Annotated in this window: 53 protein-coding genes, 1 tRNA gene and 1 pseudogene (2 of these 55 running past the window's edge); 35 read left to right on the forward strand and 20 right to left on the reverse strand. The window is 71.6% G+C overall.

The window, feature by feature from the left end:
- The 4 genes in view from ACIQV3_RS04665 to ACIQV3_RS04680 are tightly spaced (at most 41 nt apart) and all read right to left on the reverse strand, a layout consistent with a single transcriptional unit that may run on beyond the window.
- A protein-coding gene (locus ACIQV3_RS04665) for an acetyl-CoA C-acetyltransferase (protein WP_403709716.1) crosses the window boundary here: on the reverse strand, window positions 1–1,067 show its 5' portion. Its footprint begins 91 nt before the window's first position; 1,067 of the gene's 1,158 nt are visible here — the first part of the coding sequence; it begins with the start codon at window positions 1,065–1,067; its stop codon lies off the left edge, out of view.
- Window positions 1,068–1,108: 41 nt separating this feature from the next.
- Complete coding sequence (locus ACIQV3_RS04670) at window positions 1,109–1,744, reverse strand: TetR/AcrR family transcriptional regulator (protein ID WP_403709718.1); 636 nt, start codon at window positions 1,742–1,744, stop codon at window positions 1,109–1,111.
- A gap of 25 nt (window positions 1,745–1,769) precedes the next feature.
- The gene (locus tag ACIQV3_RS04675; RefSeq protein ID WP_403709720.1) at window positions 1,770–2,564 is read right to left on the reverse strand and encodes an SDR family oxidoreductase; all 795 of its coding nucleotides are present in this window, start codon (window positions 2,562–2,564) and stop codon (window positions 1,770–1,772) included.
- Window positions 2,561–3,709, reverse strand: coding sequence for an acyl-CoA dehydrogenase family protein (locus ACIQV3_RS04680; RefSeq protein WP_403709722.1), 1,149 nt, complete (start codon window positions 3,707–3,709; stop codon window positions 2,561–2,563). Before ACIQV3_RS04680 ends, ACIQV3_RS04675 begins: the two co-directional genes overlap by 4 nt.
- 46 nt (window positions 3,710–3,755) lie before the next feature.
- Here ACIQV3_RS04680 and ACIQV3_RS04685 point away from each other — a divergent pair, with 46 nt between their 5' ends.
- Genes ACIQV3_RS04685 through ACIQV3_RS04695 form a run of 3 tightly spaced genes read left to right on the forward strand, consistent with a single transcriptional unit; the run spans window position 3,756 to window position 6,828 of the window.
- The gene (locus tag ACIQV3_RS04685) at window positions 3,756–4,664 is read left to right on the forward strand and encodes an enoyl-CoA hydratase (protein WP_403709724.1); all 909 of its coding nucleotides are present in this window, start codon (window positions 3,756–3,758) and stop codon (window positions 4,662–4,664) included.
- Complete coding sequence (locus ACIQV3_RS04690; protein ID WP_403709726.1) at window positions 4,664–5,809, forward strand: acyl-CoA dehydrogenase family protein; 1,146 nt, start codon at window positions 4,664–4,666, stop codon at window positions 5,807–5,809. The genes ACIQV3_RS04685 and ACIQV3_RS04690 overlap by 1 nt, the downstream gene beginning before the upstream one ends.
- Window positions 5,809–6,828 carry an acyl-CoA dehydrogenase family protein gene (locus ACIQV3_RS04695; RefSeq protein ID WP_403709728.1) on the forward strand — a complete coding sequence of 340 codons (1,020 nt, stop codon included), beginning with the start codon at window positions 5,809–5,811 and terminating at the stop codon, window positions 6,826–6,828. Before ACIQV3_RS04690 ends, ACIQV3_RS04695 begins: the two co-directional genes overlap by 1 nt.
- Here ACIQV3_RS04695 and ACIQV3_RS04700 read toward each other — a convergent pair.
- A complete protein-coding gene (locus ACIQV3_RS04700; RefSeq protein WP_403709730.1) occupies window positions 6,798–7,451 on the reverse strand; it encodes a response regulator in 654 nt (217 codons plus the stop codon). The two genes, ACIQV3_RS04695 and ACIQV3_RS04700, sit on opposite strands and share 31 nt — an antisense overlap.
- A 226-nt stretch (window positions 7,452–7,677) precedes the next feature.
- On the opposite strand from ACIQV3_RS04700, the gene ACIQV3_RS04705 reads away from it, so the two are divergent.
- The 4 genes from ACIQV3_RS04705 (at window position 7,678) to ACIQV3_RS04720 (ending at window position 12,348) form a co-directional block, all read left to right on the forward strand.
- Window positions 7,678–8,835 (forward strand): peptidoglycan DD-metalloendopeptidase family protein, encoded by a 1,158-nt coding sequence (locus ACIQV3_RS04705; RefSeq protein ID WP_403709732.1) that lies wholly within the window; start codon window positions 7,678–7,680, stop codon window positions 8,833–8,835.
- Between the two features lie 164 nt (window positions 8,836–8,999).
- Window positions 9,000–10,205 (forward strand): sensor histidine kinase, encoded by a 1,206-nt coding sequence (locus ACIQV3_RS04710; RefSeq protein ID WP_403709734.1) that lies wholly within the window; start codon window positions 9,000–9,002, stop codon window positions 10,203–10,205.
- Window positions 10,206–10,332: 127 nt separating this feature from the next.
- On the forward strand, window positions 10,333–10,536 hold the full coding sequence (locus tag ACIQV3_RS04715) for a cold-shock protein (protein ID WP_112447913.1): 204 nt from the start codon (window positions 10,333–10,335) through the stop codon (window positions 10,534–10,536).
- A 120-nt stretch (window positions 10,537–10,656) separates the two neighbouring features.
- Window positions 10,657–12,348: a DEAD/DEAH box helicase gene (locus ACIQV3_RS04720; protein ID WP_403709736.1), complete on the forward strand. Its 1,692-nt coding sequence runs from the start codon at window positions 10,657–10,659 to the stop codon at window positions 12,346–12,348.
- A 71-nt stretch (window positions 12,349–12,419) separates the two neighbouring features.
- On the opposite strand, the gene ACIQV3_RS04725 is transcribed toward ACIQV3_RS04720, so the two are convergent.
- The 3 genes from ACIQV3_RS04725 to ACIQV3_RS04735 are packed head-to-tail and all read right to left on the reverse strand — an operon-like array spanning window position 12,420 to window position 15,247.
- Window positions 12,420–13,352 (reverse strand): tyrosine-protein phosphatase, encoded by a 933-nt coding sequence (locus tag ACIQV3_RS04725; RefSeq protein ID WP_403709738.1) that lies wholly within the window; start codon window positions 13,350–13,352, stop codon window positions 12,420–12,422.
- 31 nt (window positions 13,353–13,383) lie between these two features.
- Complete coding sequence (locus ACIQV3_RS04730) at window positions 13,384–14,490, reverse strand: NAD(P)H-dependent flavin oxidoreductase (RefSeq protein WP_403709740.1); 1,107 nt, start codon at window positions 14,488–14,490, stop codon at window positions 13,384–13,386.
- Window positions 14,491–14,494: 4 nt separating this feature from the next.
- Window positions 14,495–15,247, reverse strand: coding sequence for a CoA-transferase subunit beta (locus tag ACIQV3_RS04735; RefSeq protein ID WP_403709742.1), 753 nt, complete (start codon window positions 15,245–15,247; stop codon window positions 14,495–14,497).
- Between the two features lie 158 nt (window positions 15,248–15,405).
- Between ACIQV3_RS04735 and ACIQV3_RS04740 the strand changes: the two are divergent.
- Window positions 15,406–16,612, forward strand: a pseudogene (locus ACIQV3_RS04740) (RNA-guided endonuclease InsQ/TnpB family protein).
- A gap of 12 nt (window positions 16,613–16,624) precedes the next feature.
- Here the strand turns inward: ACIQV3_RS04740 and ACIQV3_RS04745 are convergent.
- Both ACIQV3_RS04745 and ACIQV3_RS04750 read right to left on the reverse strand, forming a co-directional pair.
- The gene (locus ACIQV3_RS04745) at window positions 16,625–17,476 is read right to left on the reverse strand and encodes a CoA transferase subunit A (RefSeq protein ID WP_403709744.1); all 852 of its coding nucleotides are present in this window, start codon (window positions 17,474–17,476) and stop codon (window positions 16,625–16,627) included.
- Window positions 17,473–18,288 (reverse strand): enoyl-CoA hydratase family protein, encoded by an 816-nt coding sequence (locus ACIQV3_RS04750; protein ID WP_403709746.1) that lies wholly within the window; start codon window positions 18,286–18,288, stop codon window positions 17,473–17,475. The genes ACIQV3_RS04745 and ACIQV3_RS04750 overlap by 4 nt, the downstream gene beginning before the upstream one ends.
- Before the next feature lie 56 nt (window positions 18,289–18,344).
- On the opposite strand from ACIQV3_RS04750, the gene ACIQV3_RS04755 reads away from it, so the two are divergent.
- The 8 genes from ACIQV3_RS04755 (at window position 18,345) to ACIQV3_RS04790 (ending at window position 25,625) form a co-directional block, all read left to right on the forward strand.
- Window positions 18,345–19,109 (forward strand): SDR family oxidoreductase, encoded by a 765-nt coding sequence (locus tag ACIQV3_RS04755; protein ID WP_403709748.1) that lies wholly within the window; start codon window positions 18,345–18,347, stop codon window positions 19,107–19,109.
- 1 nt (window position 19,110) lies between these two features.
- The gene (locus tag ACIQV3_RS04760; RefSeq protein ID WP_403709750.1) at window positions 19,111–20,019 is read left to right on the forward strand and encodes an SDR family oxidoreductase; all 909 of its coding nucleotides are present in this window, start codon (window positions 19,111–19,113) and stop codon (window positions 20,017–20,019) included.
- A gap of 112 nt (window positions 20,020–20,131) precedes the next feature.
- Window positions 20,132–20,914: a 2-keto-4-pentenoate hydratase gene (locus ACIQV3_RS04765; RefSeq protein WP_403709752.1), complete on the forward strand. Its 783-nt coding sequence runs from the start codon at window positions 20,132–20,134 to the stop codon at window positions 20,912–20,914.
- Between the two features lie 4 nt (window positions 20,915–20,918).
- Window positions 20,919–21,881: an acetaldehyde dehydrogenase (acetylating) gene (locus ACIQV3_RS04770; protein ID WP_403710152.1), complete on the forward strand. Its 963-nt coding sequence runs from the start codon at window positions 20,919–20,921 to the stop codon at window positions 21,879–21,881.
- Window positions 21,878–22,933 (forward strand): 4-hydroxy-2-oxovalerate aldolase, encoded by a 1,056-nt coding sequence (gene dmpG / locus ACIQV3_RS04775; protein ID WP_403709754.1) that lies wholly within the window; start codon window positions 21,878–21,880, stop codon window positions 22,931–22,933. Before ACIQV3_RS04770 ends, dmpG begins: the two co-directional genes overlap by 4 nt.
- Window positions 22,934–23,081: 148 nt before the next feature.
- Window positions 23,082–24,221 (forward strand): Rieske 2Fe-2S domain-containing protein, encoded by a 1,140-nt coding sequence (locus ACIQV3_RS04780; protein WP_403709756.1) that lies wholly within the window; start codon window positions 23,082–23,084, stop codon window positions 24,219–24,221.
- The gene (locus tag ACIQV3_RS04785) at window positions 24,221–24,451 is read left to right on the forward strand and encodes a ferredoxin (protein ID WP_403709758.1); all 231 of its coding nucleotides are present in this window, start codon (window positions 24,221–24,223) and stop codon (window positions 24,449–24,451) included. The genes ACIQV3_RS04780 and ACIQV3_RS04785 overlap by 1 nt, the downstream gene beginning before the upstream one ends.
- Complete coding sequence (locus ACIQV3_RS04790; protein WP_403709760.1) at window positions 24,444–25,625, forward strand: 2Fe-2S iron-sulfur cluster-binding protein; 1,182 nt, start codon at window positions 24,444–24,446, stop codon at window positions 25,623–25,625. Before ACIQV3_RS04785 ends, ACIQV3_RS04790 begins: the two co-directional genes overlap by 8 nt.
- Before the next feature lie 231 nt (window positions 25,626–25,856).
- Here ACIQV3_RS04790 and ACIQV3_RS04795 read toward each other — a convergent pair whose 3' ends face one another.
- Complete coding sequence (locus ACIQV3_RS04795) at window positions 25,857–26,738, reverse strand: IclR family transcriptional regulator (RefSeq protein WP_403709762.1); 882 nt, start codon at window positions 26,736–26,738, stop codon at window positions 25,857–25,859.
- Between the two features lie 253 nt (window positions 26,739–26,991).
- On the opposite strand from ACIQV3_RS04795, the gene hsaA reads away from it, so the two are divergent.
- The 5 genes from hsaA to ACIQV3_RS04820 are packed head-to-tail and all read left to right on the forward strand — an operon-like array spanning window position 26,992 to window position 32,156.
- Window positions 26,992–28,161, forward strand: a complete 1,170-nt coding sequence (hsaA, locus tag ACIQV3_RS04800; RefSeq protein WP_403709764.1) for a 3-hydroxy-9,10-secoandrosta-1,3,5(10)-triene-9,17-dione monooxygenase oxygenase subunit — start codon at window positions 26,992–26,994, stop codon at window positions 28,159–28,161.
- Complete coding sequence (gene hsaD, locus ACIQV3_RS04805) at window positions 28,158–29,018, forward strand: 4,5:9,10-diseco-3-hydroxy-5,9,17-trioxoandrosta-1(10),2-diene-4-oate hydrolase (protein ID WP_403709766.1); 861 nt, start codon at window positions 28,158–28,160, stop codon at window positions 29,016–29,018. The genes hsaA and hsaD overlap by 4 nt, the downstream gene beginning before the upstream one ends.
- A gap of 56 nt (window positions 29,019–29,074) precedes the next feature.
- A complete protein-coding gene (locus ACIQV3_RS04810; RefSeq protein WP_403709767.1) occupies window positions 29,075–29,980 on the forward strand; it encodes a VOC family protein in 906 nt (301 codons plus the stop codon).
- Window positions 29,968–30,492, forward strand: coding sequence for a flavin reductase family protein (locus tag ACIQV3_RS04815; protein ID WP_403709769.1), 525 nt, complete (start codon window positions 29,968–29,970; stop codon window positions 30,490–30,492). The genes ACIQV3_RS04810 and ACIQV3_RS04815 overlap by 13 nt, the downstream gene beginning before the upstream one ends.
- Window positions 30,489–32,156: an FAD-dependent oxidoreductase gene (locus ACIQV3_RS04820; RefSeq protein WP_403709771.1), complete on the forward strand. Its 1,668-nt coding sequence runs from the start codon at window positions 30,489–30,491 to the stop codon at window positions 32,154–32,156. Before ACIQV3_RS04815 ends, ACIQV3_RS04820 begins: the two co-directional genes overlap by 4 nt.
- 24 nt (window positions 32,157–32,180) lie before the next feature.
- Here the strand turns inward: ACIQV3_RS04820 and ACIQV3_RS04825 are convergent, their stop codons facing one another.
- Both ACIQV3_RS04825 and ACIQV3_RS04830 read right to left on the reverse strand, forming a co-directional pair.
- Entirely contained in the window at window positions 32,181–32,864 is a 684-nt protein-coding gene (locus ACIQV3_RS04825; protein ID WP_403709773.1) for an HAD family acid phosphatase, read from the reverse strand.
- Between the two features lie 141 nt (window positions 32,865–33,005).
- Window positions 33,006–33,899 carry a hypothetical protein gene (locus ACIQV3_RS04830; RefSeq protein ID WP_403709775.1) on the reverse strand — a complete coding sequence of 298 codons (894 nt, stop codon included), beginning with the start codon at window positions 33,897–33,899 and terminating at the stop codon, window positions 33,006–33,008.
- A 143-nt stretch (window positions 33,900–34,042) separates the two neighbouring features.
- Between ACIQV3_RS04830 and ACIQV3_RS04835 the strand changes: the two genes are divergently transcribed.
- The 7 genes from ACIQV3_RS04835 to pepN all read left to right on the forward strand — a co-directional run bounded on the left by ACIQV3_RS04835 (window position 34,043) and on the right by pepN (window position 42,111).
- Window positions 34,043–34,825, forward strand: coding sequence for a serine protease (locus tag ACIQV3_RS04835; RefSeq protein ID WP_403709777.1), 783 nt, complete (start codon window positions 34,043–34,045; stop codon window positions 34,823–34,825).
- A 274-nt stretch (window positions 34,826–35,099) separates the two neighbouring features.
- The gene (locus tag ACIQV3_RS04840; protein ID WP_403709779.1) at window positions 35,100–35,759 is read left to right on the forward strand and encodes a response regulator; all 660 of its coding nucleotides are present in this window, start codon (window positions 35,100–35,102) and stop codon (window positions 35,757–35,759) included.
- Between the two features lie 1,168 nt (window positions 35,760–36,927).
- Window positions 36,928–38,163: a sensor histidine kinase gene (locus ACIQV3_RS04845; protein ID WP_403709780.1), complete on the forward strand. Its 1,236-nt coding sequence runs from the start codon at window positions 36,928–36,930 to the stop codon at window positions 38,161–38,163.
- Window positions 38,164–38,245: 82 nt separating this feature from the next.
- Window positions 38,246–38,830, forward strand: a complete 585-nt coding sequence (locus tag ACIQV3_RS04850) for a DUF2975 domain-containing protein (RefSeq protein WP_403709782.1) — start codon at window positions 38,246–38,248, stop codon at window positions 38,828–38,830.
- On the forward strand, window positions 38,830–39,060 hold the full coding sequence (locus tag ACIQV3_RS04855; protein ID WP_403709784.1) for a helix-turn-helix domain-containing protein: 231 nt from the start codon (window positions 38,830–38,832) through the stop codon (window positions 39,058–39,060). Before ACIQV3_RS04850 ends, ACIQV3_RS04855 begins: the two co-directional genes overlap by 1 nt.
- 89 nt (window positions 39,061–39,149) lie before the next feature.
- Window positions 39,150–39,521, forward strand: a complete 372-nt coding sequence (locus ACIQV3_RS04860) for a chorismate mutase (RefSeq protein ID WP_403709786.1) — start codon at window positions 39,150–39,152, stop codon at window positions 39,519–39,521.
- A gap of 31 nt (window positions 39,522–39,552) precedes the next feature.
- Window positions 39,553–42,111: an aminopeptidase N gene (pepN, locus tag ACIQV3_RS04865; RefSeq protein WP_403709788.1), complete on the forward strand. Its 2,559-nt coding sequence runs from the start codon at window positions 39,553–39,555 to the stop codon at window positions 42,109–42,111.
- A gap of 192 nt (window positions 42,112–42,303) precedes the next feature.
- Here pepN and ACIQV3_RS04870 read toward each other — a convergent pair whose 3' ends face one another.
- Window positions 42,304–42,738, reverse strand: coding sequence for an SCO4225 family membrane protein (locus ACIQV3_RS04870; protein ID WP_403709790.1), 435 nt, complete (start codon window positions 42,736–42,738; stop codon window positions 42,304–42,306).
- 236 nt (window positions 42,739–42,974) lie between these two features.
- On the opposite strand from ACIQV3_RS04870, the gene ACIQV3_RS04875 reads away from it, so the two are divergent.
- A complete protein-coding gene (locus ACIQV3_RS04875) occupies window positions 42,975–44,375 on the forward strand; it encodes a pyridoxal phosphate-dependent decarboxylase family protein (RefSeq protein ID WP_403709792.1) in 1,401 nt (466 codons plus the stop codon).
- Entirely contained in the window at window positions 44,372–45,781 is a 1,410-nt protein-coding gene (locus ACIQV3_RS04880) for a lysine N(6)-hydroxylase/L-ornithine N(5)-oxygenase family protein (protein ID WP_403709794.1), read from the forward strand. Before ACIQV3_RS04875 ends, ACIQV3_RS04880 begins: the two co-directional genes overlap by 4 nt.
- A gap of 25 nt (window positions 45,782–45,806) precedes the next feature.
- Here ACIQV3_RS04880 and ACIQV3_RS04885 read toward each other — a convergent pair whose 3' ends face one another.
- Window positions 45,807–47,618: a bifunctional metallophosphatase/5'-nucleotidase gene (locus ACIQV3_RS04885; RefSeq protein ID WP_403709796.1), complete on the reverse strand. Its 1,812-nt coding sequence runs from the start codon at window positions 47,616–47,618 to the stop codon at window positions 45,807–45,809.
- A gap of 140 nt (window positions 47,619–47,758) precedes the next feature.
- Here ACIQV3_RS04885 and ACIQV3_RS04890 point away from each other — a divergent pair, with 140 nt between their 5' ends.
- Both ACIQV3_RS04890 and pyk read left to right on the forward strand, forming a co-directional pair.
- On the forward strand, window positions 47,759–48,469 hold the full coding sequence (locus ACIQV3_RS04890; RefSeq protein WP_403709798.1) for an SIMPL domain-containing protein: 711 nt from the start codon (window positions 47,759–47,761) through the stop codon (window positions 48,467–48,469).
- 146 nt (window positions 48,470–48,615) lie between these two features.
- On the forward strand, window positions 48,616–50,043 hold the full coding sequence (gene pyk / locus ACIQV3_RS04895; protein ID WP_327307283.1) for a pyruvate kinase: 1,428 nt from the start codon (window positions 48,616–48,618) through the stop codon (window positions 50,041–50,043).
- A gap of 25 nt (window positions 50,044–50,068) precedes the next feature.
- Here pyk and ACIQV3_RS04900 read toward each other — a convergent pair whose 3' ends face one another.
- Window positions 50,069–50,641, reverse strand: coding sequence for an RBBP9/YdeN family alpha/beta hydrolase (locus tag ACIQV3_RS04900; RefSeq protein ID WP_403709800.1), 573 nt, complete (start codon window positions 50,639–50,641; stop codon window positions 50,069–50,071).
- Window positions 50,642–50,727: 86 nt separating this feature from the next.
- Here ACIQV3_RS04900 and ACIQV3_RS04905 point away from each other — a divergent pair, with 86 nt between their 5' ends.
- A complete protein-coding gene (locus ACIQV3_RS04905) occupies window positions 50,728–51,351 on the forward strand; it encodes a TetR/AcrR family transcriptional regulator (RefSeq protein WP_403709802.1) in 624 nt (207 codons plus the stop codon).
- Between the two features lie 54 nt (window positions 51,352–51,405).
- A complete protein-coding gene (locus tag ACIQV3_RS04910; protein WP_403709804.1) occupies window positions 51,406–51,867 on the forward strand; it encodes a MarR family transcriptional regulator in 462 nt (153 codons plus the stop codon).
- Here ACIQV3_RS04910 and ACIQV3_RS04915 read toward each other — a convergent pair.
- Both ACIQV3_RS04915 and ACIQV3_RS04920 read right to left on the reverse strand, forming a co-directional pair.
- Window positions 51,864–52,640 (reverse strand): helix-turn-helix domain-containing protein, encoded by a 777-nt coding sequence (locus ACIQV3_RS04915; protein ID WP_403709806.1) that lies wholly within the window; start codon window positions 52,638–52,640, stop codon window positions 51,864–51,866. The genes ACIQV3_RS04910 and ACIQV3_RS04915 overlap by 4 nt on opposite strands.
- Window positions 52,641–52,726: 86 nt before the next feature.
- Window positions 52,727–52,810, reverse strand: a tRNA-Leu gene (locus tag ACIQV3_RS04920).
- A 93-nt stretch (window positions 52,811–52,903) separates the two neighbouring features.
- Here ACIQV3_RS04920 and ACIQV3_RS04925 point away from each other — a divergent pair.
- Entirely contained in the window at window positions 52,904–53,563 is a 660-nt protein-coding gene (locus tag ACIQV3_RS04925; RefSeq protein WP_250744985.1) for an ANTAR domain-containing response regulator, read from the forward strand.
- A gap of 78 nt (window positions 53,564–53,641) precedes the next feature.
- On the opposite strand, the gene ACIQV3_RS04930 is transcribed toward ACIQV3_RS04925, so the two are convergent.
- Window positions 53,642–54,358 carry an ABC transporter ATP-binding protein gene (locus ACIQV3_RS04930; RefSeq protein WP_243338252.1) on the reverse strand — a complete coding sequence of 239 codons (717 nt, stop codon included), beginning with the start codon at window positions 54,356–54,358 and terminating at the stop codon, window positions 53,642–53,644.
- Window positions 54,355–55,133, reverse strand: the 3' portion of a protein-coding gene (locus ACIQV3_RS04935; protein ID WP_403709809.1) for an ABC transporter ATP-binding protein. 163 nt of this gene lie beyond the right edge of the window; only the last 779 of its 942 coding nucleotides appear in the window; the start codon falls outside the window, past its right edge — the gene reads right to left on this strand; the stop codon is at window positions 54,355–54,357. The genes ACIQV3_RS04930 and ACIQV3_RS04935 overlap by 4 nt, the downstream gene beginning before the upstream one ends.

Genomic DNA, 55,133 nt, shown 5'->3' on the forward strand with positions numbered 1-55,133 from the left:
TGCAGGAGGGTCGTCATCAGCTTGACGCCCGTCGCTCCCAGGGGGTGTCCCAGGGCGATCGCGCCGCCGTTGACGTTGACCCGCTCCGGGTCCGCGCCCGTTTCCTTCAGCCAGGCCAGGGCCACCGGGGCGAAGGCCTCGTTGATCTCGACCAGGTCGATGTCGGAGAGGGACATGCCCGTCTTCTTCAGGGCGTACGCCGTCGCCGGGATCGGCGCCGACAGCATGCGGATCGGGTCCTCGCCGCGCACCGACAGGTGGTGGATGCGGGCCCGCGGGCGCAGCCCGTGTTCCCGTACCGCCCGCTCCGAGGCCAGCAGCATCGCCGCCGCGCCGTCCGAGACCTGGGAGGAGACCGCCGCCGTGATCGTGCCGCCCTCCATGACCGGCTTCAGCCCCGCCATCTTTTCGAGGGTGGTGTCGCGGCGCGGCCCTTCGTCCACCGACACCGACCCGTACGGCACGATCTCCCGCTCGAAGCGGCCCTCGTCGATCGCGCGCAGCGCCCGCTGGTGGGAGCGCAGGGCGAACTCCTCCATGTCGAGGCGGGAGATGCCCCACTTCTCGGCGATCAGCTGGGCCCCGTGGAACTGGTTGACGGGGGAGTCCCCGTACCGGGCCCGCCACCCCGCCGAGCCCAGGTAGGGGCCCTCGGTGAAGCCGAGCGGTTCCGCCGCCTGCCGCGAGGCGAAGGCGATCGGGATCATCGACATGTTCTGGGTGCCGCCCGCGACCACCAGGTCCTGGGTGCCGGACATGACGCCCTGCGCCGCGAAGTGCACGGCCTGCTGCGAGGATCCGCACTGGCGGTCGATGGTGACGCCGGGGACCTCCTCGGGGAGTCCCGCCGCCAGCCAGGCCGTCCGGGCGATGTCGCCGGCCTGCGGCCCCACCGTGTCGAGGCAGCCGAAGACCACGTCCTCCACGGCCGAGGGGTCGATCCCGGACCGTTCGACGAGCGCCTCGAGGACGTGCGCCCCCAGGTCGGCCGGGTGGACCTCGGACAGGCCTCCCTTGCGCCGCCCCACGGGGGTGCGTACCGCTTCGACTATGTAGGCCTCGGGCATCGGAACTCCTCAGGGATATCCAGGCAGGTGCCGGGGATGGATTACGTGCGTGTGGCGATGCCGTCCAGGACCATCGACAGGTACTGGCGGGCGATCTCTTCGGGGCTGTGCTGGCCGCCCGGCCGGTACCAGGACGCCGCCACCCACACCGTGTCGCGCACGAAGCGGTAGGTGAGGCGGATGTCCAGGTCGGCGCGGAAGACCCCGTCCGCGACCCCGCGCTCCAGCGTCCCCAGCCACGCCTTCTCGAACTTGACCTGCGAGTCGGAGAGGTAGTGGAAGCGGGGCTGGACCGACAGGGTCCGGGATTCCTTCTGGTAGATGGCGACCGCGGCGCGGTGCCGGTCGATCTCCCTGAACGATTCGGTGACGAGGGCCTCGATGGTCTCCCTGGGTCCCCGGCCTGCGGCGAGGACGGTGTCGTACCCCTCCCAGAGCTCGGTCAGGAAGGCGGAGAGGATCTCGTCGAGCATCGATTCCTTGGAATCGAAGTGGTAGTAGAGGCTGCCGGCGAGCATGCCGGCGGCGTCGGCGATCTTGCGGACGGTGGTGGCGTTGTAGCCCTGCGCGGCGAAGACCTCGGCGGCGGTGTCGAGGAGTTCGCGGCGGCGTTCGGGTGACGCCGTCACCTGGGGCTTCTTCTTGGCCGTCGATGCGATCGGCTTGTTCGTTGGCACCCGGCCATTCTCGTCATAGGTCGCCCTACGCGTGCTGACTGCTGACCGACACGGTCTCGCCCGTCATGTACGACGAGTAGCCGCTGGCCAGGAACACGATGACGTTGGCCACCTCCCAGGGCTCGGCGTAGCGGCCGAAGGCCTCGCGGGCGGTGAGTTCGGTGAGCAGCTCCTCGCTGGTCACCTTCACCAGGTGCGGGTGCATGGCCAGGCTCGGCGCGACCGCGTTGATCCGTACGCCGAACTCCGCCGCCTCCAGCGCCGCGCAGCGGGTCAGCGCCATCACCCCGGCCTTGGCGGCGGCGTAGTGGGCCTGCCCGGTCTGGGCGCGCCAGCCGATGACGGAGGCGTTGTTGACGATCACCCCGCCCGTTCCGGAGGCCCGCATCGCGCGCATCGCGGCGCGGGTGCAGCGGAAGGTGCCGTTCAGCGTGACGTCCAGGACGCGGGACCACTGGTCGTCGGTCATGTCGACGAGGTTCGCCGTGCCGCCGAGCCCGGCGTTGTTGACGACGAGGTCGAGGCTGCCGTGGAGCCGTTCGGCGAGCGCGAAGAAGGCGGCCACCTGCTCCTCGTCGGTGACGTCGCAGGGCAGGGAGGCGACCTTGTCCGCGCCGAACTCAGCGGCCAGCGCCTCCTCGCTCTCCTTGAGCCGCCGGGCGTGCGCGTCGCCGATGAGGACCCGGGCCCCCTCCTCCAGGAACCGGCGCGCGGTGGCCCCGCCGATGCCGGCCCCGGCGGCGGCGGTGATCACGGCGCTCCGGCCGGTCAGCAGCCCGTGCCCGGCCACGTACTCGGGTGCGTTGCCCCTCGCGTTCATGGCCGTACCTCCTTCGGAAGGCCGAGGATGCGCTCGGCGACGATGGTGCGCTGGATCTCGTCGGAGCCCGCGTAGAGGGTGTCGGAGCGGGAGAAGAGGAAGAGCCGCTGCCAGTCGTCGAGGTCGTACGGGTCCCCGTGCGCCCCCGCCGCCAGGAGGGAGGCGGCTCCGCGGACGTCCATGGCCAGCTCGCCGAGGTCCCGGTGCCAGCGGGCCCAGTACAGCTTGGCCGTGGACGGGGCGACCCCGGGCCGCAGCGCGGAGGCGCGCATGGTCTCCAGACCGATCCAGGCCCGGACGAGCCGGTCGCGGATCAGCGGATCGGTGAGGGCGCCGTTCTGCTTGGCCAGCGCCCCCAGGTCTTCGAGTTCGCGGCGGAAGCCGACCTGCTGGCCGAGGGTGGAGACGCCGCGTTCGAAGCCGAGGGTGGCCATGGCGACGGCCCAGCCCTCGCCGGGCGCGCCGACCACGTGGGCGGCGTCGGCGCGGGCCCCGTCGAAGAAGACCTCGTTGAACTCGGAGGTCCCGGTCAGCTGCACGATGGGCCGGACCTCCACCCCGGGCTGGTCCATCGGGACCAGGAGGTAGGAGAGCCCGGCGTGCCGGCGGGAGCCCGGTTCGGTGCGGGCGACGACGAAGCACCACTGCGAGGCGTGGGCCAGGGAGGTCCAGATCTTCTGGCCGTCCACCACCCACGCGCCGTCCACCAGGGCGGCCCGGGTGCGGATGTTCGCCAGGTCCGAGCCGGCGTCGGGCTCGCTGTAGCCCTGGCACCACAGCTCCTCCACGGCCCGGATGGGCGGCAGGAAGCGCCGCCGCTGCTCCTCGGTGCCGTGTGCGATGAGGGTGGGGCCGAGGAGCTGCTCGCCTATGTGGTTCACGCGCGCGGGCGCGTCGGCCAGCGCGTACTCCTCGTGGAAGGCGATCTGCTGCTCCGTGCTCGCGCCGCGGCCGCCGTACTCGACGGGCCAGCCCACGCAGGTCCAGCCGTGCGCCGCCATGTGCCGCTCCCACGCGAGGCGTTCGGCGAAGGCCTCGTGCTCCCGGCCCGGTCCGCCGCGGCCTTTGAGGGCGGCGAACTCACCGGTGAGGTGGGTCCGTAGCCAACTCCGAACCCCGGTGCGGAACTCCTCGACGCTGCTCATGGCCGTACGTTAACCTACCAAACACTTGTTAGGGAAGGATCCTGGGATGCCGATGCCCGATGACACCACCGTGCTCTATGAGCGCCGCGGACCGGTCGCGTACGTGACCATGAACCGCCCCCGGTACCGCAATGCCCAGAACAGCGCGATGACCTACGCCCTCGACGACGCCTTCTACCGGGCCGCGGACGATCCCGCGGTCAAGGTGCTCGTCCTGGCCGGGGCCGGCGAGCACTTCTCCGCCGGCCACGACATCGGCACCCCCGAGCGGGACGCGCACCTGCCCTTCGAACGCCGGGCCGGCCTGTGGTGGGACCACTCCCAGCGCTCCGGCGCCGAATCCCGCTTCGCCCGCGAATCCGAGGTCTACCTCGGCATGTGCCGGCGCTGGCGCGAACTGCCCAAGCCCGTCATCGCCTCCGTCCAGGGCGCGTGCGTGGCCGGCGGGCTGATGCTCGCCTGGGTCTGCGACCTGATCGTGGCGAGCGAGGACGCCTTCTTCGCCGACCCCGTCGTCCGCATGGGCATCCCGGGCGTCGAGTACTTCGCCCACCCGTGGGCCATGCCCCCGCGCATCGCCAAGGAGTTCCTCTACACCGGCGACCGGATGCCCGCCCGCCGGGCCTACGAGATCGGCATGGTCAACCGGGTCGTCGAGCGGGCCGAACTGGCGGAAGCCACCGACCGGCTCGCCCTGCGGATCGCCGAGATGCCCTCCTTCGGCCTCGCCCTCACCAAGCGGGCCGTCAACCAGGCCGAGGACCTCCAGGGTCTGCACACCGGCATGGACTCCGTCTTCGGCCTGCACCACCTCGCGCACGCCCACAACGCCGAAACGGCGGCGGACTCGCTCGGCGGCATGAACATTTCAGGAATGAAAGGTGTCGCGATGAACGATGCCGCGATGAAAGGTGTCGCGATGAACGATGCCGCGATGAAGGAGGCGAACGGCTGATGGACCTGAACCACTCGGCGGACGTGGAGGCCTTCCGGGCCGAGGCGCGCGACTGGCTCGCCGCCCACGTGCCCGCCACCCCCCTGCCCTCCCTGGAGACCCGGGAGGGCTTCGCCGCCCACCGGGAATGGGAGGCGCTCCTGCACTCCGCCCGCTGGGCGGTGGTGTCCTGGCCCGAGGAGTACGGCGGCCGCGGCGTCGACATCGAGCACTGGCTGGTCTTCGAGGAGGAGTACTGGGCCGCCGGCGCACCCGGCCGGGTCTCGCAGAACGGCATCAACCTGCTCGCCCCCACCCTCTTCGACCACGCCACGGACGCACAGCGCGCCCGCGTCCTGCCCTCCATGGCCAGTGGCGAGACCATCTGGGCCCAGGCCTGGTCCGAGCCCGAATCCGGCTCCGACCTCGCCTCCCTCACCTCCCGGGCGGTGCGCACCGAGGGCGGCTGGCTGCTGTCCGGGCAGAAGACCTGGTCCTCGCGGGCCGCCTTCGCCGACCGCGCCTTCGGCATCTTCCGCACCGACCCCGACGCCCCCAAACCCCACCAGGGCCTCACCTACCTGATGTTCGACCTGCGCGCCCCCGGGGTCACGGTGCGGCCCATCGGCCGCCTCGACGGCAAGCCGGCCTTCGCGGAACTCTTCCTCGACGAGGTCTTCGTCCCCGACGCGGACGTCATCGGCGAGCCCGGACAGGGCTGGCGGATCGCCATGTCCACCACCGGCAACGAGCGCGGGCTCACCCTGCGCGCCCCCGGCCGCTTCCTCGCCTCCGCCGACCGCCTCGTGGAGCTCTGGCGGAGCCACGGCGACCCGGCCGACACCGCCCAGCGCGACCGGGTCGCCGACGCGGTCGTCGGAGCCCGCGCCTACCAGCTGTTCACCTGGGCCAACGCCTCCCGCTTCGCCGCCGGAGAGACGATCGGCGCCGAGTCCAGCCTGAACAAGGTCTTCTGGTCCCGGTACGACATCGCCCTCCACGAGAGCGCCCTCGACCTGCTCGGCCCCGACGCCGAACTCGCCGACGGGGAATGGGCCGAGCCGTGGATCTTCTCCCTCGCCGGTCCCATCTACGCGGGGACCAACGAGATCCAGCGCGACATCATCGCCGAGCGGCTGCTCGGCCTCCCGAAGGGCCGCCGCTGATGCGCTTCCTGCCGTCCGAGGAACAGTCGGACTTCGCCCGCACCCTGCGCGCCCTGCTCGGCGCCTCGGACGTCCCGGCGGCGGTACGGGCCTGGGGCGCGGGCGACCACGTCCCCGGCCGGGCGCTGTGGGCGCGGATCGCCGCCACCGGACTGTTCGCCCTCGCGGCCGACGAGGCCCACGAGGGCATGGGCCTGATGCCGCTGGAGATGACGGCCGGGTTCGTGGAGCTGGGCCGCGCCGGGGTCCCCGGCCCGGTCGTGGAGACGGCCGCCGCCGCCGTACTCCTGACCCGGCTCGGCGACGAGGCCCTGGCCGAGCGGTTCCTCCCCGGGCTGGCGGCGGGGGAGACCCCGGCCACCCTCACCCTGCCCGGCGGGGGCCCATACGCCCTGGACGCCGACGCGGCCACCCACCTCTTCACGGTGTCCCCGGCCGGGGAGCTCCGCCTGGCCCCCGGCGCCGGACCGCCGCGCACCTCCACCGACCCCGCCCGCCGCCTGGCCCTCCCGGACGGCGGCGGCGAACTCCTCGCCGCCGGCCCGGCCGTCACCGCGGCGGCCCGGGACGCCGCCGACTGGGCCCGGCTGCTCACCGCCGCCCAGTGCCTCGGCACCGGCGAGGCCCTCCTCGCCCGCACCGTGGAGTACGCGAAGCAGCGCACGCAGTTCGGCACGGCGATCGGCGCCTTCCAGGCGGTCAAGCACCGGCTCGCCGACACCCTGATCGCCCTGGAGTTCGCCCGGCCGCTGCTCTGGGCGGCCGCGCTCTCCCTGGACCCCGGGGAGGTCGCGGCGGCGAAGCTGACCGCGGGCGAAGCGGCGTACGCGGCCGCCATGACCGCGCTCCAGCTGCACGGCGCCGTCGGCTACACCGAGGAACTCGACCTCTCCCTGTGGCTGCGCAAGGCCCGCCCGCTCCGCGACGCCTGGGGAAGCCCCTCGCAGTGCCGGGCGGCGGTGCTTCAGGAGCGGCTGCGGGGGAGCGGCTACGCGGCGCGGACCAGCCCCGCCTCGTAGGCGAGGATCGCGGCCTGGGTCCGGTTCGAGAGGTCGAGCTGCGTCAGGATCCGCGAGACGTACGTCTTCACGCTCGCCGGGGACAGGTGCAGGGCCTCGGCTATCTGCAGGTTCGTCCGGCCCTCGCCGACCAGCGCGAGGACGTCCCGCTCGCCGGGGGACAGGGTGGAGAGCTGCTCCGCGTGGTCGGGCGCCCCGGTGCGGGTGTCCGCCCGTTCCAGCAGCACCCGCATCACCCCGGGCGCCAGGGCGCTGCCGCCCGCCGCGACCGTGCGGATCCCGGCGAAGAGCTCCTCGGGGCGCAGGTCCTTCAGCAGGAACCCGGCCGCTCCGGCCCGCAGCGCGTCCAGGACCAGGTCGTCCGCCGTATAGCCGGTGAGGACGAGCACGCGCGGGGGATCAGGCAGCCGCAGCAGCTGCAAGGTGGCCTCCATGCCGTCGACCTTCGGCATGACCAGGTCCATCAGTACGACGTCGGGCCGGTACGTGCGGGCCAGCGGCACGGCCTCGGCCCCGTCGGCGGCTTCCGCGACCACCTCGATGTCCGGGGCGCTCGCGAGCAGGGTCACCAGCCCCGACCGTATGAGGCTCTGGTCGTCGACCACCATCACGCGGATCGTCATGACCCACCTCCCCTGAATCCCCGTCTCATTACGGACATTACCGCCATATAGGGACTTAAGTCCGCCCAACCCTCCCTCCCCAGTCCCCTTTTGCTGTCCCGCTTGTCCTCTTTCGGCGACTTCGGGCACCCCCCGTCTTCCCGGACGGTGGTTACCGAGGCAGAACGCACCACCGCTTCACCCGGTGCACCGGCCTCCCCAATGTCCCCGATGTCAGGAACTCCGCATGTCTTTCCCCTCTGCTCGCACCCTCGCCGGTCTCGTTGTCGCCGGTATCGCCGCACCCGCCGCCGTGGGTCTCGTGGCACAGCCCGCGTCCGCCGCGTCGGTCGGCACGTGGGACAAGGTCGCCCAGTGCGAGTCCACCAACGACTGGAGCATCGACACCGGCAACGGCTACTACGGCGGTCTGCAGTTCTCCTCCAGCACGTGGGCGGAGTTCGGCGGCCGGCAGTACGCCCCCCAGGCCGACCAGGCCACCAAGGCGCAGCAGATAGCCGTCGCCGAGAAGGTCCTGGCGACCCAGGGCCCCGGCGCCTGGCCCTCCTGCGGCAAGCTCGCCGGCCTGCAGCGCGGCGGTCCGGCCCCCGAGGCGCCCGCCCGGGGCACCGGTACCTCGACCGCCGACGAGGGCGCCGAGGCCCAGGCCGCCCCGAAGGCCCAGGGCAAGAACAACTACACCGTGGTCGGCGGCGACACCCTCGGCACCATCGGCTCCGAACTCGGCGTCAGCTGGGAGTCCCTCTACTCCGCGAACCGCTCGGTGATCGGGTCCGACCCGGACATGATCTTCCCGGGCCAGCGCCTCGCGTACGGCTCCGACTCCGGCGGCGGCGCCGCGGCCGCGCCGAAGTCCGCCAGCTCGTCGAGTTCGTCGAGCTCGTCGAGCTCGTCCAGTTCGTCCAGCTCCTCGGACTCCTCCGCCTCCTCGGACTCCTCCGGTTCCGAGGACTCCTCCGGCAGCGGCTCCGGCAGCAGCGCCGAGGGCGCCCTGCCCGTCTCGGGCGGCAGCATCTCCGCGCGCTACCACCAGGCGGGCGGCTGGGCCGCCGGCCACCACACCGGCATCGACTTCGCGGTGTCCACCGGCACCCCGGTCAGGGCGGCCGCCGCGGGCACGGTCGTCTCCTCCGGCTGGCAGGGCGCGTACGGCAACGCCGTCGTCATCAAGCACGACGACGGCCGCTACACCCTCTCCGCCCACCTCTCCTCGGCGACCGCCTCCGAAGGCGAGCGCGTTTCCGCCGGCGAGCGGATCGGCCGCTCCGGCAACACCGGCAACTCCACCGGCCCGCACCTCCACTTCGAGGTCCGCTCCAGCAACAGCTACGGCGCCGACGTCAACCCGGTCTCCTGGCTGAACGGCCTCGGCGTCTCCGTATAAGCGGCACGAGCGACGCCCCGGGCCGTCACGCGCCGGTTCGCCAAGGCCGGTTGACCCACACACACGTCCCCCCGGGATGCCCCTTCGGCGGAAGAAGGGCAACCTGGGGGGACGTTTTGGCATGTTCTGCGCGCTTCTGTGCGCCGACGGGGGGTGGTGACGTCATGCAGGCCGTGCCCGGTCGCGCCGGACAACTGCTGGAACGGGGTCTGCGGACCCTGACCGGGGAGAGCAGCGGGGCGCCGGACCCGGTGCGCGCCCGCCGCACCGACATCTGGCTCGCCCTGGTCTGCGGGCTGCTCACCACCCTCAACCTCCACGACGTCCACCGCTTCGGCCTCGTCACCGACTACCCCACCAGCCTGGCCGCCGGCTGGCTCGCGGCGCTCTCCCTGCTCTGGCGCCGCTCCCACCCCTGGATACCGGCCCTCGCGGCCACCGCCGCCACCCTCGTCTCCGACGACCGCGGCCCCCTCGTCTTCGGGGCCTACGCCCTGGCCGCGTACGGCCGCGCCCACCGCTGGGGCGGGGTCCTGCTGATGGCCGTCGTCTACGCGGCCACCCGTGACGTGTTCCTGCCCCTCGGGTACGCGGGGCGCGACCCCGCCTCCTTCGTCCTCGGCTCCATCCTCGTGCCCGCCCTGTACGGGGAGACCGTGCGCCGCAACCGGCACGTCATGGCCGCGCTGCGCGAGCGGGCCCGCCAGGCCCACGCCGCCGTGGACCAGGCGGCCGACCTCGCCGTCGTCCAGGAACGCACCCGTTTGGCCCAGCGCACCCACGACGGGCTCGGTCACCGCCTCACGGCCCTCACGATGCAGGCCGCGGCCCTGCGTCTGGACGCGGAGGCCGATCCGCGGGTCCGGGAGGCCGCGGGGGCCGTGGAGGAATCGGCGCGGGCCGCGATGGCCGAGGTCAGGGAGGTGCTGGACATGCTGACCGACCCCGCGGGCAGCCGTGCGCACACCTCCCCCGTGGACGTGGGCCGCTTCCTCGGTTCCCTGGTCCGGAACATGCGGGCCACCGGCATGGAGATCACCCACCACACCCAGCCCGGGCTGGGATCCTTCCCGGCGGCCGACGGGCGCCTCCTGCTGCGGATCGCCCGCGAGGGGCTCACCAACGCGGCGAAGTACGCCCCCGGCTCCGCCGTTCGGATGAATCTTTCCGCCGACGACGGGGAGGTCCGCCTCGACGTGGTCAACACCGCCCCGGAGGGGGAGCGGATCGTCCTCGACTCCGGCGGCATGGGCATTCCGGGGCTCCGGCGCGCCCTCACGGAGGTGGGCGGGAAGCTGCGCGCCGGATCCACTCGGGACGGAGGTCACATGCTCGCGGCGACACTCCCCGACCGACGTGTGCTAGCTTAGAGCTCGTTGCAGTTGTGGTACCCATGAACTTTATGTGCGCCTGACGGGAATGCTCCGACAGGCGCTTTTATTGTTTTGCCGGAATCTCCGGATGGGGCCCTTTGCCGCCTATTCAGGAGATTCAAAAATGGCACTTGGCACCGTGAAGTGGTTCAACTCGGAAAAGGGCTTCGGCTTCATCGAGCAGGACGGTGGCGGCCCGGACGTCTTCGCCCACTACTCGAACATCGCCACCCAGGGCTTCCGTGAGCTCAACGAGGGCCAGCGCGTGTCCTTCGACGTCACCCAGGGCCAGAAGGGCCCCCAGGCGGAGAACATCCTCCCCGCCTAAGGCAGTCAGCACGCCGGGGTCCGCACCGAGTAGGTGCGGGCCCCGGCTTGTCTGCTGTATCGCACCAATTGTTTGCAGTGCTTTGTGCAGTACCTGCCGGTTTCAGGAGGGCTTTCTCGCATGACCAGCTCCAGCTCCGCACGACCCAGCCGCCGCCCCACCCGGGGTCGAGGTGCGGCTCAGGGACGTCCGAAGGCTGGCGCGGGACGGCAGAAGTCCGCCCCCGTGGCCAGGCCCCAAGAATTCACCATGCCCGACCCGCTGACCCCGGCCCTGCCGCCGGTGGAAGCGTTCGAGGACATGGACATGCCCGAGGCGCTGCTGAAGACCCTCGCCGCCCAGGGCGTCACCCAGCCGTTCCCGATCCAGGCCGCGACCATCCCGAACTCGCTGGTCGGCCGTGACCTGCTCGGCCGCGGCCGTACCGGCTCCGGCAAGACGCTGGCTTTCGGCCTGGCCCTGCTGGCCCGCACCGCCGGCCGCCGCGCCCAGCCGAAGCAGCCGCTCGCGCTGGTCCTCGTACCGACCCGCGAGCTCGCGCAGCAGGTGACCGACGCCATGGCCCCGTACGCCACGGCCGTCAACCTGCGGATCACGACCGTCGTTGGCGGCATGTCGATCAACCGGCAGTCCGGCGCCCTGCGCCGCGGCGCCGAGGTGCTCGTCGCCACCCCCGGCCGGCTGAAGGACCTCATCGACCGCGGTGACGCCGACCTCTCCCAGGTCTCCATCACCGTCCTCGACGAGGCCGACCAGATGACCGACATGGGCTTCATGCCGCAGGTCACCTCGCTGCTCAAGCAGGTCCAGTCCGGCGGCCAGACCATGCTGTTCTCGGCGACCCTCGACAAGAACATCGACAAACTCGTCAAGATGTTCCTCACCGACCCGGTCGCCTTCTCCGTCGACCCGTCCGCCGGTGCGGTCAGCACGATGGAGCACCACGTCCTGTACGTCATGGACGAGACCGACAAGAAGGCCGTGGCCACGCGCATAGCCGCTCGTGACGGCCGGGTGATCATGTTCGTCGACACCAAGCGCGGGGTCGACCGCATGGTCAAGAAGCTCCTCGCCGACGGCGTCCGCGCCTCCGGCCTGCACGGCGGCCGCTCGCAGCCGCAGCGCAACCGGACCCTCGACTGGTTCAAGACGGGCGAGGTCACCGCGCTGGTCGCCACCAACGTGGCCGCGCGCGGCATCCACATCGACGACCTCGACCTCGTCGTCAACGTGGACCCGCCGACCGACCACAAGGACTACCTGCACCGCGGCGGCCGTACCGCCCGCGCCGGCGAGTCCGGCAGCGTCGTCACCCTGGTCCTGCCCGACCAGAAGCGCGACATGACCCGCCTGATGTCGGACGCCGGGATCTCCCCGCGCACCGCGCAGATCAAGTCCTCCGACGAGGAGCTCGCGCGCATCACCGGCGCCAAGGAGCCCTCGGGCATCCCGGTCGTCATGGAGGTGCCGCAGGCCACCCCGCCGCGTCAGCGTTCCGCCGGCCAGGCCGGCGGGGGCTCGGGCTCCGGCGCGCGCCGCCGCTCGGGCGGACCGCGTACGGGCTCCACCGCGGGCGCGGCTCCGGCAGCCGGGGGCGGCCGCGGCCGTCGCACCGGTGGCGGCGCCACCGGGCAGGCTCCGGCCTCCGGCTCCGGCCAGGCCCGCCGTGGCCAGGGCGGACAGGGCGGCTCCACGGGCGGCTCCGGCGAGCGCGGCCGGCGTACCGGCGGCGCCCCCTCGGGTGGCGCGGCCGCGGCCTCGGCCCGCAGCCGGGTGGGTGGCGCCGGCCAGGGCCGCCGCCGCTCCGCCTGACCCGGAGCACTTCGTACGCACCCCTGCGCCGGGCGGCAGCCGCCGCCCGGCGCAGGGGTGTTTTCGGCTGCCTAGCGGACCAGCTTCACCTGGAGCTTCGCCAGGGTCCGCAGATCCAGGCCGAGGCCGTCGGTGAGATAGCCGTAGAGGCTGCCGTAATCGGCCTCCATCTGCGCGGTCGCCGCGTCCAGGTAGTCCTGGCGGACCTCCTGGAGCGGGATCAGCAGATCGGGGTTCTGCATCCGGCCGGACGCCTTGACGCCCGCCCGCACCTGGGCGTCGTACGCCGCGCGGAAGGTGTTCGAGGCCAGGTAGTCCCGCTCGGCCGTGGCCTTCGGGACGGCCAGGGCGTTCAGCAGGACATAGCTCATCCAGCCCGTCCGGTCCTTGCCCGAGGTGCAGTGGTACAGCAGCGGGCCCTGCTTGCCGTCGGCGATCTCGCGGAGGGTGGTCGCGAACTGCGCCCGGTTCTCGGGGTTGGTCACGAACGCGCGGTAGACGTCGCGCATGTACGCCTCGGCGCGGCCGCCGCCGAGCATCTGCTCCTGCTTCACGGGATCACCGCTGCCTATCGCGGAGATCAGCAGCCCGTACAGGCCGTTGTCGTTGACCGGGCGCGCGGTGGAGGTCAGACCGGCGGGGAGCTTGTCGGCCCCGTCGTACTGGACCTCCATGGGGATGCGGAAATCGAGGACCTTCGTGAGGCCCAGACCGCCCACGGCCGTGATGTCCGAGGCGGTCAGCTTGCCCAGTGCGTCGGCGCGGTAGACCAGTCCCTGACGAACCTGGCCTCCCGTCCAGGTGCGGTAGCCACCGAGGTCGCGGACGTTGACCGCGCCCTGGAGGGGGATCTGGCGGATCGTTTCGGCCGGCTGTGTGTGCGTGTGGTGACGCGAGGCGGCGACGCTGTCGGCCGGCGCGGCGTACGCGGCGGCGGGCAGGGTGCCGATGGCGAGGGCGGAAGCGAGCACCGCGGTCGCCAGGCGGATTCTGGCACGGCTCATCTGGGGCAACTCCTGTCACGGAGAAGGGGGATCACCCTGGTGGTGGCAGGGTGCCGAGCGGGTGCGGGGGGAGGGAGAGATGCTGTGGGGGAGTGAGGCCGTTCAGCCGTTCCAGCACGGCGTACGCCTCGGCCATGACGCGGGTGACGAGCTCCGCACAGGACGGCAGATCCTCGATCACGCCCGCGACCTGGCCCGATGCCATGACACCGAGGTCCGTACGGCCCTCGACCATGGACGCCTTGAGGAGCATGGGGGTGTTCGCGGCGAGCAGCACCTGGCTCCAGGACAGGTCCTTGCCGTGTTTCATCGCGAGGCCGTCCCGGACCATCTCGGCCCAGGTCAGGCCCGAAAGCTTCTTGAAGCCGGCGGCGTGCCGCACCGCCTTGGCCAGCGCCTTCGCCCGGCCGGCCCGCTCCAGGGAGGCGACCAGCTCGCTGCGCAGCATCCGGTGCGGGAGCCCGTCCACGGCCGTGGTGACGGTGACGTCCTTCACGGTCGCCTTCAGGTACTCGGCCTTCACCGCGTCCGGGACCGTCGAGTCGGAGGTCAGCAGGAACCGGGTGCCCATGGCGATGCCCGCGGCCCCGTAGCCCAGCGCCGCCACCAGGCCGCGGCCGTCGCTGAACCCGCCCGCCGCGATCACCGGGATGTCCACCGCGTCGACCACCTGCGGCAGCAGCACGGTCGTGGCCACGTCACCGGTGTGCCCGCCGCCCTCGCCGCCCTGCACGATCACCGCGTCGGCGCCCCACGCCGCGACCTTCTCGGCGTGCCGGCGGGCCCCGATCGAGGGGATCACGACCACGCCCGCGTCCTTGAGCCGCGCGATCAGCTCCCGGGACGGGGCCAGCGCGAAGGAGGCCACCCGGACGCCCTCGTCGATGATCAGCCGCGCCCGCTCGGCCGCGTCCCCGGCGTCCGCGCGCAGATTGACCCCGAACGGGGCGTCCGTACGGGACTTGACCTCGCGGACCGCCGCCCGCAGCTGCTCCATCGTCATGGTCGCCGAGGCCAGGATGCCGAGCGCGCCCGCATTGGCCGCCCCCGACACCAGCCGCGGACCGGCCACCCAGCCCATGCCCGTCTGCACGATCGGATGCTGGACCCCGACCAGCTCGGTGAATGCCGTCTCCATCGGCTCAGACCCGCACTTCGCGGTCGCGCAGGCCCTTGGGGTCGATGACCTCGCGGATCAGCCGCAGCTCCTGCGGCGTCGGCTCCCGCGTGCACGGGACCTCCCCGGGCAGGTCCAGCTCGAATCCGGTCGCCGCCCGGACCTGCTCCACCGTGACCCCGGGATGCAGGGAGACCAGGCGCATGGCGTGGTCCGGGCCGCCGAAATCGAAGACGCCGAGATCGCTGACCACGCGGGGGAGCCGGTGGAACCGGGTCACCCCGGCCGCCTCCGCGCGGTCGTAGCCCACGCCGCTCACCATGTCGACGCGCTCGACGAACACCCGGGTGGAGTGCTTGGGGATCCAGTAGCTCACCGGATTGTTGAGGGTGTTCACCGGGGCGCCGCGCACTCCGAGGAGCTGGCGGGCGGGCTGTTCCCAGTCCCCGATGCAGGAGATGTTCTGGTTGCCGAACCGGTCGATCTGGCTGGCGCCCATCATCACGTGGCGGCGGCCCCCGGTGACCATCGTCAGGTGACGGCGGTACGGGAGCCAGCCCTCGGCCGAGCCGTCCAGCCCGACCAGCAGGGCTTCGCCGTCGGTCAGCAGCAGGTCGGGGGAGAAGGTCCGCTTCGCCAGCCGGGCCCCGAAGGAGGGCACCAGGCCCATCGGGCTGGCCAGCACCTCGCCGTTGTCCCGCCAGGCCTCCGCGCAGGCGATCACGCAGTACTCGGCGCGGGTCGCGGCGGCGGTGGTAATGGAGGTCGTGGTGCTCACTTGATTTCTCCCAGGATGGCCCGGGACTCAACCCGGGGAGGAATGGGCTCTTGATGCGGAGCCGCGAAGCGGCGGAGCGCGCTGCGCATCTGTCGGGACCTGCACTTTCTTGGATTGTCAGTGGCCTCGGTTAGGTTGACCGCGTGACGACAGCGCAGATGGCCGAGGAGGCCGGGCATGCCCGGTACACCTACCGGCTTCGTGTGTCGTCGACTGCCCGCGCCGCTCTGGAGGCGGAGTGGGCGCGGTGTCGGTGGGTCTGGAACGAGCGCGGCTCGTTCGAAGAGGGCTCATGCCGAGGATGAGAAGTGCGGTCCGGCGCGGCTGGACAAGATGCTGACCGGGGCCCGCACCGCGAACGTGTGGCTGCGTGGGGGAAGCTCGGTGCCGCAGCAGCAGCTCATCCGTGACTTCGGGAAGTCCCGCGCCAAGGCGCTCAAGGACATCAAGGCCCGGCTGCCGCAGCGGCAGCGGACTGGGATGCCGAAGTACAAGAAGAAGCATCAGGCCGACCCGAGTCTGAGCTACACGCAGCGCGGTTTCCGGTTGAAGGACGGCCGTCTGCACCTGGCGGGCGGCATCGCCGTGACGGTTGTGTGGTCGCGGGACTTGCCCAAGCCGCCGTCGTCCGTGCGGATCTACCGCGACAGCCTCGGACACTGGTACGCGAGCTTCGTTGTGGCGACCACGGCCGAGATTCTGCCCGCCACCGGCCGGGACATCGGTATTGACTGGGGCGTCAAGGAGACCGCGACCACCACCAGCGACGCCCACGATCTTCCCCATGCGCAGCACGGCAGGAGTGCTGCCGTCGGGGTTGCCCGCTACCAGCGGATGATGGCCCGACGCAGGCCCCTGAAGGGCAAGGCCGGATCGAGGGGCTACCGGCAGGCGAAGCGGCAGACCGCGAAACTCAACAAGAAGATTGCACGCCAGCGCGAGGACACGGGCCGCAAGTGGGCCAAGTCGGTGGTCCGGGATCACGACAGGCTCGCCGTCGAGGACTTCCGGCCGAAGTTCCTCGCCAAGTCCACCATGGCGAAGAAGGCCGCCGACGCGGCGATCGGCGCGACCAAACGGGCACTGATCCACATGGCCCGCAAGCACGGCCGTGAACTGCACCTTGTCCACCCCGCGCACACCACCATGGACTGCGCGCAGTGCGGAGCGAGAACCAAGCACGCACTACCTCTCTCAGAACGAACGTATACGTGCACCGTGTGCGGAGCGGTCTCCCCCAGAGACAAGAACTCCGCCCGTGTGATGCTCGTCCGGGCTGGTTTCAACCCGGCTAGTGCTGATCTTGTGAGACCTGCGCGCCCGCCGGGCCGCAGGCGAAGTGAGCTAGGAATCCCCTCCCTTTAGGGAGGGGAGGATTCAATTCTGCTCCTCGTGCCAGGCCTGGACGGCCGACTGGTAGGCGTGCTCGCTGCCGCCGGAGAGGAAGCGCTCGGCGAACTCGGGCCAGGGGGTGGTCGCGTACAGCTTCTGGAAGGCCTCGTCGCGGTCGTAGTCGGGGGCGCAGGAGGTGAAGTGCGCGCCGTTCGGGGTCTCCACGACCCCGCTGACCGAGTGGCGGCTGACGAGCAGGGACTGCGGCGGCCCCGACTTGGCGAGCTCCGCGGTCTCCACGAGCTGCTCGCAGGAGACGAAGGCGGCGTCGGCGGCCTCACAGAAGAGGTCGTCGAAGTACGGGTCGGGGCCCAGGTACTGGGCGTTGCCGAGCCGGTCGGCGCGGTTGAGGTGGACCAGGGCCGCGTCCATCCGCAGGGCCGGGACCGCGACGAACTCCTCCCCGTCGGCGTACGGGGAGGTGACGGTGCGCAGCTCGGGGTTGACGCGCATGACGTCGGAGCCGAGGCCGGCGCGGACGGGCAGGAAGGGCATCCGGTTGGCGGCCGCGTGCAGGCCCCACATGAACATGGCCTCGTCCAGCTCGGTGAGGGCGAAGGCCCGGCTCTCGCGGGCGGCCCGGTAGTGCGGCTCCAGCGGGATGGAGTCGAGGGTGACGAAGGGCGTGACCAGCTTGCGGATCCGGCCGGCGGCGGCGAGCAGGCCGACGTCGGGGCCGCCGTACGAGATCACGGTGAGATCGGTGATCCCGGAGCGGAGCAGTGCCCGCACCAGGGCCATGGGCTTGCGGCGCGAACCCCAGCCGCCGATGCCGATGGTCATTCCGCTGGCCAGACGGCCGACCGCCGCTTCGGGGGTCATGCTCTTGTCGGTCATGCCGATTCCGCCTTTGCTCCGGTGGGTCCGGTGGGTCCGGTGGGTCCGCCGGCCGCTGTGGTTCCGGTGGGTCCGCTGCTGCCGAAGGTGTCGCGGACCCGGTCGGCCACGCCGCTGAGGTTGGCCTCGAAGGTGAAGCCCTGCTCGAAGCGGTAGCTGCGCCGCACGTCCACGGGGTCGATTCCGTTGATGGCCGCCTTGGCGAGCCGGATGAGGTAGCCGTCCTTCTTCGCGATCTCGGCGGCCAGTTCCAGGGCGGCCGCCCGCAGTTCCTCGCGGGGGACCACCTTCCACACCGAGCCGTGCGCGTGCAGTTCGGCGGCGGTGGCGGTGCGCGAGGTGTAGTACAGGGTGCGCATCATGTGCTGCGGGACGAGCCGGGCCAGGTGGGTGGCGGCCCCGAGGGCGCCCCGGTCCAGCTCCGGGAGTCCGAAGGTCGCGTCCTCGGAGGCGACGATGGCGTCGGCGTTGCCGACCAGGCCGATCCCGCCGCCGAGGCAGAAGCCGTTCACGGCCGCCACGACCGGGACCTCGCACTCGTAGACGGCGGCGAAGGCCTCGTAGCAGCCCCGGTTGGCGCCGATGAGCGAGGCGTGGCCGGTGTCGCGCTGCATCTCCTTGATGTCGACGCCGGCGTTGAAGCCGCGGCCCTCGGCGGCCAGGACCACGCACCGGACCTCCTGGTCGCGGCCGGCCGCGCGCAGGGCGTCGGCGAGGTCGTACCAGCCCCGCACGGGCAGCGCGTTGACGGGCGGGAAGTCGACTGTGACGAGTGCGATGCCCTTGTCGGGGCTTGAGGTGGAGACACCCATGAGCGGATCAGCTACCTTTCCACCAAACATTTGTTAGGTGAGGAAGGTAGCAGCCGATGGAGCTCAACGGGAGGGTTGTCGTCGTCACCGGCGGAACCCGGGGCGTCGGCGCCGGGATCGCGCGGTCGTTCCTCGCGGCGGGGGCCGAGGTCGTCGTCTGCGCGCGCCGGCCGCCGGCGGAACCGGTCGGGGCGGCGGGCCGTACGGCCGCCTTCACCGCCCTGGACCTGCGCGATCCGGCCGCCGTACAGCAGTTCTTCGCCACGGTCGCCGCGCGCCACGGGCGCCTCGACTGCCTGGTGAACAACGCCGGCGGAACCCCGTACCGGCTGCTGGGGGAGGGCGAGGCCGAGCGGCACGCACGGGTCGTCGAGCTCAACCTGATCGCCCCGATGGCCGCCTCGGTCGCCGCGTACCCCTGGCTCCGGGAGACCCGGGGCTCGATCGTGATGATCGGCAGCGTCAGCGGGACCCGGCCCTCCCCGGGCACGGCGGCCTACGGGGCGGCGAAGGCGGGCCTGGAGAACCTGGCCCGCTCCATGGCCGTGGAGTGGGCCCCCGAGGTACGGGTCAACTCACTGGTCCTGGGCATGGTGCGGACCGAGCTGTCGCACCTGCACTACGGCGACGAGAGCGGGATCGCCGCCGTCGGCGCGACCGTACCGCTGGGACGGCTGGCGGAACCCTCGGACGTGGGCGAGGCGGCCGTCTTCCTCGCCTCCGACCGGGCGGCGTACGTGAGCGGAGCCAGCCTGCTCGTGCACGGGGGCGGCGAACGGCCGGCCTTTCTGGATGCGGCAACTGCGAACAAGGAGAGCTGACATGGGACTTGCCGAAGGCCGTGTGGTCATCGTGACGGGCGCCGGACGGGGGCTGGGCCGGGCCCACGCGCTGGCCTTCGCCGAGGAGGGGGCGCGGATCGTGGTCAACGACCTCGGCGTCGGCCTCGACGGACAACCGAGACCGGAGAGCCCGGCGGCGCTGGTCGTCGCCGAGATCCGGGCCATGGGCGGGGAGGCCGTGGCGCACGGCGGTGACATCGCGACGGCACAAGGCGCGGCGTCGCTGGTCGAGACGGCCGTCTCGGCTTTCGGGCGACTGGACACCCTCGTCAACAACGCGGGGTTCCTGCGCGACCGGATGCTCGTGAACCTGGACGAGGACGACTGGGACGCCGTGATGCGGGTGCACCTGAAGGGGCACTTCCTGCCGCTGAAGCACGCGGCGGCGTACTGGCGGGCCGAGGCGAAGGAAGGCCGGCAGGTCGCCGCCCGGGTCGTGAACACCTCCTCGGGGGCGGGGCTGCTCGGGTCCGTGGGGCAGGGCAACTACAGCGCGGCCAAGGCGGGCATCCTGGGGCTGACCCTGGTGTCGGCGGCGGAAATGGGCCGCTACGGGGTCCAGGTCAACGCGATCGCCCCCGCGGCGCGGACCCGGATGACGGAGCAGACCTTCGCGGACACCATGGCCGCCCCGCAGGCCGGGGCCTTCGACGCGATGGCCCCGGAGAACGTGTCCCCGCTGGTGGTCTGGCTCGGCTCCGATGCCTCGGCGGGGGTCACGGGCCGCGTCTTCGAGGCGGAGGGAGGCCGCATCACGGTGATGGAGGGCTGGCGACCCGGCCCCACGGCCGACTGCGGAGCGCGGTGGACTCCGTCGGAGGCGGGCGAGGCGACGACGAAACTCCTGTCGCAGTCGGAGCCGCCACAGCCGGTGTACGGGGCGCGCTAGCGGGGGCCGGGGCGGCCTTTCCCGGTGGCCGGGAAAACGCCCTCCCGGCGCCGGAGGCGGGCCGTCTAGCCTCGCCGCACCGAACCCGGCCCCCGCACGCAAGGACCCGCACATGCTCTCGGACCGCCACCGGCTCCACGTCGCGCAGCAGCTGCGATCCGCCGAGCTCGGGCGGACGCCCGTCGCACCGCTCGGCGCCCGTTTCCCCGGGATCGACACCGAGGACGCCTACGAGATCCAGCTCCTCAACATCCGCCACCGCCTCGCGGCCGGCGACCGCGTCACCGGGCACAAGGTCGGGCTGTCGTCCCCGGTCATGCAGGCCATGATGGGCGTCGACGAACCCGATTACGGGCACCTGCTGCACTCCATGGAGCTGTACGAGGACACCCCGGTGCCCGCGGCCGCGTACTGCGCGCCGCGCGTCGAGGTCGAGGTCGGCTTCGTCCTCGGCGCCGACCTCCCCGGCGAGGGCTGCACCGTCGCCGACGTCCTGGCCGCCACCGAGCGGGTCGTCCCGGCCCTGGAGCTCATCGACAGCCGGATCGCCGACTGGCGGATCACCATCGCCGACACCATCGCCGACAACGCCTCCTCCGCCGGATACGTCATCGGCGAGGGACGCGACCCCCGCGAACTGGACCTGAAGGCCGTCGACGCCACCCTGACCAGCGGATCCGACACCCTGGCCAGCGGCCGCAGCGACGCCGTGCTCGGCGATCCGGCCGCCTCCGTCGCCTGGCTGGCCCGCACCGTCGCCCGCTTCGGGGTCCAGCTCCGCAAGGGCCACCTGATCCTGCCCGGGTCCTGCACCCGCGCCGTGGACGTGGCCGCCGGGCGGACGTACACCGCCGACTTCACCGGGCTCGGCCCGGTCTCCCTCTCCTTCTCCTGAGGTGATCACCATCAGCGCACAGACACAGACACAGACACAGACACAGACACAGACACAGACGCAGACGCAGACGGCCGCGAAGGCGACCGCCGCCATCGTCGGCTCCGGGAACATCGGGACCGACCTGCTCTACAAGCTCATGCGCTCCCCGCACATAGAACCCCGCTGGATGATCGGCGTGGACCCCGCCAGCGAGGGCCTGGCCCGCGCCCGCCGCGCCGGACTCGACGCCTCCCACGCGGGCGTGGACTGGCTGCTGGCCCAAGGCGAGCTGCCGGACCTGGTATTCGAGGCCACCTCCGCCTCCGTGCACCGCGCCAACGCCCCGCGCTACGCCGAACTCGGCATCAAGGCCGTCGACCTGACCCCCGCCGCCGTCGGCCCCGCCGTCGTCCCGCCCGCGAACCTGACCGCCCACCTCGACCGGGCCAACGTCAACATGATCACCTGCGGCGGCCAGGCCACCATCCCCATGGTGTACGCCGTCTCCCGCGTGGTGCCCGTCGCCTACGCGGAGATCGTCGCCTCGGTGGCCTCGGTCTCGGCCGGCCCCGGCACCCGGGCCAACATCGACGAGTTCACCCGTACCACCTCCCGGGGCATCGAGGAGATCGGCGGCGCCGCCCGCGGCAAGGCCATCATCATCCTCAACCCGGCCGACCCACCCGTGATCATGCGCGACACCGTCTTCTGCGCGATCCCGGCCGTCGCCGACCGCGAGGCCATCGCGGCCTCCGTCAAGCAGGTCGCCGAGGACGTGGCCTCGTACGTGCCGGGCTACCGGCTGCGCACCGAGCCGCAGTTCGACGATCCCTCTCCGCTGAACGGGGGCATGGCCCGGGTCGCGATCTTCCTGGAAGTGGAGGGCGCCGGCGACTACCTGCCGCCCTACGCCGGAAACCTCGACATCATGACCGCCGCCGCCACCAAGGTCGGCGAGGAGTTCGCGAAGGGGCTGCGGAAGTGACCACCCACCCGGGCTACCCGAGCCATTCGAGCTATTCGGACACCCTCGACATCCGGATCACCGACTCCTCCCTGCGCGACGGCTCGCACGCCAAGCGCCACCAGTTCACGGGCGAGGACGTACGGTCGATCGTCTCCGCCCTCGACGGCGCGGGGGTCCCCGTCATCGAGGTCGCGCACGGTGACGGACTGGGCGGGTCCTCCTTCAACTACGGCTTCTCGAAGACCCCCGAACAGGAGCTCATCAAGATCGCCGCCGAGACGGCGCGCCACGCGAAGATCGCCTTCCTGATGCTCCCGGGGCTCGGCGTCAAGGACGACATCCGCGCAGCCCACGGCAACGGCGGCCGGATCTGCCGGATCGCCACCCACTGCACCGAGGCCGACATCTCCGTCCAGCACTTCGGCCTCGCCCGCGACATGGGCCTGGAGACCGTCGGCTTCCTGATGATGGCCCACTCCACCACCCCCGAGAACCTGGCCCGGCAGGCCCGGATCATGGCCGACGCCGGCTGCCAGTGCGTGTACGTGGTCGACTCGGCCGGCGCCATGGTCATGGACGAGGTCACCGACCGGGTCGCGGCGCTCGTCGCCGAACTCGGCCCCGACGCCCAGGTCGGCTTCCACGGCCACGAGAACCTCGGCCTGGGCGTGGGCAATTCCGTCGCCGCCGTCCGCGCCGGCGCGCTCCAGATCGACGGTTCCACCCGGCGTCTCGGCGCGGGAGCCGGGAACACGCCCGTCGAGGCCTTCGCCGCCGTCTGCCGGAAGATGGGCATCCGTACCGGCATCGACGTCCTGAAGATCATCGACGCGGCCGAGGACGTGGTCCGCCCCGTCATGGACGACGAGTGCACCCTCGACCGCATGGCCCTGCTGATGGGCCACGCCGGGGTCTACTCCAGCTTCCTCAAGCACGCCTACCGGCAGGCCGAGCGCTACGGGGTCTCCGGCGCGCAGATCCTCCTGCGCGCGGGCGAGCGCCGCCTCGTCGGCGGCCAGGAGGACCAGCTCATCGACATCGCGGTCGAACTCGCCGCCGAAGCGCGCTGACCGCCCCGTCACCCCCGAGCCCGTCACCCCCGAGCCCGTCACCCCCGAGCCCGTCACCCCCGCGCCCGCGCACGTCGCGCCCGCGCACCGTCACCCCCGCACACCCATCGCACCGCAGCACGCCCACAACGAAGTGGAGGGCCACCCCGTGACCGCAATCGAAGAAGAGCCCCGTGTCATCGAGGCCGCCGCCGTGCCGACCCGGTTCGCCCGAGGCTGGCACTGCCTCGGCCTCGCCGCCGCCTTCAGGGACGGCGCCCCCCACGAGATCGAGGCCTTCGGCACGAAACTCGTCGTCTTTCAGGGGGCGGACAGCGGGGAGCTGAGCGTCCTGAACGCCCACTGCCCCCACATGGGCGGCAATCTCGCCCACGGCACCGTCAAGGGCGACACCGTCGCCTGCCCCTTCCACGACTGGCGCTGGTCCGGGGACGGCCGCTGCGCCGCCATCCCGTACGCCCGCCGCGTCCCGCCGCGCGCCAGGACCCGCGCCTGGACCAGCCTGGAACAGAGCGGCCAGCTCTACGTCTGGCACGACCCGGAGGGCAACCCGCCGCCGCCCGAGGTCACGATCCCCGTCATCGAGGGCGTCGGCGACCCCGAGTGGAGCGACTGGAGCTGGAACTTCCTGCGCGTCGAGAACTCCAACTGCCGCGAGATCGTCGACAACGTCGTCGACATGGCGCACTTCTACTACGTGCACTACGCCTTCCCGCACTACTTCAAGAACGTCTTCGACGGCCACGTCGCCACCCAGTACATGGAGTCCACCCCGCGCGGTGACGTGGACCTCGGCACCCTCTCCACCGGCGGCGGCCTGCGCTCCGACGCCTCGTACCACGGCCCGTCCTACATGATCGACACGCTGTGGAGCGACATCGGCGGCGGCGTCGAACTCGAATCGGTCCTCATCAACTGCCATTACCCGATCGACGAGAACAGCTTCATGCTCATGTACGGCACGATCGTCAAGAAGCTCCCCGGCATGAGCGACGAACAGGCCGCCGAGGCCGCCCGCCTCACCTCCGAGGGCCTCGCCGTCGGCTTCGAGCAGGACGTCGAGATCTGGAAGAACAAGACGCGCATCGACAACCCCCTCCTCACCGAGGAGGACGGCCCCGTCTACCAGCTCCGCCGCTGGTACGAGCAGTTCTACGTGGACGCCGCCGACGTCAAGGACGAGATGGTCCGCCGCTTCGAGTTCGAGATCGACACCGCCCGCGCCACCGCCGCCTGGAAGGCCGAGGTCGCCGAGAACCTCGCCCGCCGCGCGGCCGGGACCCCGTGATGACCCCCGTGGCGTGCGGGGAGTGCGACGCGGTGGTGCTGTGCGAGAAGTTCAGCCCCGCCCACACCCAGGTCCAGTGGACCGAGGAGGCGGCCGCGGCCTGTCCGCGCATCGCCGCCGAGGTCGCGGCAGGGCTCCCCAGCGGCCGCGTCCGCTCCTGCGGGCCCCTGCGCGCGGGCATCGAGGCCGCCGTCCTGGCGGGCCGCCTGGAGGTGCCGGCCGATGTCTGACACCGACACCCACGGCCGTACGAAGTCCCGCGCCGCGGAGGTACGGAGCCCGGCCCCGGCTGCCGCCCGGGGCGGAGCCACCAGCAGGCTGCTGGTCCGCGTCACGGACCGGATCCAGGAGACCCCCGAGGCGGTCTCCCTCGTACTCGACGCGGAACTCCCGTACCGCCCGGGGCAGTTCCTCACCGTCCGGGTTCCCGCACCGAGCGGGGAGGGCGGCGCGGCCCGCTGCTACTCCCTGGCGGGCTCCCCGCACGCCGGGGACCCGCTGCGCATCACCGTCAAACGGGTCCCCGGCGGCGCCGGCTCCGGCTGGCTGTGCCAGGACGTGCGCATCGGCGACGAGCTGGAGATCCTGCCCCCCGCCGGCACCTTCACCCCGCCCGACCTGGACCGGGACCTGCTGCTCGTGGCGGGGGGCAGCGGCATCACCCCGGTGCTCTCCGTCGCGAAGTCGGTGCTGGTGGGCGGCGCGGGCCACGTCGTGCTGGTGTACGCCAACCGCGACTCCGGCTCGGTGATCTTCCGCGACGAGCTGTGGGGGCTCGCCGAGGAACACCCCGGGCGGCTCACCGTCGTGCACTGGCTGGAGACCCTCCAGGGACTGCCGACCGCAGCGCAGCTGGGCCCGCTCGTGGCCCCGTACGCGGGCCGCGAGGCCTACCTGTGCGGGCCCGCTCCGCTGATGGACGCGGCGGAGGCTGCCCTGCGGGCATCGGGCGCCCAGGGCCGGTCGATCCACCGTGAGCGGTACTTCTCCCTCGGCGGGGACGTCTTCGCCCCGGCGCCGGCCCCGGCCTCGGCCCCGGCGGCATCGGCGGCCCCGGATCCGGGCGCCGGGAGCGTGGCCCTGCCGCCCGGCACGGCGGGGGACGGGCAGGACGCTACCCCCGCCGGCGGCGCGACCGCCGAGGTGGAATTCGAGGGGGTCTGGCACACCGTCGCCTGGGGGCGGCAGACCCCGCTGCTGACCGCGCTGCTCGACGCAGGCGTCCCCGCTCCGTACTCCTGCCGCGAAGGCGCCTGCAGCGCCTGCTGCTGCCGGGTGCTGGACGGGGAGGTCACGATGGTCCGCAACGAGGTCCTGGCCCCCGAGGACCTGGCCGACGGCTACGTCCTGGCCTGCCAGGCCCTGCCGCTCGGCGACCGCGTCCGCATCAGCTACGACGGCTGAGCGGCACCGCCGGACGGCCCCGACGGTCCCGGCGGCCGGACGGCCCCGGCGGCCCCGACGGCCGGACGGCCCCGGCGGCCCGACGGCCCAGACGGCCCGACGGCCCAGACGGTCCCGGCGGCCGGACGGCCCCGGCGGCCCGACTGCCCCGCCGGACGGCCGCGGGCCCGGCCCCCTGGCGAGGGGTCGGGCCCGGACACTCTCACTCGTGCGTGGGGGTACCACTACCCACTACATCCACTCGCTGAACCGCAGCCATCCCATCATGTTGTCCATCGCCTCAGCGGAGACCGCAGGCTCCAGGTCCCGCACCGGCGCGGCCGCGGTCCGCCGCGCCCGGCCGGGCCCGTACAGCTCCCGCCACACCGAGCGCGCGCAGGCCAGTACCGCCGGGGCGAGCCGGGCCGGCTCCCGCTCGCCCCGGCAGGAGGACACCGACACGGCGGCCACGGCCCGCCCGGCCCCCCGCAGCGGGGCGGCCACGCAGGAGATGCCGCGGAAACTCTCCTCCCGGTCGTACGCCACCCCGCGTTCGCGGACCGCCGCCAGCTCCGAACGCAGCGCGAGCGGCCGGATCAGGGTGCGCGCGGTGCGCGGGCGCAGCCCCTGCGCGAGGACGTGTTCCACCGCGGCGGGATCACTGAAGGCGAGGATCGCCTTCCCGGCGGCCGTGCAGTACGCCGGCATGCGGCCGCCGACCCGCGAGGGCACCGAGGTGTCCTCCGAGCCGCCGATCCGCTCCAGATACACCACCTCGGCCCCGTCGAGCACCGACAGGTGCACCACCCGGCCCGTCTGCTCGTGCAGCGCGTGCAGCAGCGGCAGCGCGGCCCGGCGCAGCCGGTTGTGGTGGGAGGCGAGCGCGCCCAGCTCCAGCATGCGCATGCCCATGCGGTAGTCCCGGCCCTCGCGGTCCAGCCAGCGCAACTGCACCAGCTGGTCGAGGATCCGGTGGGCGGAAGAGCGTGGGATTCCGGAGCGGCGCACGACCTCGGTGAGCGACAGGCGAGGCTGTGGACCTTCGAAGGCGCCCAGCACTTTCGCGGCCTTCTCCAGCAGCGAAAGCGGTGCGAGCCCGGTCTCCGCGACCTGCTCCATGAACTGGTCCAGCACGAGAAAACCCCCTGCGTGAGGCGTTGGGGCGACCCTGCCACGCGCCCCCGGCCGGAGGGAAGCACCCGGAGGGGTCTATTTCATTCAGTAATACTTCAAGTAGTCGGTTCGGGGACCTTCCCGCTCAGCGGGAACAGCTCGTTCCGCGCCCGGACCACCCGGCGTACGTTCCTCGCCATCGAACCGGAAACGGAAACCGATCCGCCCATCGATGCCGAACTCCCGAAGATCCTTGATCCGAGAAGGGGACACCATGAGTGACGAAGAGGTCCTCGCAGCGGTCCGCGCCCTCGCCCCCGCCCTCCGCGAGCGCAGCGCCGAGGCCGAAAACCTGCGCAAGGTCCCCGAGGCGAGCATCAAGGAACTCGCCGCCACCGGCTTCTTCCGGCTGCTCCAGCCCAAGGCCCACGGCGGATACGCCGCCGACCCCGCCCTCTTCTACGCCGCCGTCAAGGACATAGCCAAGGCCTGCGGCTCCACCGGCTGGGTCGCCTCCGTCGTCGGCGTCCACCCCTGGCACGTCGCCCTCTACGACCCCCGCGCCCAGGAAGAGGTCTGGGGCCAGGACCAGGACACCCGCATCTGCTCCTCCTACGCCCCCACCGGCAAGGTCACCCCCGTCGACGGAGGCTTCAACCTCAGCGGCCGCTGGCACTTCTCCTCCGGCTGCGACCACGCCGACTGGGCCCTGCTCGGCGGACTGGTCACCGACGCCGAGGGCCGCCCCGTCGACATGCGGACCTTCCTGATCCCGCGCTCCCAGTACCGCATCGACGAGGTCTGGGACACCGTCGGCCTGCGCGGCTCCGGCTCCAACGACATCGTGGTCGAGGAGGTGTTCGTCCCCGAGCACCGCGCGCTGAGCTTCGGCCCGGTCACCGCCCTCCAGGTACCCGGCCACCGCCTCAACCCCGAGCCGCTCTACCGGCTCCCGTACGCCTCCGTCTTCACCACCACCATCTCCACCCCCATCGTCGGCATCGCCGAAGGCGCCTACGAGGACTACGTCGCCGCGACCCGCGAACGCTTCCGCATCTCCTACGGCCAGCAGGTCGCCGAGGACCCCTTCGCCCAGGTCCGCATCGCCCGCGCCGCCAGCGACATCGACGCCTCCTGGCTCCAGCTCCGGCGCAACGTCTCCGAGCTCTACGCCCTCGCCCAGCGCGGGGAAGAACTCCCCACGCCGCTGCGCACCCGGGCCCGCCGCGACCAGGTCCTCGCCACCGAGCGCTGCGTCGCCGCCGTCGACCTCCTGATGGAGAACGCGGGCGGCAGCGCCATGCGCACCGGCCCCCACCCCGTCCAGCGCGCCTGGCGCGACGTCCACACCGGCCGCGGCCACGCCGCCAACGACCCGGAGCGGGCCCTGGTCCTCTTCGGCCAGGGCGCACTCGGCCTCGACATCCAGGACACCATGCTGTGAGCGCGCGGGGATTCACGTACGAGAACACCTCCCGCACCGCGAAGGCCGGCGGGATGACGCTCCACTACCACGAGGCCGGCCCGCTCGACGCCCCCGTCGTGATCATGCTGCACGGCGGCGGACCCGGCGCCTCCGGCTGGTCCAACTTCGGCGGCAACCTGCCCCACTTCGCCGAGCGGTTCCGCACCCTGCTCGTCGACCAGCCCTGCTACGGCCGCTCCGACAAGCCGGAACCCGACCGCGACTACTTCGGCTTCAGCGCGAACGCCGTCCTCGCCCTCATGGACGAACTCGGCATCGAGCGGGCGCACCTCATCGGCAACTCCCTCGGCGGAGGCACCGCCACCCGGCTCGTCCTGGACCACCCCGAACGCGTCGACAAGCTCGTTCTCATGGGCCCCGGCGGGATCTCGCTCAACCTCTTCTCCGCCGACCCCACCGAAGGCATCAAGCGGCTCTTCGAGTTCGGCCTCGACCCCGAGCCCACCCGCGAGCGGATGCGGACCTTCCTCACCACCCTCGCCCACGACCCGGCGATCGTCACCGACGCCCTCGTTGAGGAGCGCTACGCCCAGGCCACCGACCCCGAAGCCAGGCTCGGCAACGCCCGCATGGGAGCCTCCTTCGCCAAGTGGCCCGAGGCCGCCATGCTCTGGCGCGAAGCGCACCGCATCAGCCGTCCCGTCCTGCTGACCTGGGGCCGCGAGGACCGCGTCAACCCGGTCGACGGCGCCTTCCTCGCGCTGAAGACCATCCCCGACGCCCGTCTGCACGTCTTCCCGCACTGCGGGCACTGGGCGCAGACCGAGGCCGCCGACGAGTTCAACCGCCTCGCCACGGACTTCTTCCTCCACTGAACCCCGCAGCGATCCCGGTACCGACCCCCGCACCGATCCCACCGAGGAGTTCCCGCATGGACATCCGCGCACTCGGCTACCTCCGCATAGAGACCGCCGACCTCGCCGCCTGGCGCACCTACGTCCTCGACATCCTCGGCATGGCCGAAGCCGCAGGCACGACGGACACCCGCCTCAACATCCGCATCGACGACCGCACGCACCGCTTCCAGTTCGTCGCCGGCGCCCAGGACCGGCTCCTCGCCGCCGGCTTCGAAGTGGGACACGCCCGCGCCCTGGAGGACGCCGCCGCCGCACTGGAGGCCGCCGGCCATCCCGTCAAGCAGGGCGACGCCGAGACCCTCGCCGACCGCCGCGTCCAGGGCCTCATCCACTGCGAGGACCCCAGCGGCAACCCCCTGGAGATCTACTGGGGCCAGGCCCAGGACCACACCCCGCTCCCGGCCCGGTACGGCAACCGGTTCGTCACCGGCGGCCGCGAGGGGAGCCTCGGCCTCGGCCACGTCGTCCTGCCCGCCGCCGACACCGAGGCCACCCTCGACTTCTACGAGAACATCCTCGGCTTCCAGCTGCGCGATTCCATGCGGCTGCCCCCGGTCGCCGTCCCCACCGGCAAGCCCGGCCGGGACTTCCACTGGATGCACTTCCTCAGTCCCAACCGCCGCCACCACAGCCTCGGGCTCTACCCCGGCGCGCTGCCGCCCGGCATCGTGCACTTCATGGTCGAGCTGGAGACCCTCGACGACGTCGGCTACTGCCTGGACCGCATGAACAAGGCGGGCATCCCCATCGCCTCCACCCTCGGCCGGCACTCCAACGACCACATGGTCTCCTTCTACGCCCAGGCCCCCGGCGGATTCCAGGTCGAGTACGGCTGGGACGGCCTGCTGGTCGATCCCGCCACCTGGACCGCGAAGGAGATCACCGCGGACAGCTTCTGGGGCCACCAGTGGAACGGCTGACCGGCCCCGGAGCCCCGGTCGACGCGGCCGGCCCCGTCGACCCCGCCCTGTTCCGCGAGGTCCTCGGCGCCTTCGCCTCCGGCATCACCGTCGTCGCGGCCCTCGCGGACGACGGCCGCCCGGCCGGGCTGGCCTGCCAGTCCTTCGCCTCCCTCTCCCTCGACCCGCCGCTGGTCCTGCTCTGCGTGGGCAAGGGCTCCTCCAGCTGGCCCAAGGTGCGGGCCGCCGGACGCTTCGGCGTCAGCATCCTCGCCGAGGAGCAGCGCGCCGTGTGCGAGGCGCTGGGCCGCCGCGGCGAGGACAAGTTCGCGGGCGTCGACTGGGAACTCTCCGCCCACGGAGCCGTCCGCGTCAGGGGCGCCCTCGCCACCGTCGACTGCGCCCTCGAAGAGGTCCACGAGGCGGGCGACCACTACCTCGTCACCGCCCGGGTCCTCGAACTGGGCTCCCGCGACGGCGGATCACCCCTCCTCTACTACCGCAGCGACTACGCCACGGGAGCCTTCGGATGACCGCCGAGCACCTCACCGAGTACGCCTACGACGTGGTGGTCGTCGGCTCCGGCGCCGCCGGATTCGCCGCCGCCGTCACCGCCCGACTGCGCGGCCTGAGCGTCCTGGTCGTGGAGAAGACCGGCGCCTACGGCGGTTCCACCGCCCTGTCCGGCGGCGCGATCTGGGTCCCCGGCACCTTCCACCTCGACCGCGCCGGCCTCGCCGACACCCGCGAGAAGGCCCGCGCCTACCTCGACGCCACCGTCGGCGACCGGGTCCCGGCCGCACGCAAGGACGCCTACCTCAGCCACGGGCCGCGCATGGTCAAGGAGTTCCACGACCGCACCGAGATCCGCTTCATGTACACCCCCGGCTACTCGGACTACTTCCCGGAGGAACAGGGCGGCATGGCGCAGGGCCGCTCCATCGAGCCGTGCATCGTCGACTTCAAACGGCTCGGCGCGCTCGGCGCCTCCATGCGCCGGGCCGGACTGCCCACGTACGGGCTGACCATGACCTCGTACGACTTCCGCTTCCTGAACATGGTCAGCCGGACCTGGGCGGGCCGGAGGACCTCCGTCAAGGTGGGCCTGCGCGCCGTCAAGGCGCTGGCCACCGGCCGCAAGCTGCTCTCCCTCGGCGAGGCCCTCATCGCCCGCATGCGCCTGTCCCTGGACGCGCTCGGCGGTGAACTGTGGCTGTCGGCGCCCCTGACCGGCCTGGTCACGGACCCGGCCGGCCGGGTGACGGGCGTACGGGTCCTGCGCGCCGGGCGCGAAGTGACCGTAGCGGCGCGGGGCGGGGTGGTGCTGGCCTCGGGCGGGTTCTCGCACGAGCAGGCCCTGCGCGAGAAGCACCTGCCCGCACCCACCTCCACGGCCTGGACGCACGCCTCCGAGGGCCAGACCGGAGACGCCCTGAAGCTCGGTGAGGAACTGGGGGCCGCCACCGATCTGCTGGACAAGGTCTGGGGCGCGCCGTCGGTGTGCCCGCCGGGGGAGAAGCCCTTCTTCCTCGTCGCCGACCGGGGCATCCCCGGCATGGTCATCGTCAACGAGGCGGGGGAGCGCTACGCCAACGAGGCCCTGCCCTACCACGCGTTCGTGGACCGGATGTACGCCGCCGACCGGCCCGGGGCCTCGACCGTACCGTCCTGGCTGATCCTGGACGCCCGCTCCAAGGCCCGGTACATCTTCGCCGGACTCTTCCCCGGGCAGCCCTTCCCCAAGAAGTGGCTGGAGAGCGGCTTCCTGAAGAAGGCCGACACCCTGGAGGAACTGGCCCGGCAGATCTCCGCCCCCGCCCTGCCCGCCGCGATCAGCCGCTTCAACTCCTTCGCGGAGGTGGGCACCGACAAGGACTTCGGGCGGGGCGAGAGCGTCTACGACCGCTACTACGGCGACCCGACGCTGCCCAACCCGAACCTGGCGCCGATCGAGAAGGGCCCCTTCTACGCGGTCCCCGTCCACCCCGGGGACATCGGCACCAAGGGCGGCCTCGTCACCGACACCGACGGCCGGGTGCTCCGCGAGGACTCCACGCCGATCCCGGGGCTCTACGCCTGCGGCAACTGCTCGGCGGCGGTGATGGGGGAGACCTACCCCGGGCCGGGCGCGACGATCGGCCCCGCGATGGCCTTCGGCTGGGCCGCCGTCAACGCGATCGCCGCCGGACTGGAGTAGGCCGCCCCGATCGTCCCGCCCGTCCTAGGAGAGCTTGCCGCCGTAGTCCGGCAGCTTGACGGTGCGCTCGGCGTGGCCGCCGACCAGGTCGCTCTGGTTGTTGCCGATGTTGGCGATGATCGTGTAGCCGCGCGCCTCTATCTCGGCCCGCTTGGCCGTCTTGTAGGCGCTGACCTCGCCGAACAGGGCGGGCAGATCGCGGACGTAGAGGCCCGAGACGGGGTAGCCGACCGCCTTGAGGTTGCGCTCGGTCAGGGAGTACACGATCCCGGGGCGGGCGGTGACGAAGAAGATCGCGACCCCGCGGTCGCTCGCGTACCGGGTCAGGTCGCGGACCTGGGCGATCGCGGGGGTCGGGAAGGTCCAGAACCAGTGGAAGTCCGTCTCCAGCGACGAGTTGTCGATGTCGAGGACGATCGCCGGCTTCTCACCGGCCGGCGAGGCGGCGATGCGCTGCTCGATCCCGGGGCGGGCCGCGTCGATGACGGCGGTGACGTCGCGCTGCCAGGTGGCGTGGTCGATGCCGAGGAACACCGCGTTGCCGCCGGGGGCGGAGGCGGTGACGGAGGCGGTGACGGAGGTGACGGCCGTCGTGGCGGGGGCGGCCTGGGCGGCGGTGGCCGGAACCAGGGCCAGTACGGCGGCCGCGGCCGTGGCCACCGCGGCGGCGGTGGTGCGGGTGCGGGTGCGGGTGCGGGTGCTGCGCATGGGGGACGCTCCTCGATCACGTGTTGGCATGTACGTGATCAGGCTGGAGATCGCGCGCCCACATGTCTACCGGCCGGTAAGTAACTTTTCGTGTCGGGCCGGTGAACCTCCGTCACGCGGCGCGCCACGATCGGAAGGGCCCTAGGTGTCGCAGTCCAGCACCGTGCGGCACAGTCCGCAGCGGGCCCGGACCGGCCCGCGGTGTGCGGGGAGCCGCAGCCGCTGCCCGCACACCGGGCACGGGAACCCCACCCGCAGCCCGGCCGGGTGTTCCTCGAAGCCGTACGGGGCTCCGGGTGCGGCGGCTCGGGTCAGGCGGGCCGCCGCGTACCGCAGCCGCTCCCGGCGGCCGGCCGCCGCGAGGGGGGCCCGGCGCAGGTCCCGGTCGGCCAGGGCGCGGCCGCGCACGTACGCCTCGTAGGCCTGCGGGCTGGTGAACCACGCCGAGAGGTCCTCGCCGCCGAGGAACCGGCCGCGCCGGGCCAGGACGTAGCCGAACTCCTCCGGGGTGAGGTAGCCGAGCTTCTGGTGGGTGAGCTCGTCCTCCCGGTAGGCGTCGAGGAGCAGCCAGCCGGCGCCGAGGTAGGCGGCGGCGGTGTCGGTGAGGATCTCGTTGGCGGCGGTGGTGGGGAACCGCAGGTCCAGGCGGTGCAGCAGCACGTGCGTGACCTCGTGGGCGAGGGCGGCCGCCAGATCGCGGCGGTGCACGCGAAAGCGGTCGCTGACCTCGACGAAGTACTCGGGCCCGGCGGTCAGTTCCACGGTCGCGGCCTCCTCCATGGCCCGGAAGCCCACGATCAGGCGCGCGTCGGGCAGCCGCAGGGCGCGGACCACCGCGGAAGCCACCCGATGGGCGCCCGGATACAGGTCCTCGGTGGCGGGGAAGGCCGCGTCGGCGGGGGCGAAGGAGGTGCCGTAGGCGCGGATCCCGTCGGCGGACAGCCGCCGGAACAGCGCGGTGACGGCCGCGCGGACCGTCTCCAGATGAGGAAATCCGTGCTCGATCGGGCTGTCGCGCCGACCGTTGTGCGTCATGGGGCGCCTCCGGCCGGAAGTTGTCCGAAAACGCGTTCTTGATGGGTCCGGCGCGAGCGGTGTGTCATGTCCCCGTCACCCGCGCGGTCCATCCCACCCGTCACGAGGTGACGCGCACGGCCCAGCCCCCCACGAAAGGCAGTGTGTCGACTGTGTCCAGCCTCGTCACCACCCTCAAGCGCGTCCTCGCCGTCGGAGCGGTGGCCCTCGCGGCCGTCAGCCTCCAGCCCGGCACCGCCACCGCCGGCACGGCGCCCGTCGTCGGAGGCACCCGCGCCGCCCAGGGAGAGTTCCCCTTCATGGTCCGCCTCTCCATGGGCTGCGGCGGCGCCCTCTACACCCAGCAGATCGTGCTCACCGCCGCTCACTGTGTGAGCGCCTCCGGCAACAACACCTCCATCACCGCCACCGCCGGAGTCGTCGACCTCAACAGCTCCAGCGCCATCAAGGTCAAGTCCACCAAGGTCCTCCGGGCCCCCGGCTACAACGGCGCGGGCAAGGACTGGGCGCTGATCAAGCTCGCCAAGCCCATCAACCTGCCCACCCTCAAGATCGCCGACACCAAGGCCTACGACAACGGCACCTTCACCGTCGCCGGCTGGGGCGCCACCCGGGAAGGCGGAGGCCAGCAGCGCTACCTGCAGAAGGCCACCGTCCCCTTCGTCTCCGACGCCTCCTGCCAGGCCTCCTACGGCAGCTCGCTCGTGCCCGCCGAGGAGATCTGCGCCGGATTCGACGCGGGCGGCGTCGACACCTGCCAGGGCGACTCCGGCGGCCCCATGTTCCGCCGGGACAACGCGAACGCCTGGATCCAGGTCGGCATAGTCAGCTGGGGCGAGGGCTGCGCGCGCCCCGACTACCCCGGCGTCTACACGGAGGTCTCCACCTTCGCGGCGGCGATCAAGAGCGCGGCCGCCACGCTCTGACCGGCCCCCGGACCCCCCACAGGTCTTCCGGCCCACCCGCCCCGTCCGATGGGGGCCGGAAGAATGAGGCGCAATGCCCCGCATGTCCGTAAGGTCGACCGAAGTCCCGTGAGGCCGGAACGACGCCGTTCCGGCCTTGCGGCATGCTCCCGGGGCTCTGCCGTGCGGTTGCGGGCCGAGGCGCCCGCAGGTCCCATGGAGAGATCCCACCGCGTGGGAATGCCGGGGAAACCGGGACGGCACAGGCAACGGGCGACAGTGGGGCAGGCGGCGCATGACGATCAGAGTGATCATCGCGGACGACCAGGAGATGGTCAGGACCGGCTTCCGGATGATCCTCGAAAGCCAGCCCGACATCGAGGTGGTCGCCGACGTGGAAGACGGCGAAGCGGCCCTCGCGGCCGTCGCCGAACACCGGCCCGACGTCCTGCTCCTCGACATCCGCATGCCCAAACTCGACGGACTCGAAGTCACCCGCCGGCTCTCGGGCCGCGAGACCCCCCGCATCGTCATCGTCACCACCTTCGACCTCGACGAGTACGTCCACGCGGCGCTCCAGGGCGGAGCGTCCGGCTTCCTCCTCAAAGACGCGAGTCCGGCCATGCTGGTTGAAGCAGTACGTGCGGCAGCCGTCGGAGACTCCCTCGTCTCACCCGCCATCACCGTACGGTTGCTGCGCGAAATGGCGCACCGCACGCCGGCCGCCGCCGCGGCCGCCCGCCGCCCGGCGGAGCCCCTCACGGACCGGGAACGCGAGGTCGTACGCTGCCTCGCGCGCGGGCTGACCAACGCCGAGATCGCCGGGGAACTCTTCGTCTCCCTCTCCACGGTCAAGACCCACCTGGCCAACGTCCAGGCCAAACTGGATGCCCGAAACCGCGTCGAAATCGCCGCCTGGGCCTGGGAAAGCGGCCTGGCGGGCACCCCGGCGTGACCCACCCCCGCCCCGACCCCACCCACCCCGCGACCACCGCGAGGCGGCCCCCACCGCCGCCCGGCCGACCCGACGCCACGGGTCGGAAGCCGAGGGGCGGGCGCTGCGGCGGTGGGGGGCGGAGGGCGAGGGGCGGGCGCTGCGGCGCCACGGGTCAGCACCCGCCGGGCGGGTGGTCGGGTGCCGCGGGGTGGAGTGCGAGGGGCGGGTGTTCAGGCACTGCGGGGGAGGGCCGACTGCGTCGCCGTCCGGGTGCGGCCGAGCAGGATCCGCCGCGGGGGCGGCCGGGTGCCGCGGGGCAGGGTCAGCCGCGTCCCTGTTGCCGTGCCGCCGAGAGGAACGTGCCGTGTCGGCGGTCGGGAGCCGCAGGGCGGAGGCCGCGCTGTCGATGTGCGGGTGCTCCGCGTCAGGGGCAGTCGCGCGGTCGTTCGGCTGTTGCGGTGGAGCGTCGGCTGCGTCGCCCTTCCCGGGCCGCCGGGCGGAATCCTCTTCGCCGTTCGGGAGCCGTCCGCGAGAACCGGCCCGGTCGGCGTTCAAGCGCCGCCGGGCAGAATCAGCCTCGCCGGCGTTTGAGGCGCGGGGTCTGGGGCGGCGCCCCAGGAAGCCGGCGCACGCCGCCCCCGGCCCCCACGGGTGCGGGCACCGCCCCACCGAACCACGGCCCCCACCTGCACCAAAGCCCCCACGCCCCCGGCGAAGACGCCCGTACTGCCGGCGGAGTCGCCCGCCTTCCTGGCGGAGCCCTCTGCCGTCCTGGCGGAGCCGCCTGCCGTCCTGGCGGAGCCCCCCGCCTCGCCGGCGGGGCCGCCTGTACCGCTGGCGGGGCCGCCCGCCTCCCTGGCGGGGCCGCCCGCCTCCTTGGTGGGGCCGCCCGCCTCCTTGGTGGGGCCGCCCGCCTCCTTGGTGGGGCCGCCCGCCTTCCGGGCGGGGCCGCCTGTACCGCTGGTGGTGCCGTCCGTCGGGAGTCCCGTGCCGCTGGTGGTGCCGTCCGTCGGGAGTCCCGTGCCGCTGGTGGTGCCGTCCGTCGGGAGTCCCGTGCCGCTGGCGGTGCCGCCCGTGCGGAGCCCTGTACCGCTGGCGGTGCCGCCCGTACTGAGCCCCGTGCCGCCGGCGGAGCCGCCCGCGCGGAGACTCGTGCGACCGGCGGAGCCCCCCGCAGGGGCCCCGCGTGAGTCCCCTGGGGCCGTGGGCCCGCCGGCACCCCTACGCCGCGGACTGGATCCGGATCCTCCTCTCCGTCACCCTCCTCTCCCTCGTCACCTTCGAGGGCGTCGTCCTCGCCCGCCAGCCCAGCACCCCGCACGCCGCCGTCTGGGTGTCCGGCATCCTCGTCTGCCTCAGCGCCGCGCCCTGGCCGCGCATCCCGCTCCTCGCCCGCGCCTGGTTCGCCGCCGCCGTCACCTGGGCCGTCACCCTCTCCCTGCTCTTCAGCCACCACCCCCTCGTGGTCTGGGGCGGCGGCGAAGCCATCGCCCTGCTCGTCCTCCTCACCCAGGTCCTGCTCCGCGCCCCCGCCCGCACCGCCGCGGTCCTGGGCCCCCTCCTCGCCCTCGGCTCCATGGCCGCGCCCGTACGCGACGCCGACCCGGGCCGCTTCACGCTGCTCTTCTCCGTGCTCGCCGTCGTCGTCACCGCGTACTCCCTGCTCCTGCGCCTGCAGTCCGTCCAGCGCGTCCGCGAGCTGCGCGCCGTACGCAGTGCCGAGCGCCTGGAGCTGGCCCGCGAGCTCCACGACCTCGTCGCCCACCACGTGACGGGGATCGTCGTCGAGGCGCGCGCCGCCCGTTACACCAAGGTCTCCGCCGAACGCGCCGCCGAGATCTTCGGCCGCATCGAGACCGCCGGGGACGAGGCGCTCGGCTCCATGCGCCGCCTGGTCAAGATCCTCCGCGAGGGCGCCACGGACACCGGCCCGGAGACGGGCAAGAGCACCGGCAAGAGCACCGGCAAGAGCACCGGCCGGGGCTCCCGCCAGGGCTCCGGCAAGGCCGGCTCCGCCGGTACCGCCCCCGTCGCCGGCCTCCGCGAGATCCGTGAGCTGACGGAGCGGTTCGCCGCCACCGGCCCGCCCGTCGTCCTCTACGTGGAGGAGGGCCTGGAGGCCCGGCTCCCCGCCGACGTCGCCGCCACCGCCCACCGCATCGTCCTCGAAGCCCTCACGAACATCGGCAAGCACGCAGCGACCGCCACCGCCGTCCGGGTCGGCCTGCGGACCGTCCCGGCGGGCCTGGAGGTCCGGATCGCCGACGACGGCGGCCGCCCCGCGAAACTCTCCGAGAACGCCCGCGGCGGCGGCTACGGCCTCGTCGGCATGGCCGAACGCGCCGAAGCCCTCGGCGGCTCCCTCACTGCCGGCCCCGCCCCCGAAGGCGGCTGGCTGGTCACGGCGCTCCTCCCTCTCTGAGCCTCTCCGGCCTGACCCACTTGTCGATTATCGATATGGTCCTCTAGTCTCAGGCATATCGAAAATCGATAGGGGGAACGCGATGAACACGCGATTCACGAAGATCCTGGCCACCCTGACCTTCGGACTGGCAATGCTCTGGGGGCTCAGTTTCATCGGCACGGCTGTCTCGCACCTGACCGACGACGGGGCGGTCTGCGTACAAACCGGCTACTGGACCAACGCCACGCTGGAGGGCGGCCTGCCGGTCGGCGAGGGCGTGGACGCGTCCAGCAGCGAAGCGCGGCTCTGCCAGAACGACCCCTCGACGGCGCAGCGCGCCGCCGACCTCGGGGGACGGCTGCCCTGGATGCTGTTCGCCTCCCTCGCCCTGCTGCTCTTCTCCCGCCTGCTGGACGCCGTCGTGACGGAAGGACCGTTCACCGACAAGACGGCGCGACGACTCACCGTCCTCGGCTGGTTCGTCACCGCGGGCACACCGCTCGCGGGCCTCGCCGTAGGGTGGTCGCAATCCTGGCTCGCCGCCAGCATGGTGCCCATGGAGCTGTCCGGGCCGGAGATCTCCGAGCCGCAGGTGCTCATCCTCGCCGGCCTCGCCGCCGTCATCATGGGGAAGATCATGCGCCAGGGCGTGCGCATGCGAGAGGACCTCGAAGGGACCATCTGATGCCCGAAGAGGAACTCCACGCGATCCGGATCCACCTCGACCGCATCCTCGCCGAACGCGGCATGACGCTCACCGAACTGTCCGCTCAGGTCGGCATCACCGTCGTCAACCTGTCCGTGCTCAAGAACGACCGGGCCAAGGCCATCCGCTTCTCCACCCTGTCCCGGATCTGCGACGCCCTCCAGTGCCAGCCGGGAGACCTGATCACCCACGACCCCGCCGAGCCGTAGGCCCGTCCGCCCCGGAAGGCCCGTCCGGCCCGTCTCAATGGTCGATCGGCCGAGGAACCGACGGCGCGCGCCACGTATTCTCGGTGACCATGAACACCAGGGACATCGACGAGAACGTCACCGCCGAACTGGCCCGGCTCAGGGACAGCATCGACAACATCGACGCGGCCGTGGTCCACATGCTCGCCGAGCGGTTCAAGTGCACCCAGCAGGTCGGCCACCTCAAGGCCCGTCACCAGCTGCCCCCGGCCGACCCGGGCCGCGAGGCCCGCCAGATCGCCCGGCTGCGCCAGCTCGCCGAGAACGCCAAGCTCGACCCCGCCTTCGCCGAGAAGCTCCTCAACTTCATCATCGCCGAGGTCATCCGCCACCACGAGACGATCGCCGCAGGCGAGGACGAAAGCGACGGCGACAGCGCCGGCGAAAGCGACGGCGACGGCGGAAGCGCGGGCGAAGCGTAGGAACTGGGGCCCGGCGCCGCCATCCGGCAGCATGGGCCCCATGTCCGCACTGACGCGCAACGAAGCGCAGCTCCGAGCCCGGCTCATCGACGTCCGGCACTACGAGGTCGCCCTCGACCTCACCACCGGCGACGAGACCTTCGAGTCCCGCACCGTCATCCGGTTCGCCGCCCGCGCCGCCGGCGACACCTTCGTCGAGCTGAAACCGGACGAACTGCGCTCCGCCGCCCTCGACGGACACCCCCTGGACCCGGCCACCCTCAGCGACGGCCGCCTCCCCCTCACCGGCCTCACCGAAGGCCCCCACGAACTCCGCATCGCCGCCCGCATGCGCTACTCCCGCACCGGCGAAGGCCTGCACCGCTTCACCGACCCCGCGGACGGGGAGACGTACGTCTACACCCAGATGTTCCTCGACGACGTCCAGCGCGTCTTCCCGGCCTTCGACCAGCCCGACCTCAAGGCCGTGTTCGAGTTCAACGTCACCGCCCCCGCGCACTGGACCGTCCTCGCCAACGGCATCACCACCCGCATCGGCGAACGCCCCGGCGGCAGCGGCCCCGGGGGATCCGCCGGCGACGGCCCGGCAGGCGCCTCCGCCCCCGAAGCCGGCATCTGGGCCTCCGCCCCCACCCCCGTCATCTCCACCTACCTCGCCGCCGTCGCCGCCGGCCCCTGGCACAGCGTCCGCACCGAACACGCCGGACTCCCCTTCGGCATCCACTGCCGACGCTCCCTCGCCCCCCACCTCGACGCCGACGCGCAGGAGATCCTCGAACTCACCACCGCCTGCTACGACCGCTTCCACGAGAAGTTCGCCGAGCCCTACCCCTTCGACTCCTACGACCAGGCCTTCGTACCCGAGTTCAACGCCGGCGCCATGGAGAACCCGGGCCTGGTCACCTTCCGCGACGACTACGTCTTCCGCTCCGCCGTCACCGACGCCCAGCGCCAGCGCCGCGCCGTCACCATCGCGCACGAGATGGCCCACATGTGGTTCGGCGACCTCGTCACCCTCAGCTGGTGGGACGACATCTGGCTGAACGAGTCCTTCGCCGAGTTCATGGGCTACCAGACGCTCATCGAAGCCACCCGCTTCACCGAGACCTGGACCGGCTTCGGCATGGAACGCAAGCCCTGGGGCTACGACGCCGACCAGCGCCCCTCCACCCACGCCGTCGCCCCGGACGCCGCCGCCGTCCCCGACACCGCCTCCGCCCTCCTCAACTTCGACGGCATCTCCTACGCCAAGGGCGCCTCCGCCCTGCGCCAACTCGTCGCCTGGCTCGGCGAGAAGGACTTCCTGGCCGGCATCAACACCCACTTCGCCCGCCACAAGTTCGCCAACGCCTCCCTCGCCGACTTCGTCGACTCCCTCGCCGCCCACACCGACCGCGACGTCCACACCTGGGCCGAGACCTGGCTGCGCACCACCGGCGTCGACACCCTCACCCCCCGGCTCGAAGAGAGCCACGGAGGCTGGACCCTCACTGTCGACCGCACCGGCAACCGCCCCCACCACATCGCCGCCGGCCTCTACGACCGCGCCCCCGACGGCGCCCTCGAACCCCGCGACGTCCTCGCCCTCGACGTCCCCTCCGACGAGATCCTCTCCGTCAGCGGCCCGCGCCCCGCCCTCCTCGTCCTCAACGACGGAGACCTCACCTACGCCAAGGTCCGCCTCGACGAGACCTCACTGGAAACCGCCCTGCGCGGCATCTCCCGCATCCCCGACCCGCTCACCCGCGCCGTCGTCTGGAACTCCCTGCGCGACATGGTCCGCGACGGCGAACTGGCCGCCGCCGACTACCTGACCACCGCCGAAGCCCACATCCCGGACGAAACCGACCTCGCGATCGTCCAAGGCGTCCTCTCCTTCGCCCGAGCCCAGATCGCCGACCGCCACCTCACCCCCGACCGCCGTAGCGACGCCCTCACCACCCTCACCTCCATCGCCCGCGACCTGCTGCGGCGCACCGAGGACGGCTCCGACCCCGGACTGCGGCTCCTCGCCGTCCGCACCCTCGTCGACAGCGCCACCCAGCCCGACACCATCGCCGGCTGGTTCGCCGACGGTACCGTCCCCGGCGGCCCCGCACTCGACCCCGAACTGCGCTGGCGCATCCTCGCCCGCCTCTCCGTCCTCGGAGCGGCCGGCGAAGCCGAGATCGACGAAGCCCTCGCCGCCGACCCCAGTGCCGCAGGCCGGGAAGGCGCCGCCCACTGCCGGGCCGCCCTCCCGACGGCCGAGGCGAAGGCCGCCGCCTGGGAGCGCCTCTTCCACGACGACTCCCTGTCCAACTACCTCTTCACCGCCACCGCCCAAGGCTTCTGGCAGCCCGAACAGGCCGATCTGGTACGGGACTACGTGCCCCGCGCCTACTCCGAGGCCGTCACCCTCGCAGCCCGCCGCGGCCCCGCCATCGCCGAAGCCGCCGGCCGCTGGGTCCTCCCGGGCCACGAGATCACCGAAGCCAACCTCGAGGCCGGTCAGGCCGCCCTGACCGCCCCCGGCATCACCCCCCTCCTCCACCGCAAACTCGTGGACCACCTCGACGACCTCACCCGAGCCGCCCGCACCCGCCGCTAACCCCACCCCCGCCACACCCCCGACAGCAACGACCGCCCGACGCTGCCCGCCCCCCTGGCCCCACCCCCGACAGGAACGGCCGGCCGCCCCCTGCCCGCACCGGCCGACCCGGCACCGGCCCGGCCCCGGCCCCGCCCCCGCCCTCCGGGGGGTGGCGGGAGGCCGGGACGGCCCCGCCGCCGGCCGGGGTCCTCACGCCGACGGGTGCTGCTCCGCGCGCCGGGAGGCCAGTCGGCGACCCGCCGACAGCAGCACCCGTACCAGCCCCCAGATCGCCGCCGCGTTGAGCAGCGCCCCGACGAGCAGCGCGGCGTAGAAGCCCCACGTGCCCCCCGAGCCCAGCGATCCGAACGCCGACGGATCCACCCACTCCCCGACAGGAGCCGACGCCGGCTCCAAACCCGTGCGGAGCAGCGCCTCCGGCACGACCAGCGCTCCCGGACCGTCCAGGAACACGTCCGCCACCACAAAGCTGAACGGCGCGGTGAGCAGCAGCGACCACACCCTGGCGAACCACACCTCCCCGGTCCGACTCACCACCTCCACCCACACCTGCACCACCAACACCAGCACCAAGTACCCAACCGGCAGCCACACTTCGAGCCGAGACCGACCTCGCCGTTCCATAGCGCCCCCGTCAACCGGCCACTCCGACGGCCAGTATCGGAACGACAGCGCCCCCGCACCTGAGTACCCCTACTCAGACCGCGGACCCAACCCTCCCGGCGACCGCCAACGGCTGGAAATCAACCACTCATAAACCCGGGCGGTTACCCCATTCGGGTCGGATCGTTGTACCCCCGGGTCCCCGACCCAGCGAGCGGCACCACCCGCCGCCGAACCGTTCCCGTGAGGACAACCGCATGACAGCGCCCCCCGGCACAGGCAGACGGCGCACCGCCCCGCTCGCCGGCGGACCCCACGGCCCCGATGCCCTGCAACCACTCCTCGCCACCGTCCTCGACGCCCTGCGCACCGGAGCCCGCGCCCGCGGCGGACCGCTCCCGGCCGGCGGACCCGAGGCCGTCACCGCCCGCGTCACCGCCGCACTCGGCGAGATCCTCCCCGACCACGGACACGGCGACCACGAAGCCCTACGGACCCTCGTCCACACCCTCACCGCCGGCGCCGCCGACCCCGCCGAGCCCCTGTGCGCAGCCCACCTGCACTGCCCGCCCCTCGCCGTCGCGGCCGCCGCCGACCTCGCCGCCAGCGCCCTCAACGCCTCCCTCGACTCCTGGGACCAGGCCCCCGCCGCCTCAGCCCTCGAGTCGCTCCTCACCCGCACGCTCGCCGCGGAGTTCCACGACACCCCCCACCCCGACGCCGTCCTCACCACCGGCGGCACCGAAGCCAACCACCTCGCGCTCCTCCTCGCCCGCGAACGCCACGGCCCCCACCTCACCGTCCTGCACGGCGCCAACGCCCACCACTCCATCCCGCGCGCCGCCTGGCTCCTCGGCCTGCCCCCCGCCCGCAGCCTCCCCACCCCCACCGGCACCCTCACCCCCGCCACCCTCGCCGAGGCCCTCGCCACCACCACCGGCCCCGTCCTCGTCACCGCCACAGCCGGCACCACCGACGCCGGCCTCATCGACCCCCTCGACGCCCTCGCCGACCTCTGCGACCAGCACGGCGCCGACCTCCACATCGACGCCGCCTACGGCGGACTCCTCCACCTCAGCCCCCGCCACCGCCCCAAACTCGCCGGCCTCGACCGCGCCCGCTCCATCACCCTCGACCTGCACAAACTCGGCTGGCAGCCCATCGCCGCCGGACTCCTCACCGTCCCCGACACCACCCTGCTCGCCCCCCTCGCCCACCGGGCCGACTACCTCAACGCCCCCGACGACACCCAAGCCGGGCTCCCCGACCTCCTCGGCCGCTCCCTGCGCACCACCCGCCGCGCAGACGCCCTCAAGATCGCCGCCACCCTGCGCTCCCTCGGACGGGACGGCCTCACCCACCTCATCGACCGCACCTGCGCCCGCGCCGACCAACTCGCCCGACTCCTCGAAGCACACCCCGCCTTCGAACTCCACGCGGCGCCCACCATCAGCACCGTCCTGTTCCGGCCCACCCACGCCGACGACACCGCACTGGCCACCCTGCGCCGCACCCTCCTCCAGGGCGGCACCGCCGTACTGGGCCGGGCCACCGCCGACGGCCGCCTCTGGCTCAAGGCCACCCTGCTCAACCCCCACACCACGGCGGGGGACCTGGACGCCCTCGTGAACCTCCTGGAAGGCAGCACCCACCGATGACCGCCCAGCACGATGCACCCCACGACCTCGTCGGAATCGGCATCGGCCCCTTCAACCTCTCCCTCGCCGCCCTCGCCCACGGCCTGCCCCAACAAGGCGCCCCGGAACTCGCCACCGCCTTCTACGACCAGCGCCGCGACTTCCGCTGGCACCCCGGACTCCTCATCGACGGAGCCACCCTCCAAGTCCCCTTCCTCGCCGACCTCGTCACCCTCGCCGACCCCACCAGCCCCTGGTCGTTCCTCAGCTACCTCAAGCACAAGGAACGCCTCTTCCCCTTCTACTTCGCCGAGAGCTTCCACATCCAGCGCGCCGAATACGACGCCTACTGCCGCTGGGTCGCCGGACGCCTCCCCGGACTCCACTTCGGCCACCAGGTCGACGCCGTCCGCTGGAACCCCGAACGCGACCTCTTCGAAGTCGACTTCACCCAAGTCGACGCCGACGGAGAAGCCGAAGCCCTCGGCCGCACCTACACCCGCAACCTCGCCCTCGGCATCGGCACCGCCCCCTACGTCCCCGAACCCCTGCGCCCCCTCGCCGAAGCCCCCACCGTCCCGGTGATCCACTCCTCCGAGTACCTCGACAACCGCCGGCGCATCCTCGGCGCCGAACACGTCACCGTCATCGGATCGGGCCAGTCCGGAGCCGAAGTCTTCCTCGACCTGCTCCGCTCCCGCCCCGCCGGCCGCGAACGCCTCACCTGGCTCGCCCGCACCCCCTCCTTCGCCCCCATGGAGTACTCCAAGCTCGGCCTGGAACACTTCACCCCCGACTACACCCGCTACTTCCACTCCCTCCCCGAACCGGTCCGCGACCGCCTCGTCCCCGCCCAATGGCAACTCCACAAGGGCATCGACGCCGCCACCATCGCCGCCATCCACGAGGAGCTCTACCGCCGCACCCTCGACGGAGGCTGGCCCGACGCCGTCCTCACCCCCGGAGTCAGCGTCCGCACCGCCGGCCGCGTCGCCACCACCAAGGTCGAACTCCACCTCGAACACGTGGACCAGGGCACCCGCTCCCGCCTCACCACCGACGCCGTCGTCCTCGCCACCGGCTACCGCGAACGCCCCCTCGCCCGCCTCCTCGCCGGACTCGACCCCTACCTGCGCAAGGACTCCTCCGGCCGCCCCCGCATCGACGACCGCTACCGGATGATCACCGACCCCGCCGTCACCGGCAGCGTCTTCGTCCAGAACGGCGAACGCCACACCCACGGCGTCGGAGCCCCCGACCTCGGCCTCGCCGCCTGGCGCAGCGCCGCCATCCTGAACACCCTCACCGGCAAAGAGCCCTACCCCCAGCCCACCCGCACCGCCTTCACCACCTTCGGCCTCGAACAGCGGGAGCACACCCGCCCCCAACCCCCCGGCGAACTGCTCCCACTGGTCGAGCACCTTTAAGGAGAAACGTTCAGAACACCATCGGCTAGAAGACAGGTGCCCCGGCTCGGGTCAGCCGCCAGTCCACGGACGCGAACTGCGCCGGGTCCACCGTCCCCTTCGCCTTCACCCACTGGACGATCGTGTTGCGTATTTCATCCGAGTTCGCCCACAACTGCTTCGACTGCGGCACGTGCGGGAAGTTCCCGCCACCCGAAGCCCGGTAGTTGTTCACCGCCAGCACGAACCGCGCCGCCGGATCCACCGGCTTCCCCTGGAACGACAGCCCCGAGATCCGCGAACCCACCGGCTCGGACACGTCGACGTCGTACACCAACCCGTACACCGCGTCGTAGTTGTAGTCCGGCGTCCCCTCCGCGTTCGTCAGCTTCGCCGGATCCACCACCTCACCCGGCGCCGTCCGCACGAAGTACTTCGCCGAATACTCCAGATAATCCTTGACCTGCGCACCCGTCAGCAGACGCGCCTCCAGCGTGTTCTCGAACGGATACAGACCCGCCGCATCCCGGATCGTCACCTGCCCGGCCGGAATCGCCGCCGTCCGCGAGAAACACGAAGCCTGCGACAACACCGGCAGCGCACCCCACTCCGTACCCGCCAGCGCGCCCTTCACCGTCTCCGCCTGCACATGGTTGATCAGATCGATGATCGCCACGTCCTTGACCGGACCGTCCGCCGAAGACATCGCCTGCGTCGACGTACCGATCACCTGGTTCACATACGCCACGACCTTGCGGTGCTCGTCCGACAGCAGACCCACGATCTTCGGGTCCTCCACCGCCGCATTCGAATTCAGCACCCGGGCCGACACCTTCGACACCGACCAGCAGCCCTTCGCCCACGTCAGCTCGAAGTCGAACAGCGTCAGCCGCTGCCCCCACTTCAACGGCTCGGACAACACCACGTCCTTGCCCGTCGCCTTGTTCCGCACCCGGTACTCCGGGATCTCCGTATGCGCGTGCCCCACCAGGATCGCGTCGATCCCCGGCACCTGCTCCGCCACCAGACCCGCCGCGTTCTCGATGTACGGCAGCTGGTCCCCGTAGCTCGACGTACCGCTCGAACCCGAATGCGCCGACACGATCACCACATCCGCACCCAGCGACCGCAGCCGCGGCACGTACTTCGCCGCCTGCTCCTCAAGACCCGGGAACGTCATTTTCCCCTGCACGTTCGCCTTGTCCCAGATCGCGATCCCCGGATTCGTCAGACCCAGCACCGCCACCTTCACATCCCGCCCGCACGGCGTCCGCAGCCGGTGCATGCTGTACGGCGGGAACGCCGGCCGCAACGTCTTCGCATCCAGCGCGTTCGCCCCCAGCAGCGGGAAATCGCACTGCTCCTCGAACTTCCGCAGCACCGGAATGCCGTAATTGAACTCGTGGTTCCCCAGCGCCGCCGCGTCATAACCGATCGCGTTCATCGCCTGCGCCATCGGATGCACCGGACCACGCCGCGCCGTGATCGGATCCACCTTCGCGTAGTAGTACGAAAGCTGCGTCCCCTGAATGGTGTCCCCGGCATCGATCAGCAGCGTGTTGCGCCGCCCCTTCTCCGCCCGCACCTGGTTCACCAGCGTCGAGATCTTCGCCAGACCGACGTCGTTGTGCGCCTTGTCGTCGAACTCCCTGTCCGTGAAGTAGTCCCAGTTGAAAACGTTCCCGTGCAGGTCCGTCGTCCCCATCACCGTGAACGCGTACGTCCTCGGCGCCCCGGCGGAAGCGCCGCCGGCCACCGGCTCAGCCGCGGCCGCCGGGGAGCTCGTGGCCCCCGCCAACGCCACAGCCGCACCCGTCGCAGCCGAAGTGCCCAAAAATGTCCTACGGTCGAACGCCATGCCATCTCCCCTTGTGAGGTGCGTGTGTACAGACAGGCAACGCGCGTAGATTCTGACCCAGCAGTAACAAGCCGCAACACCCCCACCAGGTTTCGATCCGATGACCACCCCCGTACGAGCAGCAGTGCGACAGTGAATCCATGACCCAGGACGCATCGCACGCATCGCACCAGCCCTACGGAACCCCCGAAGTCCCCCGCGTCGCAGTCCGCGGCGAAGCCACCCTCGAAGTCGACCCCGAAATCGCCCGCATCGGCATCACCGTCAGCGCCCGCGGCACCGACCGGCGCACCGCCCTCGAAGACCTCACCCGCCGCAACAACGCCGTCCTCGACCTCGTCAAAAGCTACGGCGACCCCGTCGAAAAACTCGAAACCGGCGCCTTCTCCATCACCCCCGAACTCACCCGCCACGGCCGCGGCGAACGCATCCGCGCCTACCACGGACGCGTCCACCTCACCGCCGAACTCAACGACTTCACCACCCTCGGCGAACTCACCACCCGCCTCGCCGACCTCGAACTCACCCAAGTCGACGGACCCTGGTGGGCCCTGCGCCCCACCTCACCCGCCCACGGCGAAGCCCGCCGCCAAGCCGTCCTCGAAGCCGTCCAGCGCGCCCGCGAATACGCCGCCGCCCTCGGAGCCGAACTCGCCGCCCTCGTCGAACTCGCCGACCTCGGAGCCGAGAACGCCCCCGCCCCCTTCCAGGCCGCCGGCGGCGCCATGCGCACCATGGCCTTCAGCGCCGCTGAAGACGCGGGCGCCCCCGCCCTCGACCTCGAACCCCAGCGCCAGACCGTCTACGCGCAGGTGAACGCACGCTTCACGATGACCCCTCCCCAGCTCTGAAAACCCGAACATTCGGTGCCCCGGGGGTGCTCATCAGAGCACCCCCATGCACATTCAACAATTGTCAACAAGCTTTTGCTCAAAGGTTGTTGAGTGGACACCCGGAACCAATTTCCTACTCCCTGGTAGGGGCATACGCTCGCCTCATGCGCCGAGCGAAAATCGTATGTACCCTGGGCCCCGCCACCGACTCATACGACCAGATCAAAGCCCTGGTCGAAGCCGGAATGGACATCGCCCGCTTCAACCTCAGCCACGGCACCTACGCCGAACACGAGGACCGCTACCAGCGCGTCCGCAAGGCTGCCGACGAAACCGGCCGCAGCGTCGGCATCCTCGCGGACCTTCAAGGCCCGAAGATCCGCCTGGGCCGCTTCGCCGAAGGCCCCGTACTCCTTGAACGCGGCGACGAATTCACCATCACCGTCGAAGACCATGAAGGCGACCGCCACACCTGCGGCACCACCTACAAGGGCCTCGCCGGAGACGTCACCACCGGCGAACGCATCCTCGTGGACGACGGCCGCGTCACCCTCGAAGTCACCGCCGTCGACGGACCCCGCGTCCACACCCGCGTCATCGAAGGCGGCATGGTCTCCGACAACAAGGGACTCAACCTCCCCGGCGTCGCAGTCTCCGTACCCGCCCTCTCCGAAAAGGACATCGACGACCTCCGCTGGGCCCTGCGCATCGGCGCCGACATCATCGCCCTCTCCTTCGTCCGCAGCGGCAGCGACATCGAAGACGTCCACCGCATCATGGACGAAGAAGGCCGACGCCTCCCCGTCATCGCCAAGGTCGAAAAGCCCCAGGCAGTCGAAAACATCGACGACATCGTCGCCGCCTTCGACGGCATCATGGTCGCCCGCGGAGACCTCGGCGTCGAAATGCCCCTGGAACAAGTCCCCATCGTCCAGAAGCGCGCCGTCAAGCTCGCCAAACGCAACGCCAAGCCCGTCATCGTCGCCACCCAAATGCTCGACTCGATGATCGACAACTCCCGGCCCACCCGCGCCGAAGCCTCCGACGTCGCCAACGCCATCATCGACGGCACCGACGCCGTCATGCTCTCCGGCGAAACCAGCGTCGGCAAATACGCCATCGAAACCGTCCGCACCATGTCCCGCATCGTCGAAGCCGCCGAAGAAGACATCCTCGCCAAGGGCCTCCCCCCGCTCACCGACCGCAACAAGCCCCGCACCCAAGGCGGAGCGGTCGCCCGCGCAGCCGCCGAAATGGGCGACTTCCTCGGCGCCAAGTTCCTCGTCGCCTTCACCCAGAGCGGAGACACCGTCCGCCGGCTCTCCCGCTACCGCTCGCCCATCCCCCTCCTCGCCTTCACCCCCGACCCCGCCACCCGCTCCCAGCTCAACCTCACCTGGGGCGTCGAAACCTTCCTCGGCCCCCACGTCGACTCCACCGACGCCATGGTCGCCCAGGTCGAAGAAGAGCTCCTGCGCATCGGCCGCTGCGTACCCGGCGACGTCGTCGTCATCACCGCCGGCTCACCCCCCGGCGTCAGCGGATCCACCAACCTGGTCCGCATCCACCACATCGGCGACGCGGTCCGCTGACCCCGCCCGCAGGCAACTGCAGCGACTACAGCACCTCCCGTATAAGACGCACCGCGTCGGGCAACACCAAGCGGCTCTCACCCGTACTCGGGAAGTGCCCGCCCGACGCGGTCACCCGCGCCTCTGCGCCCAGCTCCCGCACGAACCGCGACACGTGCTCACCCGTCGCCTCCCCGGTCACCGGGTCATCCGCCGCGTGCAGCACACGGAACTCCCGCGCAGCCCTACGGATCCGCTGCCAGTCGAACTCCGGCGAGAAGAACGGCGCCAACGCGCCAAACCCCACCTCGCCGGACATCGACGCCACGAACACCACCCCCGCGAACGCGCCCTCGGCCTCCGTGTCGTGCTCCTGCAGCAGCCGCAGCACATTGACCCCACCCAGACTGTGCCCCACCAGCACCGTCTCACCGGCCGGCGCACCGTCCGTCGCCGCCTCCAGCTCCTTCAGCCACACATCGGCCTCCGGAGCGAACGGCTCGGGGAAGTTCGGAATCCGCACCTCATGCCCCTCCGAGGCGAACTCCTCACCCGTCGCCGTGTACCAGTGCTCCCCGGCACTCATCCCGTACCCGTGCGCGATCACGATCCTGCCCATGGCTCCGCCCCCTGTACCGGTCGGTCGATCCTTCAATCAAAACGCTCCGCCGCGTTTCGATAAAACGCTAGGGCTATCGTGAAGCCGTGTCAATCACTCCTTCGAGCAACTCTTCGAGCACCCCGCCCCGCACCGGCGGCCGCCTCCGCAACGAAGACGCCCACCACTCCGTCCTCGAAGCCACCGCCGCACTCCTCGTCGAGAACGGCTACGGCTCCCTCACCATCGAAGGCGTCGCCAAGCGCGCCAACGTCGCCAAGAGCACCGTCTACCGCTGGTGGAAATCCAAGCCCGCCCTCGTCATGGACGCCTACGCCCACGAGACCGCAGCCCGCGTCCCCGAACCCGACACCGGCACCGGCACCCTCGCCGGCGACCTCACCGCCTTCGTCGCCGACCTCTACCGCATCGGCCGCGACCCCGTCCGCACCAAAGCCCTCACCGGCCTCATGGCCGAAGCACAGCTCGACCCCGCCTTCGCCGAACCCTTCCGCGCCTGGGTCGCCACCCGCCGCGACGTCGTCGTCACCCTCCTGACCCGGGCGGCAACGCGCGAAGAGCTCCCCGCCGGCACGGACCTCGACCACGCCACCGACCTGGTCTTCGGCCCGTTCTGGTACCGCCTCCTCGTCGCCCACGCCCCCCTCGACCCGGCCGACGCGGAAGCCCACGTGGCGACCGTCCTGCACGGCCTCGCCGGGCGGGTCTGAGCAGACAGCAAGTCGGCTTGACCTCAAGCCGACTTGAGGTCATAGCCTCCGGGCATGACGACGATCAAGACGTACTCGCAGGACCAGCTCGCGGCCCAGCCCATCGGCTACTGGGCCCGCGAGGCCGCCAACCTCGCCATAGGCGGCCTCCGCGCCGCTCTCGCCGAGGAGAACCTCACCCAGCCCCACTGGTGGACCCTCAACCACGTGGCCGCGGCCCCGGCCCACTGGAAGCGTGCGGACCTCACCGAGAAGCTCACCGCGTACGACGACCAGGACACCGACTTCGACGCCCTGTACGACGACCTCGCGGCCCGGGGCTGGCTCACGGAGACGGACGGCGTGCTGACCCTCACCGAAGCGGGCGAAGCCGGCCGCGTCCGAGCGCACGACCGCAACGCGAAGGTGCACGCACGGATGCGGGAGGGTGTGGACGATGCCGCCTACGCGGCGACCATCGACGGCCTGCGCCGCATGGTCGCCAACCTGGGCGGCAGCGGCGACCTGCCGGGCTAGTACTTCGGCCCGATGTGCTCGTCCATCAGCGCGACGGAGGCCTTGCGCGCGATGGACACGTTGAAGGGGTCGCTGCCCCGGGCCAGGATCGTCCACTGGACGCCGACCTTGACGAGGGTGTCCGTACAGAGCTTGCGGATGTCGTCGGACTTGTTCGTGAAGAAGTACCGGGGGTACTCGTAGCGCTTCCCGTTGCGGACGGTCCAGTTGGTGACCCGGCACCCGTCGGAGTGGATCAGCCCCCGGACGAACTCCCACGGGTGCGCGTCGACGATGGCCTGCTGCCAGTCCTCCAGGACGATGCGGCGGTCGTGCTTCTTGCCGGGCCCGTGCTGCGGGAACAGGCACTCCAGGTGCTTGGAGTACACCTTGACGTCGTGGCACCCGACCTTGCTTGCCAGGCACACCCGGTTGAAGGGGAACACCCGCCGGATTGACTGTTCTGCGGACCTCATGAGGCCGGGCCACTTGTTGTCACAGGTGATCCTGAGGCTTGGAACGCGGTGACCCGCATGGTGACTTATGTGGCCGTCGCCGAGATAGAGACCGAGCAAGTACGAGTAGGCGTGCCGGTCGAGTGGGCTTCCGTCGCATCGTGGACAGCTGGGATTGTGGGCCCCAGGACATTCGCCGCGCCTCGCGCGATCCTTGTGCTTCCAAGAGCTGACGGTGCCGAGCGGCACGTTCAGTCGGCGGGCCACGTCTGCGTTTCTCGTGCCGCCACGCAGCAGGGAGACGGCCATCTGTCGTACTTCGAGGCTGTGAAACTTCATGGCGCCACCCTGGGTGACGCGCCATGGCAGTACGTAGCAAAAAGCGGACGTTCACACGAAAGTGAACGTCCGTTTTTCGAACACTGTGCCGGGTATGGGATTCGAACCCACACGTCCTTTCGGACAGAGGTGTTTGAGACCTCAGCGTCAGCCAGTTGCGCCAACCCGGCTAGGTTGCACGTCAGGAGTGTACCGGGTGACCATGCTGCGCCGCTGCTAGGTAGGCTCATCCAAGCAGCACAGCCCCGCAAAGAGGAGCCGCAGTGACCGCCGAGCACGAGTCGACGCCCACGCCCGACGCCGACCAGTCGCACGTTCCGCCGCTGACGACGCGCGTCGTCATCGCCGAGGACGAGGCGCTCATCCGTCTCGACCTCAAGGAGATGCTTGAGGAAGAGGGCTACGCCGTCGTTGGTGAGGCCGGAGACGGGCAGACCGCCGTCGAGCTGGCCCGGGAGCACCGTCCCGACCTGGTCATTCTTGATGTGAAGATGCCCGTCCTCGACGGGATCTCCGCCGCCGAGAAGATCGCGGAGGAGTCCATCGCCCCCGTGCTGATGCTCACCGCGTTCTCGCAGCGCGACCTCGTGGAGCGGGCGCGGGACGCCGGGGCCATGGCGTACCTCGTGAAGCCCTTCAGCAAGAGCGACGTCGTCCCCGCCATCGAGATGGCCGTGTCCCGCTTCGCCGAGCTCCGTGCGCTGGAGAAGGAGGTCGCCGACCTCTCGCTCCGCCTGGAGACGCGCAAGCTGGTGGACCGCGCCAAGAGCATCCTGCAGACGCAGTACGGGCTCTCCGAGCCGGCCGCCTTCCGGTGGATCCAGAAGACCTCCATGGACCGCCGCATGTCCATGCAGCAGGTCGCCGAGGCCGTCATCGAGGACGCCGAGGAGAAGAAGGCCGCCGCCGGCAAGGGCGAGTAGCAGCCCCAGTACGGCAAACAGTGAGGCCCCCTCCGGATCCAGGATCCGGAGGGGGCCTCACTCGTACACGAAGGGTGCTCAGTCCTCGCCGAGGTACGCCTTGCGGACGTCCTCGTTGACCAGGAGCTCGCGGCCCGGGCCCGACAGGACGACCTTGCCGATCTCCATCACGTGGCCCCGGTCGGCCAGGGAGAGCGCCGCCTGGGCGTTCTGTTCGACCAGGAGGATGGTCGTGCCCTGGGACTTCAGCTCGGCGATGGTCGCCATGATCTTCTGCATCATGATCGGCGAGAGGCCCATGGAGGGCTCGTCGAGCATGAGCAGCTTCGGGCGGGACATGAGCGCGCGGCCCATGGCGAGCATCTGCTGCTCGCCGCCCGAGAGGGTGCCGGCGGCCTGCTTGCGGCGCTCTCCCAGGATCGGGAAGAGGTCGTAGGCGCGCTGGACGTCCTTCTGGATGCCGTCCTTGTCCTTGCGGAGGAAGGCGCCCAGGAGGAGGTTGTCCTCGATGGTCATGCGCGGGAAGATGTGCCGCCCCTCGGGGGAGTGGGCGAGTCCGAGCGCGACGATGTCGTGCGCGGGGATCTTCTTGAGGGACTTGCCCTGGAACTTGATCTGGCCGCCGCGCGGTTTGATCAGGCCCGAGAGGGTGCGCAGGGTCGTCGTCTTGCCGGCGCCGTTGGTGCCGATGAGGGTGACGATCTGGCCGGCGTCGACGCTGAACGAGATGCCCTTGACGGCTTCGATCTTGCCGTAGGCGACGCGGAGGTCCTCGACCTCCAGGAGTGCGGTCACCGGTCTTCTCCGTCCGTGCTGGTCGCGCTGGTCGTGCTGTCCGTCGCCTCGTCGTCGGTCGCCGTGTCGGCCGTAGCGGCCTCGCTGTGTGCTTCGGCTGCTTCGATTTCGGCGAGTTCTTCGGCGCCGGGGGCGCCTTCGAAGGGTTCGCCGAGGTAGGCGGCGATGACGCGCTCGTCGCCCTGGACCTCGGCGGCGGTGCCTTCGATGAGCTTTTCGCCCTGGACGAGGCAGGCGACGCGGTCGCAGAGGTTGAAGATGAAGCGCATGTCGTGCTCGATGACGAGTACGGCGATGCCCTGGTCCCGGATGGCGAAGATGAGTTCTTCGGTGGCGCGGGTCTCCTGCGGGTTCATGCCGGCGGTGGGCTCGTCCAGGAGGATGAGGCCGGGGTCGCTGGCGAGCGCGCGGGCGATTTCGAGCTTGCGCTGCTCTCCGTAGGGGAGGTTGCGGGAGAGGTGTTCGGCCTTGTGGGCGAGGCCGATGAACTCGAGGAGTTCCATGGCCTTCTCGCGGCTCGCCGCTTCTTCCCGGCCGAAGCTGGGGAGGCGCAGGAGGGAGGCCCAGAGGCCGACCTTGGTGCGGGTGTGGCGTCCGACGAGGACGTTTTCCAGGACCGTCATGTTGTTGAAGAGACGGATGTTCTGGAAGGTACGGGCGACGCCGGCGGCGGTGACCTTGTACGACTTGGGCGGCAGGACCTTGTCCTTGTACCGGACTTCACCCTCGGTGGGGATGTAGAGGCCGGTGAGGCAGTTGAAGAAGGTGGTCTTGC

Source organism: Streptomyces sp. NPDC099050 (assembly GCF_044759865.1).
GTDB lineage: Bacteria > Actinomycetota > Actinomycetes > Streptomycetales > Streptomycetaceae > Streptomyces.

What these genes read in the sequence shown, in the direction of transcription:
- ACIQV3_RS04675 (WP_403709720.1), bottom strand. Translation starts at nt 2,564, where the DNA reads ATGAACGCGAGGGGCAACGCACCCGAGTACGTGGCCGGGCACGGGCTG.
- ACIQV3_RS04680 (WP_403709722.1), bottom strand. Translation starts at nt 3,709, where the DNA reads ATGAGCAGCGTCGAGGAGTTCCGCACCGGGGTTCGGAGTTGGCTACGG.
- ACIQV3_RS04685 (WP_403709724.1), top strand. Translation starts at nt 3,756, where the DNA reads ATGCCGATGCCCGATGACACCACCGTGCTCTATGAGCGCCGCGGACCG.
- ACIQV3_RS04690 (WP_403709726.1), top strand. Translation starts at nt 4,664, where the DNA reads ATGGACCTGAACCACTCGGCGGACGTGGAGGCCTTCCGGGCCGAGGCG.
- ACIQV3_RS04695 (WP_403709728.1), top strand. Translation starts at nt 5,809, where the DNA reads ATGCGCTTCCTGCCGTCCGAGGAACAGTCGGACTTCGCCCGCACCCTG.
- ACIQV3_RS04700 (WP_403709730.1), bottom strand. Translation starts at nt 7,451, where the DNA reads ATGACGATCCGCGTGATGGTGGTCGACGACCAGAGCCTCATACGGTCG.
- ACIQV3_RS04705 (WP_403709732.1), top strand. Translation starts at nt 7,678, where the DNA reads ATGTCTTTCCCCTCTGCTCGCACCCTCGCCGGTCTCGTTGTCGCCGGT.
- ACIQV3_RS04710 (WP_403709734.1), top strand. Translation starts at nt 9,000, where the DNA reads ATGCAGGCCGTGCCCGGTCGCGCCGGACAACTGCTGGAACGGGGTCTG.
- ACIQV3_RS04715 (WP_112447913.1), top strand. Translation starts at nt 10,333, where the DNA reads ATGGCACTTGGCACCGTGAAGTGGTTCAACTCGGAAAAGGGCTTCGGC.
- ACIQV3_RS04720 (WP_403709736.1), top strand. Translation starts at nt 10,657, where the DNA reads ATGACCAGCTCCAGCTCCGCACGACCCAGCCGCCGCCCCACCCGGGGT.
- ACIQV3_RS04725 (WP_403709738.1), bottom strand. Translation starts at nt 13,352, where the DNA reads ATGAGCCGTGCCAGAATCCGCCTGGCGACCGCGGTGCTCGCTTCCGCC.
- ACIQV3_RS04730 (WP_403709740.1), bottom strand. Translation starts at nt 14,490, where the DNA reads ATGGAGACGGCATTCACCGAGCTGGTCGGGGTCCAGCATCCGATCGTG.
- ACIQV3_RS04745 (WP_403709744.1), bottom strand. Translation starts at nt 17,476, where the DNA reads ATGACCGACAAGAGCATGACCCCCGAAGCGGCGGTCGGCCGTCTGGCC.
- ACIQV3_RS04750 (WP_403709746.1), bottom strand. Translation starts at nt 18,288, where the DNA reads ATGGGTGTCTCCACCTCAAGCCCCGACAAGGGCATCGCACTCGTCACA.
- ACIQV3_RS04755 (WP_403709748.1), top strand. Translation starts at nt 18,345, where the DNA reads ATGGAGCTCAACGGGAGGGTTGTCGTCGTCACCGGCGGAACCCGGGGC.
- ACIQV3_RS04760 (WP_403709750.1), top strand. Translation starts at nt 19,111, where the DNA reads ATGGGACTTGCCGAAGGCCGTGTGGTCATCGTGACGGGCGCCGGACGG.
- ACIQV3_RS04765 (WP_403709752.1), top strand. Translation starts at nt 20,132, where the DNA reads ATGCTCTCGGACCGCCACCGGCTCCACGTCGCGCAGCAGCTGCGATCC.
- ACIQV3_RS04785 (WP_403709758.1), top strand. Translation starts at nt 24,221, where the DNA reads ATGACCCCCGTGGCGTGCGGGGAGTGCGACGCGGTGGTGCTGTGCGAG.
- ACIQV3_RS04790 (WP_403709760.1), top strand. Translation starts at nt 24,444, where the DNA reads ATGTCTGACACCGACACCCACGGCCGTACGAAGTCCCGCGCCGCGGAG.
- hsaA (WP_403709764.1), top strand. Translation starts at nt 26,992, where the DNA reads ATGAGTGACGAAGAGGTCCTCGCAGCGGTCCGCGCCCTCGCCCCCGCC.
- ACIQV3_RS04810 (WP_403709767.1), top strand. Translation starts at nt 29,075, where the DNA reads ATGGACATCCGCGCACTCGGCTACCTCCGCATAGAGACCGCCGACCTC.
- ACIQV3_RS04820 (WP_403709771.1), top strand. Translation starts at nt 30,489, where the DNA reads ATGACCGCCGAGCACCTCACCGAGTACGCCTACGACGTGGTGGTCGTC.
- ACIQV3_RS04825 (WP_403709773.1), bottom strand. Translation starts at nt 32,864, where the DNA reads ATGCGCAGCACCCGCACCCGCACCCGCACCCGCACCACCGCCGCCGCG.
- ACIQV3_RS04830 (WP_403709775.1), bottom strand. Translation starts at nt 33,899, where the DNA reads ATGACGCACAACGGTCGGCGCGACAGCCCGATCGAGCACGGATTTCCT.
- ACIQV3_RS04840 (WP_403709779.1), top strand. Translation starts at nt 35,100, where the DNA reads ATGACGATCAGAGTGATCATCGCGGACGACCAGGAGATGGTCAGGACC.
- ACIQV3_RS04850 (WP_403709782.1), top strand. Translation starts at nt 38,246, where the DNA reads ATGAACACGCGATTCACGAAGATCCTGGCCACCCTGACCTTCGGACTG.
- ACIQV3_RS04855 (WP_403709784.1), top strand. Translation starts at nt 38,830, where the DNA reads ATGCCCGAAGAGGAACTCCACGCGATCCGGATCCACCTCGACCGCATC.
- ACIQV3_RS04860 (WP_403709786.1), top strand. Translation starts at nt 39,150, where the DNA reads ATGAACACCAGGGACATCGACGAGAACGTCACCGCCGAACTGGCCCGG.
- pepN (WP_403709788.1), top strand. Translation starts at nt 39,553, where the DNA reads ATGGGCCCCATGTCCGCACTGACGCGCAACGAAGCGCAGCTCCGAGCC.
- ACIQV3_RS04870 (WP_403709790.1), bottom strand. Translation starts at nt 42,738, where the DNA reads ATGGAACGGCGAGGTCGGTCTCGGCTCGAAGTGTGGCTGCCGGTTGGG.
- ACIQV3_RS04875 (WP_403709792.1), top strand. Translation starts at nt 42,975, where the DNA reads ATGACAGCGCCCCCCGGCACAGGCAGACGGCGCACCGCCCCGCTCGCC.
- ACIQV3_RS04880 (WP_403709794.1), top strand. Translation starts at nt 44,372, where the DNA reads ATGACCGCCCAGCACGATGCACCCCACGACCTCGTCGGAATCGGCATC.
- ACIQV3_RS04885 (WP_403709796.1), bottom strand. Translation starts at nt 47,618, where the DNA reads ATGGCGTTCGACCGTAGGACATTTTTGGGCACTTCGGCTGCGACGGGT.
- ACIQV3_RS04890 (WP_403709798.1), top strand. Translation starts at nt 47,759, where the DNA reads ATGACCCAGGACGCATCGCACGCATCGCACCAGCCCTACGGAACCCCC.
- pyk (WP_327307283.1), top strand. Translation starts at nt 48,616, where the DNA reads ATGCGCCGAGCGAAAATCGTATGTACCCTGGGCCCCGCCACCGACTCA.
- ACIQV3_RS04900 (WP_403709800.1), bottom strand. Translation starts at nt 50,641, where the DNA reads ATGGGCAGGATCGTGATCGCGCACGGGTACGGGATGAGTGCCGGGGAG.
- ACIQV3_RS04910 (WP_403709804.1), top strand. Translation starts at nt 51,406, where the DNA reads ATGACGACGATCAAGACGTACTCGCAGGACCAGCTCGCGGCCCAGCCC.
- ACIQV3_RS04915 (WP_403709806.1), bottom strand. Translation starts at nt 52,640, where the DNA reads ATGAAGTTTCACAGCCTCGAAGTACGACAGATGGCCGTCTCCCTGCTG.